The sequence below is a fragment of the Streptomyces sp. NBC_00988 genome (genome assembly GCF_045162645.1).
GTDB lineage: Bacteria > Actinomycetota > Actinomycetes > Streptomycetales > Streptomycetaceae > Streptomyces.
On sequence record NZ_CP108730.1, the window covers coordinates 9,948,491 to 10,006,161 of the forward strand.

Sequence of the window (57,671 nt, forward strand, 5' to 3'; positions counted from 1 at the left end):
CTCGGGTACGAGCTGCACGGGCCGGCCGAGCACGCCAACGGGATCTGGGCGGCGGTCGTGGCGAGCGGCCAGGACGTCGGCATCCGTCAACTCGGCTTCCGCGCCCAGCCTGTTCAGCACATCGAGGCCGGGATCGCGACCAACGGCCTGGACTATCTGCCGGCGTCGATCCTCACGCCGGGTGCGCCGAGGCAGTTCCGCAAGGGCACGCCCAGCGGCAGTTTCGTCCCGGCGGGCGGGGTGACCGACTACTTCCGCAAGCCGGGCGAACTCGGCTGGGGGTTCCGCAAGGGTGTCCCCGACCGCGACTTCATCGGCCGGGACGCACTCGTCCGGGACGCCGAAAGTGACGTTCCCGCACGGCAGTTGGCCGGTCTGCGCTGGAACGAGCAGGACGTCGCCGGCGTCCTCACCTCACTCCTGAGCGAGGCCGAGCTGCCCGACCAGATGGAGATGCCCCGTGGTCGCGGTCCCCACTTCGACCAGGTGCTGGTGTCGGGCGACCCGGTGGGCGTGGCCACGGGCCGCACCGTGAGCCCGACCCTGCGGGCGATGATCTCCCTGTGCGTACTCGACCCCGCACACACCGCACCCGGCGCGGAGGTCGCCGTCCTGTGGGGTCGGCCGGGCACCCCGCAGCGGGAGATCCGGGCGACGGTCACCACGCTGCCGTTCAAGCCGGACAACCGGCGCACCGACGTCACCGCACTGTGACCGCTTCACCTCGCTCCAGGATCTCCACCGCCCTCTCCCTCGCCCGCACGGGCCGATCAAGTCACCGCCGTGCGGCGGGAGGGGCCCGCCGGCCTCGGGGACGGACGCGGTGCCGTCCGTGGTGACCTCGTATCCCTGACCGGACCGCCTTGCGACACGTCACATCGCTTCACATCCTGAACTCCGTTGTGAGGGGCGGGTGTTGCGCGAGGGCTGGACACTCGCCCCTCGCGGTGCTGTCATCCATCGACACAGCCCTTCCGTACCGCCCTTCCGTACCGCGCTTTCCGTCGCTGGAAAGGCAGTTGGCGCAGCACCCGCCCATGCGGCGGCCCGCCCCGGCTCGCGCACCGGGCCGTCCGCCGCGCCCGGTTCTGTCGGCACGAAGCACGTGTTCTCCGTGACGCCCCGCCAGCTGACACCCCGTCAGCAAGGCCTGCTGACAACGATGTCGGACTCTCGTTGCCCATCGAAGGAGCCCCCCATGCCCCACTCCGAAGACGACGACCGCCCTCCCCTCACCACCGGACTGTCACCGCTGACCAGACGCGACCTGCTGCGCTGGGGAGGAGTGGCCGCCGCAGGTGCCCTGGGCGGCCTCGGCATCGCCGGTTCGCCCGCCCATGCCGCCACTGCCGCCACCGCCACCGCGGCGGCCGATGTCGCGGCCTCGACGTTCAGCCCGCTGCGCCCGCCCGCCACCCCCCTCGCCGTGCGGTCCCCGTATCTGACCACCTGGCTCGCCGGGGACAACCTGGCCGGTACCTGGCCCACCTTCTGGAACGGGCGGATCACCGCGCTGGCCGGTATCGCCCGGATCGACGGCACGCCGTACGTGTTCCTCGGCGCCCCGGCGCTGCCCGGCGGTCCGGCGCTCAGCGCGATGACGCAGACGTCGTTGCAGCTCACGGCCACCCGGTCGATCTTCACGCTCACCGGGGGTGGCGTGACGCTGACGGTCACCTTCTTCTCGCCCGTGGACCTCGGCAACCTGCAGCGTCAGTGCGTGCCGCTGAGCTACGTCAGCGTGCAGGCCGCGAGCGGCGACGGGGCGAGCCACACCGTCGACGTGCACGTGGACGCCTCCGCCGAGTGGGTGCACGGCGACAGTTCCACCCAGGTCACCTGGGCCAAGCAGGCGACCGGCAGCATGACCGCCCTGACCTGTCAGCCGGCCTCCCCGGGAGTACTGGCCGAGAACAACGACCAGGCGTCGTGGGGTTCGCTGGTGCTGGCCGCCCCCACCGCGAGCGGGCTGACCTGGCAGATCGGCCAGGACACCGTCGTACGGGCTGCGTCGGCCGCGAACGGGACGCTGGCCGGCACCTCCGACACCGCCCAGCCCCGCGCGATCAACGACCGCTGGCCCGTACTGGGCCTCAACCAGAACCTGGGCACCGTCACCGCGGCGGCCCCCTCGGCGGTGTTCCAGGTCGTCGTCGGCCATGTGCGCACCCCGGCGGTGAGCTATCTCGGCACGAACCTGAACCCGTGGTGGACGCACTACTGGAGCTCGTGGACCGCCATGCTCGACTGGTTCAACGGCGACCGCGCCGCCGCCCTGACCGCGGCCGTAGTCTTCGACAAGGCGATCCACGACGACGCCGCGAGCGCCGCGGGCGGCGGTCAAACCGGTGAACACTACGCGGCCGTCTGCGCCCTGGCGGTGCGTCAGGCCGTGGCCGGGACGGAACTCGTCGACCGGAACGGCTCGCCGTGGGCGATGCTCAAGGAGATCTCCTCCAACGGCAACTTCTCGACCGTGGACGTGATTTACCCGGCGTCCCCCGCCTACCTGCACCTCTCGCCCGCGTATCTGCGGCTGCTGCTCGAACCACACTTCTTCTACGCGGAGCAGGCCGGCTGGCCCAAGGTGTACGCCGAGCACGACCTCGGCTCCAGCTACCCGAACGCGACCGGGCACCTGGACGGCAACGAGGAGGCCATGCCGATCGAGGAGTCCGCCAACATGCTGATCATGGCGGCGGCCGTGGCCCAGCGCCTTCCGGCGGCCGACTCAGCCTCCTTCGCGACCTCGCACTACGCGATCCTCCGCCAGTGGGCCGAGTACCTGGTGGCCAACGCCCTCGACCCGGAGAACCAGAACCAGACCGACGACTTCACCGGCTGGATCGCGCACAGCGCCAACCTCGCGCTCAAGGGCATCATCGGCATCGGCGCGATGAGCGTGCTGGCCAGGGCGGCGTCCAACTCCTCCGACGCGGCGCACTACTTGACGGTGGCCCGGGGCTACATCAGCCGGTGGGTCACCCTGGCCCAGGACTCCTCGGGCACGCACCTGAAGCTCGCCTACGACCAGGACGGCACCTGGAGCCTGAAGTACAACGGCTACGCCGACCGCCTGCTGGGCGTGGACCTGGTGCCGACCGGGGTGGCCGCGCAGGAGGCTGCCTGGTACCTGTCCAAGGCGGGTACCTACGGCGTGGTGCTGGACCCGCGCAACGACTACACCAAGACCGACTGGGAGGTGTGGACCGCGGCCTGGCTCGCCGACCACGCCGACACCCGCGCCATGCTGATCAACGGTGTCTACGGCTTCGCCAACGCCACGCCGTCCCGGGTGCCCTTCACCGACTGGTACGTCGTCGCCAGCGGCGCCCAACGGGGCTTCGCCGACCGGCCCGTGATCGGCGGCGTCCTCGCCCTGATGAACGCCCCGGCGGCCGACTCCGTCGCCTGGAAACGTATCCAGAACAAGAACTCCGGCAAGCTGCTCGCCGTCAGCGGCATGTCCCTGGCCGACAGCGCCGAGGTCACCCAGTACGAGGACAACGGCACCGCCGACCACCTGTGGACCGTGGTGGACAACGGCGACGGCACCGTCAGGATCTACAACCGCAACAGCGGCAAACTGCTCGCCGTCCACAACCAGAGCCTCGACGACGGCGCCCACGTCCAGCAGTACAACGACAACGGCACCCAGGACCACCTCTGGCGCCTCGTCGACAACGGCGACGGCTGGACGAAGATCGTCAACGTGCGCAGCGGCAAGCTCATGGCCGTCGACGGAGCCTCCCAGGCCAACGGCGCCCAGGTGACCCAGTGGAACGACAACGGCACCTCCGACCACCTCTGGCGGCTCGTCTGATCCACCCGCGAGGCAGCCGACCTCCATGGACGCGCGGCGCGCGGAGTGTCCCGTCCGGACCACCCCGCGCGCGAAGTCCTGTCGCACATCTAGTCGTACCGACTAGTCGGTACTAACCTCCGCTCGAACGGAAGGAGCCCCCACCTCCCGCCGCCCCCTCTGTCCCCGGCCGTTCCAAAGGGAGCCGTATGCCCTCCGCCTCCGCACCATTCGACACACGAGGCCCCGGTGCCGACGCGCCCGGCGCCGGTGCTCACGGCTCGCTCGCCCGGCTGTACCGCCGTGACCTGCCGGCGTATCCGGCCACCGGGCGGCGCATGTCGTATCTGGCGATCGTGGTGGTCACGACCGTCGTGCTCTACTACATGCTCTACATCCAGTACGCGGTGGCGACGTCGATCATCACGCACTTCGACATGACCTACCGCTACTTCGTGTGGGTCTCGGTCATCGGCAACGCGGTCGGGGCCTTCGCCTCGCTCGTGGCCGGCCTCGCGGACCGGTGGGGGCGCGCGAACCTCGTGGTCTACGGTCTCCTCGTCGCCGCGCTGCTGGTCTTCTTCGGACTGCCCAACGCCGGTGACAAGACGACCTACTTGGTGCTGTTCGCGGTCGTCAGCTTCATCGAGGGCATCGTGCTGGTCGCGACCCCGGCGCTGATACGCGACTTCTCACCGCAGCTCGGCCGGGCCACCGCGATGGGCTACTGGACGATGGGCCCGGTCATCGGCAGCCTGGTCGTCACGTCGGTGACCAGCAGCACGCTCGACACGGCCAGCTGGCAGGACGAGCTGCGCTACTCCGGGGCGGCCGGGCTGGTCGTCTTCGTCGTCACCCTGTTCGCCCTGCGCGAGCTGTCGCCGGGGCTGCGCGACCAGATCATGGTGAGCCTGCGCGACCGGGCCCTGGTGGAGGCCCGCGCCAAGGGACTCGACACGGAGGCCGTACGGCGCGGGGAGTGGCGGCAGATGCTGCGCCTGGACATCCTCGGCTCCGCCTTCGCGATCGCGGTCTTCCTGCTCCTGTACTACGCCGCCGTCGGCAACTTCGTCGTCTACTTCTCGACCACCTTCGGCTACAGCGAGCAGCGCACCAACGGCCTGGCCAACTGGTACTGGGCCGCGAACGCCCTCGCGCTGATCGTGGCCGGGCTGCTCTCCGACCGGCTGCTGGTGCGCAAGCCCTTCATGATCGTCGGCGGGATCGGTGCGATTGTGGCGACGGCCATCTTCGCCTCGCTGGCCACCCATGCGACGACCGGTTATTACACCTTCGCCTGGCTGTTCATCGCGATCGGCGTGTTCAGCGGCGTCGCCTACGCGCCGTGGATGGCGAGCTTCACCGAGACGGTCGAGAAGCGGAACCCGGCCGCGACCGCCGCGGGGCTCGCGGTCTGGGGCTGGACGGTACGGATCGTCGTCGCCGTGTCGGCGGCGTTCATCCCGGTGCTCGTCACCTCCGTCACCCCGCTCGTCGAGCACGGCGCCGAGGTGGCGGTCGCGCAGAAGCAGGCCGCCCCGGCCCTCGCCATCGTCGGCGCCCACCCCCAACTCTTCGCCGAGCTGGGCAAGTACACGCCCACCACCACGCCTCCCGCCCTGGCCGCCCAAGCGGTCAAGGAAGTCGGCGCCGCCGACCTGGCCGTCGTACAGAAGGCACAGCCGCAGCTCAAGGTGCTCAAGGAGCACGGGCCGGAGGTGCAGAAGGCCGTGAAGAACGGTCCCGGGGAGTGGCGTACCTGGTGGTGGATCTGCGTGGGCGGGCAAGTCCTGTTCCTGCCCTTCGTGTTCGTGATGGCCGGCCGCTGGAGCCCGAAGAAGGCCCGCGAGGACGCCCAGGCCCACCAGGAGGCCGTCGACCGCGAACTGGCCGCGCTCGCCGGGAGCGAGGCCTGACCGACGTAGCCACCAACGCCGCGGCTTGGGCTCAACTGCCCAGCCGCGGCGCGTGAGTGACGTAGCATCAATTCAGTTCTGGTCGTGTCGGTTTGCTCAGCCGAGGGTGAAGTCGTCGGCGGTGACGGCGGACTGTCCGTACCAGCCGTGGACGAAGACCGTGACCGCTCCGCTGCTGCCGGTGGTGAAGGTGACCTTGAGCTGGTTCCAGGCCGAGTTGTTCGACCAGGTGCTCGCGGAGGCGCCGCCGGTGACTCCGATGTAGGCGTACGGTCCCTGCACCCAAGCGGTCAGCGTGTAGCTGGTGTTGGGGGACAGGGTGACGCTCTGGTCGCACTCGCCGGTGCTGCTGGCGCTCGGGGTGACCTGGAGGCTGTGGCTGCCGCTGTGGACCGGGGTGGAGACCACCGCGCTGCCGCCCGTGCAGGTCCAGGGGCTCGAACTGCCGGTCTCGAAGCCCGCGTTGGACAGTGAACCCCCGCCTCCTCCGCCGCCTCCCGTGGTGGTGACCGTGAGCGTGTAGGTCGCGCTGTGGCTGCCCGTCGCGGCCGTACCGGTGACGGTGATCGGGTACGTGCCTGCCGCCACCGACGAACCGACCGTCGCTGTCAGTGTCGAACTGCCGCCGGAGGTAACGGAGTTGGGGCTGAACGAGACACTGACGCCGGACGGTGCGCCGGACGCGGCGAGGCTGACGGACTCGGCACTGCCGGACGTGACCGCCGTAGACACGGCCGCAGTTGCCGAACCGCCCTGGGTGACCGAGGCCGAACCCGGTGACAGGGACAGGGAGAAGTCGCTGGTGGTGCCTCCGCCGCCGCCCGAACTGCCCTCGTAGGGCACGAACGCGTCGGTGAACGCGAGGCTGTTCTGGCTGATCTCACTGCATGTGGGCAGGGAGTTGGCGCTTCCGCCGCACGCCTGGTCGCGGGTGATCGCCCAGAACGCCAGTCGGCCGACGCTGTTCTGCGCGGCGAAGGTCTCCACGGTCTGGGCATCGGCCAGCGTGAAGGTGGATCCGTCGTCGTTCTTGCCGATCATCGGTGTGATGCCGAGGTTGGCGTAGGTGTAACCGGAGTCGACGGACTGCATCTGCGCCAGCGTGGCCTTGGCCGCGGAGACCGCGCCCTGGCCCATCTCGGTGCCCGTGCCGGCGTAGTAGTCCATGGCCATGATGTTGACCACGTCGATCTTGATGCCCGCGTTCTTGGCGGCCTTGAGGATGTTGACGCCGTCGCCCGTCAGTCCGCTCGTCAGCACCGGCAGGGTCATGGAGAACTGCAGGCTCGGGTTGGACGCCTTGAGGTCCTTCATCGCCTGCATCTGGCGGGCCGCGGCCGCGGTGTCCGCGATGGCGGCGCCCTCGATGTCGAAGTCGAGCTGGGTGACGCCGTAGTCGTTGATGATGGCCTGGTAGCCGGCGTCGATGCTGCTCTGGGTGGAGCAGGTCCACGCGAGGGGTTCGCCGCTGGCTCCTCCGGAGGAGACGATGACGGAGGCGCCTTCGGACTTGGCCTTGGCGATCAAGGGGTCGGTGTAGGAGTCGTTGCCGATGGGGAGCGTGTCGCCCCAGATCTGGTTGCAGCCGACGCCGAGCACGAAGGCCGCGGTGTAGGCCTTGAGCTTGTGACCGGTGATGGCGGTGTCGAGCAGTCCTTCCTGACTGTTCGACATGTCCACGTAGGGGGCCACGGAGTAGACGCTGCTTCCCGCGGCGCTGCTCGCGGGGGCCAGGGCGACGGTGACGCCGGTCGCCGCGAGCGCGAGGGCGGAGACGGTAGCCGCGAATCTTGCCAGGCGCATGACAGTTCCCCTTTCGGGGGTGCCCATCGGGGGCGGAGTGGTGGGGAGGGGTGGGTCGCGCGGGATATTGGTACATACCAAACAGCTCGCGGAGCCCTCCGTCAAGAGGACTAGACCAACTCGGTGCACCGGGGGCGACCGGGGTCAACTCCCCGCGGGTGCAAGGCGGTAGCGGCGGTACGGCAGGGGTCGGGCCGACCTGGGGGAGGCGTCGGACCGGGGAGCGCCCGGCGCGGCCGGTCAGGCGCAGGGGCTGTGCGCGCTCTCAGGCGCTCCGGCCGTGTGGCGGTTCGGGCTCGTCGGCGGAGGTGGGTGGGCAGTCGGCGGGTGTTGCTGTGGAGCCCGTGGGTGAGGTGCCCGCGAGGTACTCGGTGAGGAGTGCGCGGCAGACCGGGACGAGTGCCGCGTCGGACAGGCCCCGCTTGGGCAGGGCGACGGAGGGTTTGCCCGCGTGGTCGAGGAGGACGAACTGCCGGTCGGACTCGCGGAGTTCGGTGAAATTCGACCAGGCGTAGGAGCTGGATCGCCCTTCCACGCGGGACGTCAAGGCGTACGGTCCGATCTCCTCTTCGTGTGTCTGGCGCAACGTCGGCGAACGGCGCCAGACTCTGCGTGCCCTGCGGCGAAGATCCCACGAGGTGGAGCGGACGAACGTTCTCAGCGTGTAGATGACGAAGCCTGACGCCAGGACCAGTGCGAGAAACGTGGCCGTCCACGTGGGTGCGGCGGTGGCCACCAACACCAGCAAGGCCCACACCACCGTGAGTGTGAGGACCGCCTGAAACATCGCATGGCTCCTCAGGCGCCGCCGTGCGGCGGAGAAGGCCAGCATGTCCAGGAGGTCGTCGATATCGGGGACGTACCGCAGTGTCAGTGTCTGCTGCTGCATCAGCCCTCCTGTCCCGCGCCTGCGAGCCCGCGCATCGTAGTCGTCCATGCCGGAAGTTGGGAGTCCTCGGACGTTCGTCGGACGCGGTGGTGCCGAGGACGGGAGGTGGCGGCTTCGCCCGGTCGGGTACGCGCCCGGATCGGGGTGCGATGCCGGATCGTCGAATACGCCTCTTGGCGAACTTCGTGCTCAGAAAGTCCTGTTGCCCTCGTTGACACACCGGCGGCGCACGCGTTTCACTCGACACTCGTGCATGGCAACGTTGTCAGGCCGTGGGAGCGACCAGGAACTGTTGCCTGTCGCCGGCGTGCCGGTGTTCTCCGGCGCGCCGCCACCTGATCTGCGAAGCACGAACCGCTGCGGAGGCGACCGATGGTGAGACCCCGACGTTCAGCCGTGCCACGTGACCGCAACAGATTCCGTCAACGCCTCGCCTTGGTCTGCGTGTTGGGCCTGACCGCCCTGCCGCTCACGGCGATCGGCAGCGCCGCCCAGGCCGCGAGCACCGCGACACCGGCCCTCGTGACGGACCCCGCGTCCCTCGTCAACCCGCTCATCGGCACCTCCGGTGCGGTGGACACCTTCCCCGGTCCCGACATGCCGGCCGGCATGGTGCAGTGGGGGCCCGACACGACGCCCAACCGCCCCGACGGCGGCGGCTACGAGTACAACGACACCAAGCTCTCCGGCTTCAGCCTCACCCACGTCTCGGGACCCGGCTGTCCCGTCGCGGGAGACCTGCCGATCCTGCCGGTGACCGGTGCGCTGTCGGGCGACCTCGGCAGTACGTCCGTCGGTTTCGGCCACGCCGACGAGCAGGCCGGCATCGGGAGCTACAAGGTCACCGACGCGAACGGTGTCAAGACCGAGCTGACCGACACCACCCGCGCCGGTCTCGGCACCTTCATCTTCCCCACGGGTCAACAGGCCAACCTGCTCTTCAAGTTGAGCGGCGGCGCCACGCAGGTGGACGGGACCCGCGTCCAGGTGGTCAGCAACAAGGAGATCAGCGGCGCGATCGACAGCGGTCACTTCTGCGGCGCGAGCAACAGGTACACGCTGCACTTCGACATCAAGTTCGACCAGCCGTTCACCGCGAGCGGCACCTGGGTCGGCAGCACCATCAACCCCGACGCGAAGTCGCTGAAGGCCGGCAAGGCCCGACTCGCCCCGCAGGCAACCGAGTCGGCGCCGCTGAAGGAGAAGCACTTCACGGTCCCGGCGAAGCCCGCCCCCACGATCCACGGGACCGGTCCAACAGCCAAAGCCAAGGCCGCCCAGCCGCCCACGACCGGCGCGAACGGCATGTACCTCACCTTCGACACCACCGCGAACCCCACGGTGAGCGCGAAGGTCGGCGTCTCCTACACGAGTGACGCGGGCGCCGCGAACAACCTCGCCACCGAGATCAAGAACTGGAACGTCGGCGCCGTGGAACGGTCCAACCACGACGCCTGGAACGCCGTACTGAACAAGATCCAGGTGGGCGGCGGATCGGCCGACCAACAGACGCAGTTCTACACCGCGCTCTACCACGCGCTGCTGCACCCCAACGTCTTCTCGGACGACGACGGCCAGTACATGGGCATGGACAACCAGGTCCACACACTGGCCAAGGGGCAGAAGGCGCAGTACGCCAACTACTCGGGCTGGGACACCTATCGCTCCCAGACCCAGCTGATGGCGCTGGTCGAACCCAAGGTCACGGCCGACGTCGTCACCTCGATGCTCAACGGCTATGACCAGACAGGTCTGTTGCCCAAGTGGGCCTCGAACAACGGCGAGAGCTACGTCATGGTCGGTGACCCGGCCGCCGGCATCATCGCCGACGCGTACGCCTTCGGCGCGACGGGCTTCGACACCGACAAGGCACTTGCCGCCCTGCAGCACGAAGCCACCGTCCCCAACAACGACCGCCCCGGCGAGTCGGTCCGGGACGCGAAGGGCTACCTCCCGCTCGACGAGAACGACTACAACTGCTGCAACTTCTACGGCCCGGTCTCCACGCAGTTGGAGTACGACTCCGCCGACTACGCGATCGCCGCCTTCGCCAAGTCGCTGGGCAAGACGTCGGTCTACGAGGAGTTCGCCACCCGCGCCCAGGACTGGATGAACGTCTTCAACCCGCAGACCGGTTACATGCAGGCCAAGAACAAGGACGGCCAGTTCGCGGGCGGGTTCACCCCCGGCACCTCCAACGGATTCGTCGAGGGCACCTCCGCGCAGTACACGCCGATGGTCCCGTTCAACCTGCAACAGCTCATCCAGGCCCGCGGCGGCACCAAGGCGTACTCGTCCTACCTGGACAGCCTGCTCGACGACATCACCGCCCCTGGCAACACCGACGCCGACCTCAGCAACGAGCCCAGTGTCGAGATCCCCTGGGAGTACGACTACACCGGCCAGCCCTGGAAGACGCAGGCCGCCGTCCGTGAGGCGCAGCAGAAGCTGTACTTCAACGCTCCGGTCGGCTCGTTCGGCAACGACGACCTCGGCGCGATGAGTTCGTGGTACGTCTGGTCCGAACTCGGCATGTACCCGGAGACCCCGGGCACCGACACGCTGGCGCTCGGCAGCCCGGCGTTCCCGGCGGCCAAGGTGACCTTCGGCAGCGGAAAGACGGTGCGGATCAACGCGCCGCAGGCCGCGCCCGACGCGCCGTACGTGCAGTCGCTCGGCGTCAACGGCAAGGCGTGGAACGCCTCTTGGCTGACGTACCAGAAGTTCCAGGGCGCGGGCACGCTCGACTTCACGCTCGGCACGCAGCCCAACACGTCCTGGGCGTCCGATCCTTCGGCGGCCCCGCCGTCGGACACCACGGGCGGCGGCCGGGTGCTGGCCGCGACCGGTCCCGCCAACGGCCTGGTGCTCCAGCCGAGTTCGGACGGTGACGGCACGCTCGACCTGACCAACCTCGGCAGTGCGGCCGTCACGGTCGACTGGAAGGCGACGGCTCCCTCCGGCGTCACGCCGGCCCCGGCGTCCGGCTCGCTCACGGTGCCCGCCGCTGGCAGTGCCGAGGCCAAGATCAAGGTGACGGCGGGCGCGGACGAGGGCCTGTTCCCGGTCACGTTCGCGCTGACCGACCACACCTCCGGTGCGACGCTGGCCGGGGCGACCCTCCGGGTAGCCGTGGCCAAGGCCGGTGCGCTGTGGCCGTACAACACGAACGAGGGCATCTATCCCGACGGCGCCACCTTCTCGGGCGGTTTCGACGGCGGCGGTTGGGCCTTCTCGCAGAACGCGCTGGCGGCCGCCGGTGTCACGAGCGGTTCGCCCCTCACGGTCGACGGCATCAACTACACCTGGCCGACGGTGACTTCGGGTCAGCTGGACAACCTGGAGATGGCCGGCCAGACCATCTCGATGCCGGCCGGTACGTCGGGTGCGTCGCTGGGTCTGCTCGGCACGGCGACCAACGCGCCGACCGACGGGAGCGGCGTCTCGGGCGCGGTGACCGTCACCTACACCGACGGCACCACCTCGCAGGGGACGGTCGCCTTCCCGGACTGGACCCTCAACGGCGGTTCCAGCAAGCCGATCCCGGGCGACACGACAGCCGCCACGACGGCCTACCGGAACACCGGGAGCGGGGGCCGGGACAGCGTGAAGACGTACGTCTTCGCCGCGAAGGTCCCGCTGGACCCGTCCAAGCAGGTCGCGTCGATCACGCTGCCGGTGACGGGCTCGACGGGCACGGATCACTTGTTCTCGTACGGCTTCGGCCAGTAGCCAGTAGCCAGTAGCCAGTAGCCAGTAGCCAGTAGTCGGTAGTCGGTAGTCGGTAGTCGGTAGCGAGTAGTTAGTAGCCAACAACCAATAACCGAGGGCTGGTTATCGAAGGTGGACCAGGATCCGGCCGGCGTTGGTCGGGTCCTGCTCCACGCGGGCGTAGAGCTTCTTGAGGTGCTTCTGCGCCAGCACGGCCAGCACGCGCTTCTTGAGCTGGCCCGTGCCCTTGCCCGGGATGATCTGGATGGTGTCGACCCCGGTCGCGGCGGCCTTGAAGAGGGTCTGCCGCAGGGCCGTGTCGATGTCGCGATCGCTGCGGAAGTAGGGGTGCAGATCCAAGGTGATCAGGGCCATCGCCTCCGGGGTGTTCTCCAACTTTGGTTCTACGAGGCGGTCGTCCCGTAGCGCGAGGACGGAGCCTCGCCCCGACCCTAGGCTCGATCACATCGAGAGAGCGACAGCTCTTCCGTGGCACCGGCCGGCGCCTGCCCAATTCCCCGAGAACGAGGAGGCGATGTGTCCCCTTTCGGATTGATCGGATCGAACAGTTCCCCGGACAGGCAGTCCCGGACGCGCCGCGCCGCCGCCGGAGCCCTGGCCGCCTCGGCCGTCGTCCTCACGTTGAGCGCGCCGACCGCCGCAGCCACCTCCACCGACGGGCCCGCCTATGTGGCGCTCGGCGACTCCTACGCCTCCGGGGCCGGACTGGCCGGAGTGAAGGACAAGGAGTGCGACCGTACGACCGGCAGCTACCCCAGCCTGATCTCCGAGTTCGCCACGTCGGTGGGGCGGAACCACACGTTCGACGACGTCACCTGCAGCGGCGCCACCACGAACAACTACTGGAATCCCAGGGGCAGTAAGGCTCCCCAGGCCGACGCGCTCATTCCCCGCACGAGACTCGTCACCCTGACCATGGGCGGCAACGACGTCGGCTTCAGCGGCGTGCTCGCCACCTGCGCCCGCGTCGCCGCGACGGACCGGGACGGCACCCCCTGCAAGCAGTACTTCACGGCGGACGGCAAGGACGTACTGGCCGACCGCGTCGCCACCATGGAGGGGCGCGTCCACGACGTGCTCGCCGACATCAGGCGACGCAGTCCGCACGCCAAGGTGATCGTCGTCGGGTACCCGGCGCTCTTCCCCGACAACGGCGTCGGCTGCGCCGAAGTCCCCTTCGCCAAGGGCGACTTCGCCTATCTGCGGGACACCACGAAGCAGGCCAACGCGGCGCTACGACGCCAGGCGACGGCCGAGGGCGTGCACGCGTCCTACGCGGACACCTATACGGCGACGGTGGGCCACGACATGTGCCGGCCGCGTGAGGAACGGTGGGTCGAGTCGCTGACCCCCGCCGCGAACACCGCGGCCGCGCACCCCAATGAGTCCGGCCAGTTCGCGATGGCCATCGCCACGCTGCGGCAGATCTACAAGCCGTAGACGACAGACGATGCCGGACGGACGACAGTGCCTCAAGGCGTACATCCCCAGACTGACAGGCCGCCCGGATATCCGCCGGAGGCCCGATGACGGCCCCTCGGTCCTGCCTGCAAGGTGGCGGCCATGGGTGAACCCAGAGAACTGACGAAGTGTCATAGACGTTCCTTAGCGGGTCGGTTGACGGCATTCGCGGCCGTCCTGTGTCTCACCTCGGCCACTGTCGCGCTGCTGCCCGCGTCCTCGTCCGCCGTGACGGGGCAGGGCGGCGAGACGGTGGCCGAGGGCGGTCACTCGGTCCGGATCAGCCGGACCGAGTACGGCGTCCCGCACATCCTGGCCCAGGACTTCGATGGGCTCGGATACGGCTACGGGTACGCGTTCGCGCAGGACAACGTGTGCGAACTAGCCGACCACGTAGTGACGTTGAGGGGTGAGCGGTCCCGGTTCTTCGGGTCCGACGGAGAGCCGGGCGAGGGCGAAGTGGGCGGCTCCAACCTTGCGAGCGACACGTACTACGGCGGGCAGCTGCGCGCGGGCACCGTCCGCCAACTGCTCGCCCAGAAGGCCCCGTTGGGACCGACGGCGGAACTGCGCCGGATGGTCGAGGGATACGCCGCCGGGTACAACCGCTATCTCCGCAACACCGGCGTCGACCACCTGCCGGACCCGACGTGCAAGGGCAAGCCCTGGGTGCGGCCGATCACCGCACTCGACCTGTGGAACGTCGTCTACGACGTCAACAGGGTGACCGCGACAGTGCCGTTGGTCCCGGACATCGGCGACGCGAAGCCTCCGACGACGACTGCCGACGGCAAGAACACGGCGGTCTCCAGCGCAACGGCCGCGACCCTCGCTACTGCTACCGCTACCGCCCCTGACATCGGCAGCAACGGCTGGGCCCTGGGCCGCGACGCCACCCGCACCGGCAACGCCATGGTCCTCGCCAACCCCCACCTTCCCTGGGCGGTCGGCTACTTCCGTTTCTACCAAGTGCAGTTGACGATTCCTGGCACCCTGGACGTCGCCGGCGCCGGTCTCTACGGCACACCCCTGGTCGAGATCGGCCACAACCGCACCCTCGCCTGGACGCACACCGCGACCGATGCCCAGCACGCCTCCCTCTACGCGCTCAAGCTCGCCCCCGGCGACCCGACCAGCTACGTGCTCGACGGCAGGACCGTACCGATGGAACGCCGTACGGTTCCGGTCACCGTCCGGGACGCGAACGGTGACCTCTCGACCGTCGAACGGACCCTGTACTCCTCGCACTTCGGGCCCGTCCTCTCGTCCGGCTGGACCGCGACGACCGCCTACGCGATCCGTGACGCCAACGTCGGCAACCTGCGCTCCATGAACACATGGCTGGCGATGGGCAAGGCACGCAACCTCGGCCAACTCCGCGCCGCCCAGGACGAGTTCCAGGGCATTCCCTGGACCTACACCCTCGCGGCCGACACCAGTGGCGGCACGTACTTCACCGACTCCTCGGCCGTCCCGCACCTCACCGACGCCCAACTCGCCCACTGCACCCTCCCGGACGACGAGGGGCCGAGCGCCCTGGACGGTTCGACGTCGGCCTGTGTCTGGGGGAGTGACCCCGACGCACTCGTGCCCGGCCTCTACGGACCCTCCCGCCAGCCGAAGTTGAGCCGTGCCGACTACGTCGCCAACTCCAACAACGGTCCCCAGTACGTCAATCCGGAGGCGCCGATCACCGGTCTCCCGGGCGTGTACGACACCGATCCCCACCTCGACGGGCGGGCCCAGCTCGGACTCCGCATGATCGCCCAACGCCGTGACGGCACCGACGGGTTGGGCGCCCCGGGCTTCACCGAGAGCACCCTGCGCGACTCGATGCTCGGCAACCGCGTCCTGTCGGCCGAAACGGGCCGCGACGACATCGTCGGCATGTGCCGCGCCCACCCGAGCCTGACGGCCACGGACGGGACGCGGGTCGACGTACGGCAGGCGTGCACGGCTCTCGCCCGCTGGGACACCCGCGCCGACACCACCAGCCGGGGCATCGTGCTCTGGAGCACGTTCTACGACCGTCTCCTCGACGGCGGTCCGCCCGACACCTGGCGCCGCGTCCCCTACGACCCCGCCCAACCCCTCACCACACCAAGGGGGTTCAACGGCGAGGACCCGCGCGTCCAACGTGCCCTGGCCGACGCCGTCCGGGACTTCGCGGCTCGTGACCTCCCGATCGACGTCGAGCTGGGCGCCGTACAGAAGTGGGACGGTATCCCGCTGCCCGGCTGCGACGCGGGCTGTTTCGACGTCGTGGAGGCGAGTCCCGACTCGGGCACCGGCACCCCGACCGCCGGGGCCTTCGGCAGCAGCTTCCTGATGACCGTGGAACTGACTCCCGACGGGCCGCGCGCCCACACCCTCCTCACCTACGGCCAGTCGGCGAACCCGGCATCGCCCCACTTCTCGGACCAGACCCGCCTCTTCTCGCGCAAGCAGTGGGTCACGGAGCGGTTCACCCAGGCGGAGATCTCCGGCGACCCGGGTCTGGAGGTGACGACTCTGCGCAGGTGACAAGGGTCGACGTAGCGCGGGCCGGTCGTAACTCGGCGGCCGCGGTGTGGGGTTGACTGGTCTATACCCTTGACTGGTACATACCAATGCGGTTCAGTGAGTGGCGTCATCCCCCACCACGGCCGCCCCCCACGCCGTGACCGGTCCGACCGGCCCGTGCGCACAAAGGCTCCGCTTCGCCCTGCCCTTGGCGGGGTACGGCCGTGCTCCACAGAGGAGTTGAACCCTGTGTCGAGACGCCGCATCGCCGCAGTACTGACCGCACTCGTCCTCGGTAGCCTGACGCCCGTGGTCCTTCCCGCCGCCGGCGCGTCCGCCGCCTCCTGTTCCAGCTATCCGAACTGGGTGGCCGGCCAGTCGTACGTCACCGGCCAGATCGTCCGTTACACCGACGGCAAGGCGTACATCGCCGAGCACGACAACCCGGGCTACGACCCGGTCATCAGCACCTGGTTCTGGGAGCCGTACGCCTGCGACGGCTCCGGCACGCCCGTGGGCAACTTCGTGGTGAGCGAAGCCCAGTTCAACCAGATGTTCCCGAGCCGGAACTCCTTCTACACGTACAGCGGTCTCACCGCCGCCCTCAGCGCCTACCCGGGTTTCGCGAACACCGGCAGCGACACCACGAAGAAGCAGGAGGCCGCCGCCTTCCTCGCCAACGTCAGCCACGAGACGGGCGGGTTGGTGTACATCGTCGAGCAGAACACCGCCAACTACCCGACGTACTGCGACTGGTCCCAGTCGTACGGCTGCCCGGCCGGTCAGGCCGCCTACTACGGGCGCGGTCCGCTGCAGATCAGCTGGAACTTCAACTACAAGGCCGCGGGCGACGCACTCGGCATCGACCTGCTGGGCAACCCCTGGCTGGTGCAGAACGACTCGGCCGTGGCCTGGAAGACCGCGCTCTGGTACTGGAACACCCAGAGCGGTCCCGGCTCCATGACCCCGCACAACGCGATGGTCAACGGCGCCGGCTTCGGCCAGACCATCCGCAGCATCAACGGCTCGATCGAGTGCGACGGCAAGAGCCCCGCCCAGGTGCAGAGCCGCGTGGACGCCTACACGCGGTTCACCTCGATCCTCGGGACCAGCACCGGGGCCAACCTGTACTGCTGACCGTGCGGTACGGGCACCGGCTGGACCGTTCCAACGGCCGGTACCCGTCCCACCCACGCGTTCCAGGGACGGGACGTTCGCGCAGGTCATCACCTGCGTGAGCGTTCCAGCTTCCCGTTTCCCCCGACTGTTCTGGCGGCTGGGACGGATCGCCGCGCAAGCTGCGGTTGTTCGCAGCGAGACCCACCACGAAACCCGGTGGCTCGCCTTCCAGCACCGCACTCAGGGGGAACCCGATCATGTCCAACACTGTCTTCCGCCGCCGTACGGCACTCCTCACCGCGACCCTCACCGCGGCCGCCTCGCTGGCGCTGACCGCCTGCGGCACCGACCTGGACTCGGCGGCCGAGAACACCCCGACCGTCGCCGCCGACAACGGCATCTCCTCGACCGCGACGTCCGAGGCGGACGCGGGGAACACCAAGGCGGCGGCCTCCGGTACGGACGTGGCCGTGACCTCGAAGTCGGGCAGCGGCAGCACCACAGCCAAGGGGTCCACCGGGTCCAAGGGGTCGACCTCAACCATCGTCACCTGCACCGGCGCCAACACCAAGGTCACCGCGCAGACCGTGACGCGTCCGCTGAACCACCTGCTGCTGACCGTCAAGAACACCGGCTCCAAGACCTGCTACCTGTACGGCTACCCGGCCCTGCGGTTCACGGACGCCCAAGCCGTGCCCCCGGTCGACGAGGACTCGCAGCCGCAGGCGGTCACCACGCTCCGCCCCGGACAGTCGGGCTACGCGGGCGTCCGCCTCTCCGCCGCCGACGGCAGCGGCTCCGGCGGCTACACCGCGAAGACGCTCTCGGTGATCTTCCAGAACCGCGCGCTCGACTTCGTGGGCTCGGGCGTCAAGGTCGCGCTGCCCAGCAAGGGCGTGTACATCGACAGCTCCCTGACCACCACCTACTGGCTGACCGACCCCCAGGACGCCCTCAACTAGGCAGTCCGTGCCGCGAAGTTCCGTTCCGCACAGAGAGGACGTAGGTGTGCCCACTACATCGAACAACGTGAACCGGTGGCCCGATCCCGGGGCGCCCGCGCACGAGCACTTCGAGGTGGTGTGGCACACCTCGTCCGACGGCGCGTTCAGGAGAGCAGGCGTGCTGGTCTGGGAGATCATCGGCATCGCGGTCGGCCTGCGGTCCGCCGACGAGGTGCAGCCGAGCGCCATCGAGATCCGCGCGTGCGAAGGCCCGATCGTCGTCCGGTTCGCCTACGGCGACGACCGCGAACTCGCCCGCCGGCACAGCGCGTTGGTGGAACGTCGGCTCTGGAGCTGCACGGTGGGGGAGTTCCTCGCCTTCCTCCGTGAGACGGCCGCCGGCCCGACGGCGCGACCGGGATCCGGCGCGACGACGCAACCCGGATCGCCGGATCTACCTCTCTTGGATTGCGCGTAGCCGGGCTGGGCCGCGTCAGCTACCAGAACCACTTGAACCAGTCGAGGAGACATCCCCCCATGTTCGACTGCCCCCTTCCCGGGAGCCGAGTTCTCCGCCGCCGTGCCACAGCGCTCACCGTGGCCGGTACGGCCCTCGCGCTCGCCGTCCCCATCTCGGCCGCCGCCGCCCCCGACCCGGTGTCCTCCTTCTCGTTCACCGTCCAGGAACGCAAGGACGCCCTCGCCTACTGGAGCCCGGCCCGGATCAAGGCCGTAGGAAAGTCGGTGGACCTCGGGCCGACCGGGCCGAAGACCAAGACATGGACCGGTCCACAGCTGAAGACCGTGGGGCGGATGTTCATGGTCAATGCCGCGGGGGCCGACACCTGGTGCACGGCCACCGCCGTGAAGAGCGCCAACCGGTCGGTCGTGATGACCGCGGGGCACTGCGTCCGGCGGTCCGCCTCGCCCGTCAACACCAACATGTCGATGGTGTTCGTACCGGCCTACAGCAAGGGCAGGCAGCCGTACGGCGCCTTCGCGGTGCGGACCGTCCTGACGCCGCGTGCCTTCGCGGAGGAGGGGACGAACGACGTGGCCGCGATGGTCGTCGACGCCGACAAGAGCGGTCGTAGGCTCACGGATGTCGTGGGTGGGACGCCGATCGCGTTCAACCGGGCCGTCGGCGGGAAGATCTCGTCCTTCGGTTACCCCGCCACCCACCCGCAGCTCGGCGAGGAACTCCTGCGCTGTGTGGGCACGGAGAAGAAGGAGAACGGCCAGCAGGTGATCCCCTGCGACATGACCGGCGGCTCCAGCGGCGGCCCGTGGCTGGCCGACTTCAAGGAGAGCACCGGACAGGGCACCCTCGTCTCGGTCAACAGTTCGCTGGACGGCTTCACGCCGACCAAGATGTACGGCGAGATCCTCGGCGCCACGGCCAAGACGATGTACGAGAGGGCCGAACGCGGCTGATCTCAGGGCCCTTTGAGGAGGGCTGCCCCCGCCGACAGGGGCAGCCCTACGCGAATACCGCCAGGGGAGGTGCGGTGCCGGATGCCTTGCCATGACAGCCGTGGGGTTGACCAACACTGCCGGCCCCGACACGTCCCGTTCCCCTGGCGGTAGGACCAGCTTGGGGTGGCGTGCGGGTGCGGGGGGCGTGAACTCCCGTAGATCGGTGGCGATATGGGTGCACGTAGGCGTCGGCGTGGGGCTCGGAGGGGGTACGTAGGTACCGGATACCTACGCGGACTTGGTGCCCTCGGGCTGTGCCGCGGCCAGGATCTCGGTACGCGAGGTGATGCCCAACTTGGCGAGGATGTGCTCGACATGGGCATCCACGGTGCGTTTGGAGATGACGAGCCGTTCGGCGATCTCCCGGTTGGACAGGCCCTGGGTGACGAGCGCGGCGACCTCGCGTTCGCGGCGGGTGAGGGGGTCGGCGGGGCGCGTGTCGGACGTGGCGGGGCGGGCCGTGGGGATGCCGGGCGGTTCGTCCGCGTCCGTGCGTACGGCGTCCAGGAGTTCGCGGCCCGACATCCGGGCGCCCGCCTCCCGCCACCGCTCGTACTGTTCCGTGCCCAACGCCGCCCGGACCGCCCGCTGTTGGGACTCCTGTTCCTCCAGCAGTCGGGGCAGCATGCCGACCGGGTCACCGCCCAGCCGTCGCGCGTGCTCGGCGTATCCCATCAGCCAGCAGGCCCTGACGTACCGCTTCTGCCCGGCCGCGTGCCAGGCGAGGCCCAGCGACGCGAGTGCGGCGACGAGCACCTCGCCGATCTCGCTCGCCGCCTCCAGGCCCCGGCGCAACGCCGTCGCGCTCTCCTCGGGGCGGCCGACGAGCCACAGGATCACGCCCTGGACGGAGAGCGTGGAACCGTACAACTGGCGTTCGCCCCGGCCCTCCAGATACGTGAGGCCCGTCTCGCACCACTCCAGCGCGCGGTCCGTGAAGCCCAACGCGGCGTACAGCAGGGCGCCTTCGTAGTGGACGACGCCGATGCCCAGCGCGTCGTCCGCCGCGATCATCCGCCGGCGGACCGCTTCGAGCGCGGCCGCCCCCTCCTCGACGGCCCCGCCGAGCAGCGTCAGGGCGCCCAAGTAGCCCTCGCTGAACAGCTCCACGCGGCTCTCGCCGACGCGGCGCGCCACGTCGAGGGCCTGCGGAAACCGGTCCAACGCCGTCTCCAGATCGGCCGTCCAGACCCCGAACACCCCGGTCATGAACAGGCCCCAGGCCCGTGTCGCGGAGTCCTGCGGGACGAGCCCGAGCCCCTTGTCGATCCAGTACCGGCCCTCCGACAGCGTCCCCGCCGCCCGCCAGTACGCCCCGAGCCGCGTCGCCAGCCACAGCGCGTCGCTCGCCCGTCCCTCGGTGGCGCAGCCGTACTCCAGGGCGGCCCGTACGTCGGCGATCTCCGCGCGTACGGCGTGGTGGAGTTGGACCTGGCCCCGGCCCATCAGACCGTTCCAGAAGCGGTCGACGAGTTCGTCGTAGTGGGCGAAGTGCCGTTGTCGTACGGCCTCGGCGTCGTCGGTGGCGGCCAGGCGCGCGGTGCCGTACTCGCGGATGGTGTCCAGGAGCCGGTAGCGGCCGCCGTCCTCGCCGATGCGCTGGACGACCGACTTGTCGACGAGCCCGACCAGCGCCTCGACGACCTGCTCGCCGTCGAGTTGGACCGCTCCACCAGGGTCGCCGCCCGCGCACACCCGCTCGGCCGCGGACAGTTCGAAGGAACCGGCGAACACCGACAGCCGGGCCCACAGGAGTTGTTCCTGGGGTGTGCACAGGTCGTAGGACCAGTCGATGGCCGCGCGCAGCGTCTGGTGGCGGGTGAGTGCCGTGCGGCGGCCGCCGGTCAGGACCTCGCAGTGGCGGTCCAGGCGGGCGACGAGTTCCGCGAGCGGTACGGCCCGCAGGCGTACGGCGGCGAGTTCGAGGGCGAGGGGGATGCCGTCGAGGCGGTCGACGAGGGCGAGGGTGTGCTCCCGGTCGGCGCCGTCGAGCGCGGGGCCGCCGGTGACGGCCGCGGCGCGCTGCGCGAACAGGTCGACGGCGTCCGCGCGGGCCAGCGGGGCGATCGGCAGACAGCGCTCACCGGGCACGTCGAGCGGCTGCCTGCTGGTGGCGAGGACGCTCAGCCCGGGGGCCTCGCGCAGCAGGATGTCGCAGAGCATCGCGCACGCGTCGACCAGGTGCTCGCAGGTGTCGAGGACGATCAACATCCGTCGCCCGCGCAGGTGTTCCACGATGGCGTCCAACGGGGTCATGCCGGACTGCTCGGGCAGTTCGAGGACGCCGGCGAGCGTCGGCGGCACCAACTCCGGGTCGTGCAGGGCCGACAGCTCCACCAGCCGCACCCCGTCGGCGAACCGGTCCGCGACCGCGCGGGCCGCGCGCAGTGCCGTACGGCTCTTGCCGACACCGCCCGGACCGACCAGCGTGACCAGCCGCGACCGCGCCAACTCGGCGTGCAGCATCCCGAGTTCCTCGGCGCGTCCGACGAAGCTGGTCAACTCCACGGGGAGTTGACCGCCCCGCCGCTGTCCGAAGCCGTATCCCATGCCGCCCCCATACCCGTCCGCCAACCGGTCACCACAGCGTAGGCGAGTGACTCCCGAGCGTGAACGGTAGTCGAGTCCGGCGGGTGGGCGCGAGATCGCGCGGGCGCCCGGCGGCGCGTCGATCAGGCGACGCGCGCGCCGTTCACGCCGGGCTCACCCAGGTTCCGGTCTCGACCGAACGCACCATGGCGTCCACAACTGCCGCGCTGCGTACGGCATCCGGGAGCGTCGCGCCGTACGGCACGCCCTCGGCGACGGAGCGCAGGAAGCGGTACGCCTCGATCACCTTGAGGTCGTCGTAGCCCATCGCGTTCGCCGCGCCCGGCTGGAAGGCGCCGAACTCGCCGTCGCCCGGGCCGACATACACCGTGGTCACGGGCTGGTCCTGGTACGTCGTGCCGCGGCTGACCGCCAGCTCGTTCATCCGGCGGAAGTCCCAGAACACCGCGCCCTTGGTGCCGTGCACCTCGAAGCCGTAGTTGTTCTGCTCGCCGACCGAGACTCGGCAGGCCTCCAGGACACCCCGGGCACCGGAGGCGAACCGCAGCAGGCAGTTGACGTAGTCCTCGTTCTCGACCGGGCCCAACTCGCCCCCGGTGGCCAGGGCGTGGCCCGCGATCGCGCCGGTGGGGCGGGCCCGCCGCGGCAGGAAGATCGCGGTGTCGGCGGCGAGGGACGCGATGTCGCCGAGGAGGTACCGGGCCAGGTCCGCGCCGTGCGAGGCGAGGTCGCCCAGGACGCCGTGGCCGCCGCGCTCCAGCTCGTAGCGCCAGGTCAGGGCGCCGTCCGGGTGGGCCGCGTAGTCGCTGAAGAGGCGGACGCGGATGTGGGTGACCGTGCCCAGCTCGCCCGAGGCGATCAGGTCGCGGGCGGCCTCCACGGCAGGCGCGTTGCGGTAGTTGAAGCCGACCGCGCCCTGCACGCCGGCCTTGGTGACCGCGTCGGCCACGGCGGACGCGTCCGCCGTCGAGAGGCCCACCGGTTTCTCGATCCAGATGTGCTTGCCGGCCTCCGCCATCGCGACGCCGATCTCGCGGTGCAGGAAGTTCGGCGCGGTGATGCTCACCGCCCGCACCCGCGGGTCGTCGACCACCTCGCGCCAGTCGCGGGTCGTGGAGGCGAAGCCGAACTGTTCGGCCGCCTGCTCGGCCCGCCCGGGCACCTCCTCGGCGACCGTCACGAGCTGCGGCCGCACGGTCAGCTGCGGAAAGTGGTGCGGGACACGGGCGTACGCCTGGGTGTGCACCCGCCCCATCCATCCGAAGCCCACGACGGCAACACCGAGCGAGGTCACCATGACTACCCTTCTTTGGACCGGTCCATAAACTGTCCCCGCCACACTGGAACCCATTCATCCTGATGTCAATACATGGACGTCAACACCGAGTGTCCGCGCCTTTGACAGGGGGCGCGACCGCATGGAACGGTCCAGCCATGAGCGCTCCGACCATCCGTGATGTCGCCGAGCGGGCCGGTGTGTCGAAATCCCTGGTCTCCCTGGTGCTGCGCGGTTCCGAGCAGGTCCGACCGGAGAAACGGCAGGCCGTGCTGGCCGCTGTGGAGGAACTCGGCTACCGCCCGAACGCCGCCGCCCGCAGCCTCAGCGAGCGCCGCACCCGCTCGGTCGGCGTGCTGCTGAACGACCTGCGCAACCCCTGGTTCGTGGAACTCCTCGACGGCCTGGGCTCCCGCCTCCACGAGCAGGGCCTGCACATGATGCTGGCCGACGGCCGCCTCAACCGCCACCTCGGCGAGGACCTCACCCGCATCTTCACCGAACTCCGCGTCGACGGCCTGATCGTGGTGGGCACCCTCCCCGGCTCCGACGATCTCCTCGCCGCCGCGACCCACATCCCCACGGTGGTCGCGGGCGCCGTTGAACCGGTCCTGCCCCACGTCGACGTCGTGGCCGGCGACGACTCGTACGGCGCTATCCTGGCCACCGAACACCTCATCTCCCTGGGGCACCGCCGTATCGCCCACATCGCCGGCCCGGGCGTCGCCGGCGCACTCCGCTGCACCTCCTTCGAAATGGTCATGGACGACCACGGCCTGACCGACCTCGCGACGGTCGAACAGGGCGACCACACGGAGGAGGGCGGCTACCGCGCGATGGTCCGCCTGCTCACCGCCGCGCAACGCCCCACGGCCGTCTTCGCCTTCAACGACATCGCGTGCGTCGGCGCCCTGTCGGCAGCCGAGGAACTGGGCCTCCAGGTGCCCCGGGACCTCTCCCTCGTCGGCTACGACAACACGTACCTCGCGCGCCTACGACACCTCTGGCTCACCACCGTCGACAACGGCAGCCACGACATCGGCCGCCGCGCCGCGCAGCTTCTCGTCCACCGGATGAGGGAGCCGAGGCGGCCGGAGGAGACGGTGTTGTCGGAGCCGAGGCTTGAGGTGCGGGGGAGTACGGGGCCGCCGCCCGCGAACGTGACGCCGTAGTAACTCGTGTGCGTGGCGCGGTGGTTGACTGGCAGGATGAGCGAGCGTGAGTGAACGCACCACATTCATGACCATCGCCAGAGCCGCCGCGCCGCTGTATGCGAGCACCCTCGCCGCGTCCGCCGGGTCGCTCGTCGACACCGCGTTGCTGGGGCGGCACGCCACCGTCTCGTTGGCCGCGTTCGCTGTGACGATCGCCGTGTTCAGTCCGGCGACGGCCACTGTGGCGGGGGCGCTGCGCGGGGTCATGCCGTTCGTCGCGCCGCATCGGGAGGACCCCGAGGGGCTGTTGCCGGTGGTGCGGAGCGGGATGTGGCTGGCGTTCGTCGTGGGCGGGGTGTGTGCGGCGGCCGTTGGCGCGGTGCCGTTGCTCGGTGGGGCGTTCGGGGTGCCGGGGGCTGTACTCGATCAACTAGGGCTGTTTCCCTGGATGTTGGCGGGCAGTGTGCTGCTGATCGCCGTCAACTCGTCGGCCTCGTCCGTGCTGGTCGCGCTCGGGCGGTCGGCGCAGGTGATGCGGTCCGGGCTCGTGGGGACCGGGGTGTCCGTGGTGTTGTCGGTGGTGTTGGTCGGGGGGCCGGGGGCGCTGCCGAGTTTCGGGTTGGCGGGGGCCGGGGTGGCCATGCTCGGCTCCAGCGCGGTCGGGGCCGGGCTCAACCAGTACGCGCTGCGTCGGCGGACCGTGCTCGCCGGGCGGCCGGTCCGGCCCGGCAGGCCCGATCCGCGCGAGGTGCTGCGGCTGGCCCGGGTCGGAGTGCCGCTCGGCGCGACCGTGCTGGTGAAGTTCTCCGTGCTGGGCGTGCTGACCTTCGCCGCCGCCCGGATCGGCACCGACAGCGCCGCCGTGCACAGCGTCTCCGAGTCCCTGGTGAATGTCGTCTTCACCGCCGCCGTGGCGGTCGGGCAGGCCACGGTGCCGTTGATCGCCGGGTACGCCGAGGAACGCGACCTGGCCCGCATCCGGCGCAGCGTGGACGCCGGGATCGGGGTCGCCCTGTGCGCGGTCGTCGGGCTCGGGTCCGTCCTGGTCGTGCTGCGGGACCCGGTGATCGGCCTGTTCACCAGGGATCAGGGGCTCGCGGACCAGGTCGTACGGCTGTTGCCGCTGGTCCTCGCGGTGGTCGTCACCGATGCCCTGCAGGCCGTGGCGGGCTTCGGACTCGTCGGGCTCAAGCGCACCGTGCCGAGCCTGGTGTCCACGGCGGTGTGGTTCGGGGTGCTCGCGGCCCTCGCCGTGCCGGTCGCCGACGCGGCGGGACTGGGCGGGCTGTGGACCGCGCTGGCCTGCGCGAACCTCCTCCAGGCCGTGACCAAGTTCGTCTCCTTCCGGCGGCACAGCGGGCGGATCGTCGGCACGGTCGTCCCGGCGGGCGTGCGCGGCGCGAACACCGGCGCGGGCGCGGTTCCAGAATCCGGTCGGGGGCGTTGAGCAGTTGCCGAAGCCCCTCCGGTCGTCGACTGGGCATGCCCGCAACGGTCGTAGGGACCGGTCCAAGTCGTTGAACAGTCGCTGAACACCCTTGGCCCGGGGCGTATCGACGGTGTGCGGGACCCGGGTGTCCGCAACGGGCACCTGGTGCGACGCCGGACCCGTCGGGCGTCCGCGCGATGTGACGTCACGGCACGCGCCCATTACGGTCGTACGGACGACGGTGGCGCCGGAAGAGGGGCAGCATGAGCAGCCGGAACCTGGGTGAGATCACGCGCATCGAGGACGCGGCGCTCACCCTGGCCGCGCAGACCGGGGACGTCGCCTCCCTGGGGCTGCTGCTGGAGCGGCACCGGGCCGGGATGCGGGCCGTCGCGGTGAGTGTGCTGGGGCCGGGGCCCGATGTCGACGACGTGATGCAGGAGGCGGCGCTGACCGCGCTCCGGCGCGTGGGGGACGTGCGCGACCCGGAGGCCGTAGGAGCCTGGTTGCGGATGATCGTGCGGAACCATGCCCGTTCGTTGCTGCGTGGGACCGTCGATTTCCGGCCGCTCGATGATCTGCATGTGCCCGTCACGGAGTCCGGTCCTGAGCGGTGGCTGGAGCGGCACGCCCTGCGGGACTGGATCTGGGAGGCCGTCGAGGAGTTGTCTCCCGCGCTGCGGCTGCCGCTCGTGCTGCGGCATTTCAGTGTCGGTGTCACGTCGTACGAGCAGATCGCCGAGGCGTGCGGGGTGCCCGTTGGAACGGTCCGCAGTCGGCTCAGTCAGGGGCGGGCCAAGCTCGCGCTGGCCCTCGCCGCCACGGCCGACGCCCCGCACGGTGACGTCGGGCGGCGCACCCGGGCCAGCCGGATCGAGGCGCGCGAGACGCTGCACGCGGCCGAGAGCGGGCACTTCGGGAAGCTGCTGACCGAGCGCTGGTCGCCCGAGGCGGCGCTGGTGCAGGGGAACCAACCGGTGGGCGGGAGAAGCCTGTTGGTGCGCGGGATGGAGTGCGATCTGGAGGCCGGCGTACGGCAGCATCTCGCGCACGCCGTGGCCGGGCGGTCGCTCGTCGTCTGGGAGATGGACATCAGCAATCCCGACGACGCCCCCGACCACTGCCCGCCCGCCGTGGCCTGGCTGATGAGTCTGGACGGTGCCGGGCGGGTGCACCGGCTGCGTCTCGTGCATCCCCGGCCGGTGCCCGTCCCGCGCGCCCTCGTCATGTGACCGGCGTCACGTCATTCATTTCGAACTTCGCGCTGTCTCCCGCGTCCTGTCCGTGTCATCGCCGTATGCCGAACAGGGAGATCCCCCATGAGCACCACCCCCTCGACCGACCCGCTCGCCACCGGGACCCACACCGTCGAGATCGACGGGGTCACGCAGAGCTACCACGTCCACGGCGTTGGACCGGTCTGCATCGCGCACTCCGGCGGACCGGGCATCATCTGGGACTACCTGCGCATGCCCGCGCTGGAGGAGCACCTCACGGTCGTCTACCCGGAGCCCATCGGCACCGGCGCCTCCGACCGCCTGCCCTCCCACCCGCACGGCTACACCCGGGCCCGCTACAGCCGCTTCCTCGCGGCGCTGATCGAGCACCTCGGCATCCCCGAGGTGCACCTCCTCGGGCACTCGCACGGTGGTTTCGTCGCCCAGTACCACGCCCTGCACCACCCCGACCGCGTCGCCGGCGTGATCCTCTACGACAGCGCGCCGGTGACCGGTCCCGAGCACGGCGCCGAGGCCATGCGCAAGGTGCAGGAGTTCGCCGCCCGGCACGCCGACAACCCGGGGCTCCCCGAGGTCGTTGGAGCGTTCCAGAGCATCCCCACCATCTCCGACGACGCCCAGATGACCGCCGTTGCGCGGGGGATCTTCCCCGCGTACTTCGCCGACTTCTGGGGCCGGGAGGACGAGTTCGGCCCCGCGCGCGCCGCGGTGACGGCCACCTATATCTCCGGGCTGGACGACGACCTCACCCCGGACGTCATCGACGACCGCGCCGACCTCGGCTCGCTCACCGTGCCTGCCCTCGTCCTCGTCGGCCGCCACGACGTCATCTGCGGGGTGCGCTGGGCGGAGGAACTGCACGAGCTCATCCCGGGGTCGGAGCTGGTGATCCTGGAGAACAGCGGGCACTTCGGTCACCTGGAGGAACCCGAGGCCTTCGCGAAGGCGGTGACGGCCTTCGTCGAGGCCCCCGTCGGCGGAGACGGGACCACTGCCGGCAACCAGGTCATGGGCAACTAGGTCATTTGGTCGAAGCCCCGGCGGGCGGTCCGGCCTAGTTTGGACTTGCCCGCAGGGTTTCCGACAAACAAGGAGCATCGGCATGAGTGCCGTGAAGAACATCGTTCTCGTGCATGGCGGATTCGTCGACGGTTCCGGCTGGCAGTCGGTGCACCGCCTGCTCACCCAGGACGGCTACAACGTCAGCGTCGTGCAGAACCCGACCGTGTCCCTCGCCGACGACGTGGCGGTCACCCAGCGGGCCCTCGACGCCCTCGACGGCCCGGCCGTCCTCGTCGGCCACTCCTACGGCGGTGCCGTGATCACCGAGGCCGGCCGCCATGACGGTGTCGCCGCGCTCGTCTACATCGCGGCCTTCGCGCCGGACAAGGGCGAGTCGGTCGGCTCGCTGGTCGCCGACCCGGCACCCGGCGCGCCCGTGCCGCCGATCCTGCCGCCGGTCGACGGTTTCCTCTTCCTGGACCGTGACAAGTTCGCCGCGTCCTTCGCCGGCGACCTGCCGGCCGAGGAGGCCGCGTTCCTCGCCGACGCGCAGGTTCCGTGGGGCCTGGGCGCGGTGGGCGGAGCGATCACCGAGCCGGCCTGGCGGACCAAGCCCAGCTGGTACCTCGTCGCGGCCGACGACCACATGATCCCGCCGCCGGTCCAGCACCAGATGGCCGAGCGCGCCGGCGCCACCGTGGCCGAGGCCGCCGGCAGCCACGCCATCTACGTCTCCCAGCCCGCGGCGGTGGCCGACCTGATCAAGCAGGCCGCGGCCCACCAGGCCTGATGTCCCCTCCCTGACCACCTGTCAACTCCCCGCTTCAGCCCGCCTGTTCACAGGCGGGCTGTCCGCGTGGCTTCCCGAGGGAAGCCGAGCGAACCCGAGAGGGAAACAGATCCATGACGACCGTCGTCCAGCCGTCCGTCGCCGAACAGTCCGAGGCGGAGGCACTCTACCGATTCCAGACGGAGACCCCCGAGCCCGTCCGCACCGCGCTGGGCATGACCGCCACGAGGATCGGCGGCGGTGTGGTGCTGTCGATGCGCGACGACATCACCCGCTTCTGGAGCAAGGCCCTCGGCTTCGGTGTCACCGCGCCCGTCACGGCCCAACTCGTCGAAGAGGTCTGCGACTTCTACCGTGCGGCGGGTACCCCGCAGGCCGCCTTCCAGATAGCGCCCGCCTTCCTGCCCGAGGACTGGTCGGAGATCTGCGAGCGGGAAGGCATCGTCCAGACCTCGTCCTGGGCGAAGCTCGTCGGCACGACCGAGGAGGCCGTCGCCCGCGCCGACGCCCTGGACGTACTGCCCGACGGCATCAGCGTCACCCCGCTGGAGGCCCAACACGCCCTGGAATGGGGCACGGTGATGATGCGGGCCTTCGGAACACCGGTCGAGCACTACGCCGAGATGGGGGCCGCGACCGTGTCCCGGCCGGGCTGGCATCCCTACGGGGCGTGGCTGGAGGGCGAGTTGGTCGGCACCGGCACCATGCTCGTCCGCGGTGACACGGCGCAGATGTTCGCCGGCGCCGTACTGCCCCACGCACGGGGGCGCGGCGGGCAGACCGCCCTGCTCGCCGCCCGGGCGCGCACGGCACGGGAGTTGGGGTGCCGTGTCCTCGTCGCCGAGACCGGCGCCGAGCAGCCCGACACCCACAACAGCTCGCTGCACAACATGCTCCGCCTCGGCTTCGAGGTGGCCTACGAACGCCCCAACTGGACCTGGCAGCCGGAACCCGACGCGGGCTGAGCGGGAGGCGTCACGGCATGGGGCCGGTCAGCGCGTCGCGCAGGCCGCCCCGTGAGGTGACGTTCAACTTCCGGAAGACACTGCGGAGATGGGCCGCCACCGTGCGCGGCGACAGGAAGAGCTGCGCGGCGATCTGCTTGTTCGTCAGCCCGGTGGCGGCCAGTTGGGCCGCCACCCGTTCCTGCGGGGTCAGCAGCGCGTGCCGGTCCCGGCCGTCGGACTCGGCGGGCTTCAGCGGCTTGACGGGAATCCCGCTCGCCCGCAGCTCGTTGGCCGCCCGCGCACTCCACGGCGCGGCGCCGAGCCGCTCGAACGTGCCGAGCGCCGCGTCCAGGTGGACACGGGCCGCGCCGCCCGCCTTGGCGCGGCGCAGTCGCTCGCCGTAGGCCAGGCAGATCCGCGCCCAGTCGAACGGCCAGCGCTCGGCACCGGGCGTGGCGATGGCCGCCTCGAACAGGTCGTGGTCGATGACGTCCGGGTCCGCCATCGCCTCGGCGGCATCCGCCAGCATGGCCAACCGGGGTGAGACCAAAGGGATATCGGTCCTGCGGACCGCCGCGATGTGCGCGGCCGCCTCCGCGTGGTGGTCGGTGTGCACGGCGGCCTCGGTGAAGTCCAGCAGGAGCCACAGCGCGTGCGGCATGAACCGCGGCACCTCGCCGGGTGTGACGAGGGCGCGCAGCAGCCGGTGGGCGGCGTCGAAGTCCGCGCCGCCGAGCGCCGAAAGGGCCCGGATGTGCGCGGCGTAGACCCGTAGCGCGCCCAGTCCGCGCGGGTTGCCCCAGGACACGAGCCGGTCCGCGATCTCGCGGGCGGTGCCGCCGTCGCCGCGCGCGGCGGCCACAAGTCCCCGCTGGAAGTGGCCCGTTGAGGCCGTCAGCCGGTAGTCGTACGTCGCGCACCAGGCGAGGCCTTCTTCGGTGATCTCCAGCAGCTCGTCCCACTGGCCGCCCGCGCAGGCGTCGTTGCCGAGCAGGAACTGCGCCTGGATCGCCAGGGCCACGGCCCCGCCGTCGCGGCCGTCGTCGATGATCCGGCGCAGCGCGCCCCGGCAGCCCGGGAGGCGGTCGATGTAGGAGGAGGAGAGCGCGATGCCGAAGACCCGTACGGGATCGGGCTGTTGGTGCAGTCCGGAGATGAGGTGGTCGAGCCGGTCGAGGAAGGGCAGCGCGCCGTACGCCGGATCGCCGAAGGTGCCCAGGATCACCGGCAGCAGACGGCCCGACGTGGGCGGACGCCGTCGCTTCACGACGTCCTCGAAGGAGTGCCACAGTTCCGGCCGGCCGCCGTAGAAGCACACCATGAGAAGGGTGTTGAGGGCTTCGCGGAAGATGTCCTCGACCATCTCCGTTTCGTCCGGCCACGTATGGGCCTCGATGGCGCCGATGAGCAGCCGGTGGGCGGTGTCCACGTCGCCCTCGCCGTTGAGGAGGTGACTGGCCGCGGCGGTGGCGGCGGCGAGGGAGTCGACGCCCGACGGGTCGGCGTGGTCGGCGTTGTCCAGCAGCGCGCGGACATTGCGCAGATCGCCGGTGATGTTGGCGCCGAGGCAGGCCGCCTCCGCCAGCCGGCGGCCCTTGTCCGTGCCGGTCGCGCTCAACTCGGAGGCGCGCAGCAGGGTGGTGATGGCGCCGACCGCGTCACCGCGGCGCAGGGTGTTGTACGCCACCTCGTGCAGCAGGGCGGCGACCTGGTCGTCGGGGCCGACAGCCGCGTCGGCGAGGTGCCGCGCCCGGTGCTCGGAGCCTTCGGGAAGCTCGGCGGCGAGGGCCAGTTGAGCCGCCCGGCGCTCCTCGCTGGTCGACAGATCCAGCACCGCGGAACGGGTCAGCGGATGCCGGAACTCCAGCCTGCCGGTGACACCGTCGACCTGGACGAGCCCGGCGCGCTCGGCGGGGGACAGCCCGGCGAGACCGTCCGGTCCGCCCGACGCCCGCTGGAGGATGTGCAGTTCACCCGAACCGTCCAGCACGGCGAGCAACAGCAGCTTGCGGGTCGCGGCCGGGAGCGCGGCGACCCGGGTGGAGAAGATGCCCTTGAGGCGTTCGGTCAACGGGAGTACGGCGGGCAGGGTCCCTCGCTCCCGCTGCTGCAAGTCGTTGAGGGGGACGGGCAGTTCGAGCAGGGCGAGGGGGTTGCCCCGGGCCTCCGCGACCAGCCGCCGTCTGACCCTGGGCGTCATCGCGGGGAACCGCTCGGCCACCAGCGCGTTCGCCGAGACGTCGTCCAGCGGCCGGACCTCGTGCTCGGGTATCCCGATGTTGCTGAGGAAGGACTCGTCGCCGGTCCGGGAGGCGCCCAGAAGGGCGATCGGGCCGGTGCGCAGGGCGCGGGCGAGGGTGCCCAGGACCGTGGCGCTGGGCCGGTCCACCCACGCCACGTCGTCGACGATCAGCGCGAGCGGACCGGCCTCGGCCGTGGACCGTTCCAGCAGGGCGTGCACGGCGTTCGCGATGGCGAGCAGTTCGGTCGGCTGCTCCTCGGACAGCCCGCGCACCGCCTGGAGGGTCTCCGCCTGCCGCGCGGGCAGCGCGGGGATTCCCTCGGCCAGCGGTTGCAGCAGCTGGTTCAACGCCGAGAAGCTGACGCCCCGTTGGAACGGGCAGCCGGAGATCCGCAGCACCCGGAAGCCCGCCCCCGTCGCGCGCGGCGCCGCGGCCTCCAGCAGCGCGGTCTTGCCCACCCCGGCCTCCCCGGTCAGCATCAGCGCGGCTCCCCGCGCCCGGGCGCTGTCGAAGTGCCCGTCGAGAATGGTCAGTTCGGCCGATCGTCCGATGAGGACCGGCGGGCTGAGGGCTGCCGATGCCATGACGCCTCCCGTAGGGGTCGAGCGGTCGAGCGGGAACAGGAACGGTCCAAACGACTGAGGTCAGGTCATGCGATGCGTGCGGCCGCCTCCGCGGCGGCGTGCTGGGCGGCGACACGGTCCACCGTGACCGTCTCGCCGTCCACGACGACGGGCTCGCCCGCGACCCAGACGTCCTGGACCGCGCGGGAACCGGCCGCCCACATGAGGTTGGCGAGCAGCCGGCCGTCCTCGACGTCGAGGCCCGCGGCGAAGTGCGGCCCGTCCACGGAGAGATGGATCATGTCCGCCCAGTTTCCCGGGCGGAAGGCACCGATGTCGGTCCGGCCCAGGGCCGCGGCGCCGGCCGAGGTCGCCATGAGGAAGGCGTCCGCGGCGGTGAGGGCCATGGCGTCGGCCGTGGCGAGACGGCAGAACATCATCGCGAGGCGGGCCTCCTCCCACAGATCGAGGTCGTCGTTGCTCGCGGGCCCGTCGGTGCCGAGACCGACCGGGACGGACGCGGCGCGCAGCGCGTGCAAGTCGGCGATGCCGGAGGCGAGTTTGGCGTTCGAACCCGGGCAGTGCGCGACACCGGCACCCGCCTGGGCGAGCAGCCGGATGTCGTCGGCGGAGAGATGCACGGCGTGGGCAGCGAGCAGCCGCCCGTCCAACAGCCCGGTCTCCTGGAGCAGTTGAGGCACTGAACCATGCAACTTCCGCTGGGCGACGTCCTCGGTGAGGGTCTCCGCGACGTGGATGTGCACCAGGGCGCCGCGCTGTGCCGCCTCCTCCGCCGTGGCGTGCAGTGCCTCGGGCGGCAGGGTGTAGGCGGAGTGCGGTCCGTAGCAGAGCTCGACGCGCTCACCGGGCCCGAAGCGCAGGCCGTCCGTATCGATCCACTTGCCGATGGCCGCGAGATCGGTGTGCCAGTCGTCGCCGGGCCGGTCGAAGTAGGCGGGCGCGATCAGGACCCGGCTGCCGGCTTCGAGTGCCGCGTCGGCCACCTGCTCGGCGTGCGCGTACATCTCGGCGCTGGTCGTCACGCCGTAGCGCAGCATCTCGACGCAGCCGAGCAGCATGCCCGCGTGGGCGTCGCGGGGGCGCATGCGGGCCTCGGCGGGCCAGACGGCGTCCTGCAGCCAGGACGCCAGCGGGAGGTCGCCGCCGAGTCCGCGCAGGAGGGTCATCGGGGAGTGCGCGTGGGTGTTGACCAGGCCGGGAGCGAGGATGCCGGACAGCGAGGTGAGGGGGACGTCGGCCGGGAGCGGGGGAGCGGAGGCGGCCGGACCGCAGTGGGTGATGCGGCCGTCCGCGTCGACGTCGACGACGGCGTCGCGCAGGACGGAACAGGACGGGTCGGCCGGCAGGACCACGGGGGCGAGAAAGCGACGAGGCACGGACATGGGGGGAGCTCGCTTCCGGAGGGAGTGCTGTCAACGAGAACAAGATGCGGGACCGGTCCAAAAGTTCGATCCCGGGGGCGTGAACTCGATCACAGGAGCGGGGAAACGGGGCGCTCCGCTGTCATGAGCATCGCCGGTTTCGGGTGGATAGGATGAGGTGTGTCTTCCTGGAGCCAAGCTCTGACCGTCTCCTCCGCGAGTGCCTGGGACGAGGTCTTCACCGGCCTGCACGGCGCGAGCCGGATCAGGGTGCCGGACCGCCGCGCCCCGTGGACCGGGCATCTGGAGTGGCAGCGGTCGAAGACCTACAGTCTCGCCCTCTGCTCCGGCGGCGAGGAAGTCGTGGACCGGGACAACCGGCACATCCGCACCGATCCCCGCGGCACGTACGAACTCCTCGTGCCGCTCTCCGGGTCGGCCTGGGTCGAACAGGGCGTGGCCGCCGGCGAGATCGGGCCCGGCGTCATGGCGCTGTGCGACATCGACCGGCCCCTGACGTTCGCGCACGGCGCCGACCTCCGCAGCATCTCCCTGATCGTGTCCGGGCAGCACCTCGCCGCACGCAGCGAGCTCGCCGCCGGCGGACCGCATCTCCTCGGCGGTGACCGCGGACTCGGCCGTGTCGTACGGCAGTTGACGACCACCCTGCACGAGGAGCGCGAGCACCTCTCCGAGACGACCTTCGACATCGCGTGCGACCGGCTCCTCGACCTGGTGTGCCTGGCCGCGGAGGGCGGTGTCGACTCGGCGCCCACCGGACAGCGGGCGAGCGTCGAGGCCGCGATCCGGCGCTACGTCCGGGAGCACGCCTGCGACCGTGACCTGGACGTCGTGGGCATCGCGCGGGCGCTCGGCTGGTCCGCGCGGTATGTCCAGCAGGTGTTGCAGGCCGCGGGCACCACCTCCCGCGACCTGATCCGCCGCGAACGGCTGAACGTCGCCAGGACCCGTCTGGCGAGCGCGAGTTGGACGACGTACTCGATCGCGGAGATCGCTCACGCCAGCGGCTTCGGCAGCCACGCCTCCTTCGCCACCGCGTTCCGCGCGGAGTTCGGGCTGACTCCGCGCGAAGCGAGGCGCAACGGCTAGGACTTGGCCAAGTGAGCCGTGATGGCTAGGAGTTGGCCGGGGTGAAGTACCGGCGCGGGTTGTCGACCAGCATGGTGGTGAGCTGAGCCTCGCTGACACCGGCGGCGCGCAGCGCCGGGAGCACCTCGTCGTGAAGGTGGGTGTGGTGCCAGTTGGGGGCGATCTGCTCCCGTACGCCCGGCGGGAACCAGTCGATGTGGCAGGACGCGTCGTGCGACAGGACCATGCGCTCGGCGAACCCCTCGCGCGCGAGGGCCGCGACGGTCGCCACCCGCTGGTCCTCGGGCAGCAGGACGTCGAGACCGAAGCGGTCCATGCCGACGTACGAGCCGTTGTCGATGAGCTGGTGCAGATAGTCCAGGTCGGCGGTGTCACCGCTGTGCCCGATGACGACGGCCCCGAGGTCCACGCCCTCGCTGCGCAGGATGTCCTGCGCGACAAGTCCCGTACGGGCGGCGGCACTTGTGTGCACCGTGATCGGGGCGCCGGTACGCAGATGGGCCTGCGCCACGGCACGCATCACCCGCTCGACACCCGGGGTGAGTTCGTTCTCGATCGCGCACTTCAGGAACGCTGCCCTGATGCCGGTGTCCGCGATGCCCTCGGTGAGTTCGCGGACGAACAGGTCGGTCATGCCCTCGGGGCCGCCGAGCATCGTGCCCGGGCCGTGGTACCGGAAGAAGTCGGGGATGTCGGCGAGGGTGTAAATGCCGGTCGCCGCAACGATGTTGAGGTCCACCTGCTCGTTCACCAGGGCGACGCGGGCGACATTGCGGCCGAGTCCGATGACGGTCGGGTCGACGAGTGTGGAGACACCGGTCGCCGCGAGGGCCTTGAGCCGGGACACGGCGTCGGCGATGCGTTCCTGTTCGTCCCAGGTCTCCGGGAGGCTCTGCCGGAGTTCTTCGCTGACGACGAAGACGTGTTCGTGCATCAGGACGGTACCGAGGTCGGTCACGGGGACGGGGCCGCGGACGGTTTGGATCTGGGGGGATCGGGGGGTGGCTCGGGGGACTTGAGGGGTAGTCATGCTGATCCTTCGGTGCGTGCCGGCGCGTACGTGGTGAACGGGCGTCCGGGGGTGGGGAGTTGCGGTGTGGGGGAGTGGAGGTGAGGTACAGCGGGTGTCAGACGGCGTCGATGGCGTCGGCCGCGGCCTGCCTGATGAGGTCGGCCACGGCGTCCGGCCGGGACACGTACACGGAGTGGCTGGCGTCGGTGCCGGTGACCGTGCTGCCGGCCCGCCGGGCCATGGCCCGCTGGGCGGGAGGCGGGATCATCCGGTCGTCGGTCGCCACCAGGTACCAGCTCGGCTTGTGCCGCCAGGCCGGTTCGCCGATCGCGCCGCCGAGCGCGTCGAGCCCCCACGGCACCTGCGAATCGGCCATGAACTCGGCCTCGGCGACCGGGACATCGGCAGCGAAGGACGCGTGGAACTTGTCCCGGTCCAAGAACAGGAACCCGTCGACCGGCGGCAGGATCGGCGGCACCGGCGCCCCGGGTCCGGGGTCCGCGATCAACGTGTTGACGGACTCGCCCTTGTCGGGCGCGAACGCCGCGACGTATACGAGCCCGGCGACCCGGTCGTGGTTACCGGCCTCGGTGATGACGGCCCCGCCGTAGGAGTGCCCGACCAGAATCGCGGGGCCGTCCAGCGCGTCCAACACCCGCTCGGTCACCGTGACATCACCCGCGAGGGACAGGGTCGGATTCTGCACGACGCGCACCCGGAACCCGTCGTCCGTCAGCAGCCGGTGTACCTCCCGCCACCCGGAGCCGTCCACGAACCCACCGTGGACGAGCACCACGTTCTTCACCAGCTTCACCAGTTCCGCATTCATGAAGCCGACTCTTCCAAGGCACACGGTTGCCGTCTTCTGCGTGGGCGCGCAGTCCTTTCGCGTGGGCGCGCGGCGGGTCAGGAGGGGAAGGTCCGCTGGACGTCCGGGTCGCTGCGGCCCGGGCAGCAGGCAAAGGAGGTCACGCTACGCGTCGCTCAGCAGTCATGTCCCCCATAGCGTGCTACATCCTCATCTTCCGCCCCGCGCTGATACGTTGCTCGGGCGTCGGCCCCCGCAACCCTCGCCCTCCCCACAGCCCCCGAACCCGACGCATCCCTCGAACCCGCCGCCCCACGCACTCACCCCCGGAAGAAGGAGCCCCGCCCAGTGCCCCCGCCCGGGACGCGCCGCACCCCGCCGGCCCTGTTCACCGTCGCCCTCGCGCTGGTCCTGCTGGCCGGGCCGGCCTGCGTACCCGGTGTCGAATCCCCGCCCCCGCCGACGCGAGCCGCCCCGGCGCAGGCGTCCGGTCCGCCGACGGCCTACGGCGCCTACGTCGGATACGGTGCCGACGCCGTCCGTCGCGTGGCGGAGTTCGGGGCCTGGCTGGGGCGGCCCGAGCCCCGGGTCGGGCATGCGTATCTGGCCGGGGAGAACTGGAGCGACATCGAGGGCGCGTCCAACGACCTTGCCCTGTGGGCCGACTGGCGTCGGGAGGAGCAGGACCGCCTCCTCGTCCTCAACGTGCCGATGCTGGACCGCAACGAGGCCCACCTGCCCGACAGTGTGGTCCGCACCGAGTTGGGAGACGGAGCGGACGGACGCTACGACGACCACTTCCGCACCCTCGCGCGGCGGCTGGTCCAACTGGGCGTCCCCGACACCGAGATCGTCCTCGGCTGGGAGATGAACGGCACCACCTACACCCACCGCTGTTCGCCGGACCCCGCGTCCTGGAAGCGGTACTGGACGCGCATCGTCACCGCGATGCGATCCGTCCCCGGGCAGCACTTCCGATTCGACTTCACCCCCACCCGCGGCTACGACGCGATCCCCTGGACCGACTGCTACCCGGGTGACGACTACGTCGACGTCATCGGCATGGACGCGTATGACGCCCCCCGTGGTCTGCCCTTCGCCCAGCAACTGACCGAGCCCTACGGGCTGTTGGCGCAGGTCGGCTTCGCCCGCGCGCATCACAAACCCATCGCCTACCCTGAGTGGGGCTTGTTTGACAACGGCGACAATCCCACCTACATGCGCGGCATGCTCACCTGGATGGCTGCCCAACGCCCGCTCTACCAGACGATCAGCGACTACTGTCCCCACGGCGTGTGGCGCTGCGGCGCCAACCCCAAGTCCTCAGCCGTATACCGCGCCTTGACGGACAGCCAGTCATGAAGGGGCGGAGAACGGCACCCGCCGTCCTCCACCCCCGTCAGCCCTCGCGCCCCGAACTACCGCCCTACGGCGTCCACTTCACGTTCGGATTCACCTGGCCGGTCCAGTTGAAGATCGCCATGTTGTCCCAACCGTCCCCGCTGCTCGAGATGTTGGCCGGGTCCCAGCCGTTGCCCGTGACCGCGTACCAGGTCGGCTCCCAGTAGAAGACACCGATCGCACCCGCGCTCCGGGCCGTGTTCTGTACCGCCGTGAACTCCGCGCCCTGGCCCGCCCAGGTGAGTGGATAGCCCGAGCAGCCCGAAGTCACCGAGTTCGCCGTACTGTCCGCGTCGGACGTCGTGAACGGGTAGGCCGTCTCCGCGATGATGACGTCCTTGCCGTAGCGCGACTTCATGTCCGAGACGACGCTGCCCATGTTGGCCAGCGTGCCGTGCCACATGCAGTAGTAACTCAGCCCGGTGATGTCCCAGTTGACGCCCTGCGCCTTGATGCCGTCGTAGAACCAGCGGGCGTTCGAGTCGCTGTCCGCGTCGGCGGTGTGGATGATCACCTGGGTGGAACTGTTGCACGCCTTGGTCGCGTTGTAGCCCGACTTCAGCAGCAGACCGAGGTTGGTGAAGCTGTTGTTGACGACCTTGCCGTCGTCCCACAGCATGCCGACGTTGATCTCGTTGCCGATCTGCACGCTGTCCGGGGTGGTGCCCTGGGACTTGAGGCTGTTGCAGACGTCGTAGGTGTAGTTGTAGACGTCGGTCTGCAGCGCGCTGATGCCGTGGCTCGACCAGGCCGCCGGCTTGTACTGCTTGCCCGGGTCGGCCCAGGTGTCCGAGTAGTGGAAGTCGATCAGCAGCTTGAGACCCTTGGCCTTCACCTGCTTCGCGTACGCCAGCACCTTCGCCTTGTTGTTGTAGCCGCTGGCGGGGTTGTTCCAGATCCGCAGGCGTACGTAGTTGACGCCGGCGGCCTTGAGGATGTCGAGCGGGTCCTTGGCGGTCCCGCTGGAGTCGTAGTACTTGGCGCCGAGGTCGATCGCGCGCTGTGCGGACGAGACGTCGGCGCCGAGCATGGTGAGCGAGTTCGCGGCGGCGGCGTCCGTGGGGGTGAGCATCGCCGCCGGAAGGGCGACTGCGGCCAGGAGCAAGGCGGCTTTGACTATGCGGCCCGGGCTTCTCACGTGGATCCCGACCTCCTTGGGTCGACTGACATGCGCATGCGGGTTGGTTCTGAGAACGTTCACAGTAGGAGAGGTGACAGGCGCTGTAAATATGTGTGTCGGTTGTATTTCCCGCAGTTGGTGGGCGTGTTGTGTGTGCGCGGAAGGTGGGAACGTACACAACCGAGTGCACGCAGTGGTACCGGGGTACTACGCCCGCGCCCTCAATGACCCCCCGGTACGACGGTTTCGAGCCCCCCGCCCTCCTAGCGTTGCCGGTGGGAAAGCCCAGTGGGGGCGGTGGCACGTGAGCGCGAGGGAAACCGATGATCGAGGCACACCAACTGACGAAGCGGTACGGGGAGAAGACGGCGGTCGACCGGCTGGACTTCGTCGTCCGGCCCGGCACCGTCACCGGCTTCCTGGGCCCCAACGGCGCCGGGAAATCCACCACGATGCGCATGATCGTCGGCCTGGACGCGCCCACCAGCGGCACCGTCACGGTCAACGGCAAGCCCTACGCCGGGCACAGCGCGCCGCTCCAGGAGGTCGGCGCACTCCTTGAGGCCAAGTCGATCCACCCGGGCCGTTCCGCGTTCGACCACCTGATGGTGCAGGCCCACACGCACGGCATCCCGCGCCGCCGGGTCGACGAGGTCATCGAACTGACCGGACTGCAGTCCGTGGCGAAGAAACGGGCCGGGGCCTTCTCCCTCGGCATGGGCCAACGGCTCGGCATCGCCGCCGCGTTGCTCGGTGACCCGGCGACCGTCATGCTCGACGAACCGGTCAACGGCCTTGATCCCGAAGGTGTGTTGTGGATCCGCAACCTGCTGACCGGGCTCGCCGCGGACGGCCGTACCGTCTTCGTCTCCTCGCACCTGATGAGTGAAATGGCGCTGGTCGCCGACCACTTGATCGTCGTCGGACGGGGTCGGCTGCTGGCCGACACCACCGTGCAGGACCTGGTCCGGCATGCGGGCGGCGACACCGTCACGGTGGCCTCCGAGCAGCCGGCCCGGCTGCGCGAGGTCCTCGCCGGTCCCGGCGTCGAGATCAGCGGCGAGGTCGGTTCCGAGGAACTGCACGTCACCGGGCTGACCGCGCGGGCCATCGGCATCAGGGCCGCCGAACACGGCATCCCGCTCTTCGAACTCAGCGCGCGCACCGTCTCGTTGGAGCAGGCGTTCATGGACCTGACCCGGGACGCCGTCGAGTACCACGGCTCCACCACCGTCGAGACCCCCGGGAGGGCCGCGTGAGCACCATCACCGCGACCGACAGCGCCGCACCCGCAGCGGCGAAACCGGCCCGTCCGCCGTACAAGGTCACCGGACGCCGGGTGCTGCGCTCCGAGTGGGCCAAGTTGTGGTCCCTGCGCTCCACTTGGATCACCCTCGGCCTGGGCCTGCTGTTCCTGATCGCGTTCGGCCTGATCGCCGCCGCGCACTACAAGTCCTCCTACGACGGCGGGCATCTGCGGCCCGACGACGCCAACTCCACCGCGCTCGACATCTCTCTCTTCGGTACGAACTTCGCGCAGCTCGCGCTCGGTGTGCTGGGCGTCCTGGTCACCGCCGGCGAGTACTCGACCGGCATGATCCGCTCCACGCTCGCCGCCGTGCCGCGCCGCCTGCCGGTGCTGTGGTCCAAGGCCCTCGTGTTCGGCGTGGTCGCGTTCGCCGTCTCCCTCGTCGGGGTCTTCGTCGCGTTCCCGATCGTGAGCGGCATCGTCTCCGGCACCCCCGCCGCTCTCACGTTCTCCCACTCCGGAGTCGTACGGAGCCTGCTCGGCGCCGGTCTCTACCTCGGCCTCGTCGGTGTGATCGGCACCGCGCTGGGCGCGCTGCTGCGCTCGGTCGCCGGCGGCATCTCGGTGCTGGTCGCCTCGCTGATGCTGGTGCCCGGGCTGATCTCGCTGCTGCCCAGCTCCTGGCAGGACGACATCAGCCCGTATCTGCCGAGCAACGCGGGCGAGGCGATGTTCGCGCTGACGCACGACTCGACGACCCTCTCGCCCGGCGCCGGACTCCTGGTCTTCCTGGGCTGGACGGCGCTCACGCTGGCCGGGGCCGCGTACCGGCTGGTGCGGACCGACGCCTGAGGCCTTCTCCTCCCGCGACCCGCGGCCACGGCGCGGCATCCGTCCTGTTCACGGGGCGGGTGCCGCGCCGACGCTCCCCGCAGGAGAGCCGCACAATGGACAGGTGACCTCCATGAACCCGGACCAGTGACACCGATGAGCCTCGACGACCCCGCCCGCACGGCGTTCGCGGAGGCGGACCTCCCCTGGAGCCACCCCGTGGCCGGCGGGTTGTCCCGGTTCGGACGACGGATCAAACAGGGCGACCGCAGACACCCGTGGGTGCTGGACACGGCCCTGATCGTCGTGGTCGCGCTGATCTTCTGCCTGCCGGACCTGGTGGATGACGACGACGGTCGACGGCGGGGCTTCGACAACAGTTTCATCCACCTGCCCTGGCCGGCGACCGTCGCGCTGCAGGCGGGTCTGGTGCTGCCGCTGCTGTGGCGTCGCCGCAGGCCGACCCTGGCCTTCGCCCTGATCGCCGCGGTGTTCTTCGTCCAGGCCGCGCTGGGGGTCTGGCTGCGCGCCGACGTCGCTCTGCTCATCTCCCTCTACAGCCTGGTCCTGCACGGGCAGTTGCGCCGGCTGCCCGTCGCGTGCGCCGTGACCCTCGCTGCCCTGGGACTGTTCGCGCTGCGGCTGCCGTCCCAAGTCCCGGTCCTGGACGCGCTGTTCGTCCTGTTCAGTACGATCACCGCGGCCGTCGCGCTCGGCTTCGTCGTCCGCATCCGGCGCGCCCAGCTCGCCGTACTGCGCGACCGCGCGGCCCGCCTGGAGATCGAACGCGACCAGCGCAGCAAACTCGCCGCCGCCACCGAACGCACCCGCGTGGCACGGGAGATGCACGACATCATCGGCCACAACCTCTCCGTCATCATCACCCTCGCCGACGGCGGCGCCTACGCCACCGACCTCGCCCCCGAGCGCGGCAAGCAGGCCCTGCTCCTCATCGGCGACACCGGCCGTCAGGCGCTCGGTGAACTGCGCCGCATGCTGGGCGTGTTGCGCGTCCAGACCGCCACACCGGACGCCCCCGAACTGAGCCCGCAGCCGGGCATCGCCGACCTCGACGCCCTCTGCGCCCGCATCCGCGCGGCAGGCCCGCCGGTCGTGTACCGCACCGGCGGCGACCCGGCCGCACTCGACCGCGGGGTCCAACTCACCGTGTACCGCATCGTGCAGGAGGCTCTCACCAACGCCCTCAAGCACGCGGGCCACGACACCCGCGTCGAACTCGCGGTGAACGTCGAGGAGTCACGGGTGCGCATCGACTGCCACGACACCGGCCCGGGCACAGCCACCGCCGGACCCGCACCCAGCCACGACGAAGGACACGGACTCGCCGGCATGAGAGAACGCGCCGCCCTCTACCACGGCACCGTCACCGCGGGCCCCGCACCGGGCGGCGGCTGGACGGTACGGGCCACCCTCGACCCCACCCCGCTCACCGCGAGCGGAAGCACGGGCGGAACCGGGGGCGCGGCATGACGACCGTCCTCATCGTGGACGACCAGCCCCTCCAACGCCTGGGATTCCGGATGCTGTTGGAGGCCAACCCCGACACCGAGGTGGTCGGCGAGGCCGGGCACGGCGGCGAGGCGGTGCGGATGGCCGCCGAACTGCGCCCCGACGTGATCCTGATGGACGTACGCATGCCCGGCATGGACGGCATCGAGGCCACCCGCCGGGTCGTCGCGGCCGGCGACCGCTCCCGCGTCCTCATCCTGACCACCTTCGACCTCGACGAGTACGCCCACGAGGCACTGCGCGCGGGAGCCAGCGGCTTCCTCCTCAAGGACGCCCACCCCGAGGAACTCCTCGCCGGTATCCGCGCGGTGGCCTCCGGCGACGCGGTCATCGCCCCCGCGCTCACCCGCCGCCTGCTGGACGCCTACGCCCAGCACCTGCCGAAGAGTTCACCGGCAGGACCCGCGGCGGCATCCACGACGGACGACCCCCGGATCCGCCCCCTCACCGAACGCGAGCGCGAGATCCTCGTCGCCATCGGCCAGGGCTGGACCAACGGTGAGATCGCCGAGCGCCTCTTCCTCTCCGAGTCCACGGTGAAGACCCACGTCGGCCGCGTCCTGGCGAAGGTCGGCGCCCGCGACCGCATCCAGGCGGTGATCCTCGCCTACGACCTCGGGCTCGCTCGCCCCAACTCCGCCGACCAGTAAGGCGGTTCGGTTCCGTCAGGGCCGTAGCGGAATGAACTGTTCGACGACGAGCGTGAGTTGGTCGATCCAGTCGTCGAGCTCGGCTTCGCTGCGCGTGGTGACCCGGCAGGTGTGGGTCACGCCGTCGGTGAGCAGGACGGCCACCGTGAGCCCGTAGCCCCGGCCGGCCTCGGAGTGGGTGACTGCGGCGACGGCATACCTGGGGAAGTCGACGGGGCTGCCGTTGACGCCGAGCGAGATGCCGTGGCCGTCGGCGACGACGGCGTTCTTGTGGTCCATGGCGAGGAACTCCGCGACCTCGCCCGGGACGCTCCCCGGCGCAGGAGAGGGAGACGGTGCCCATCCCGCCCGCACCGAGCACCCGCTCGATCGTGTACGTGCCGAACCGGTCCACCCCGGCCGCCTCCCCGCAGTCGCTCCCCGTGCGTCACCCCAGAGCAGCGACCCGGTTGCCCGCCGGTCAACAACATCCCTGCTCACGACGGGTTTCCCACGTGTCCCCCCGACGGGCAACAGGAAACCCGTCGACCCCGGAACACCCCCGGGGCAGGCTGATCCCCGTCAGCACGAAGCACGGCCTGCGGCGACGCAGGAGACCCACTAGGGGGAAACATGCGCAAGATGTTGAGCACCGCCGCCGCGTTCGCGACCGCGACCATCGCTGTGGTGGCGATGAGCGGGGCGGCCCAGGCGAAGCCCGCCGGCAGCGTCCCCTGGGACGGCTGTCCGTCCGGGGCGGTCTGCATCTACGGCGAGGGAGTGGTCCCGAAGGACAACCCGCACCCGACCGACGTGTACTACAGCTACGGCGCCCACAACCTCAGCAACCAGTTCGGCCAGCACTGGATCCTCAACAACCAGACCGGCGGCGCGTCCGTGACCCTGTGCAACGGGTCCAACGGCACGAACTGCACCGACACGATCGCCCAGGACAACGGCCTCCTCCGCAACTTCACGCCCATCAACTCCATCACCCTCAACAGGCCGTAGCGGAATCCTTCGCCACGGGGGAGCACTGCCGGGACCGGTCCAACACCGGTCCCGGCAGTTCCGTTTCCGCCACTCCGGGTGAAGTCCTCTCTCCCTGTCCGACCCCCGCAGTAACCTGGGCATCCGCCGTCCCACGATCCGGACAGGCCAGTGCCAGGGGGATGCCTTGGGGGATCAGCAGTACGACGACGCGGGCGTGGACCGGTCCGACCAGCCGGGAAGCACCGCACAGGCCACGCCGTCCTTTCCCGCACAGCTGAGACGGCTGCGCCGGGAGCGCGGCCTGTCCCTGGCCGATCTCGCACGTCAGACGCACTACAGCAAGGGTTATCTCAGCAAGATCGAGACCGGCGTCAAGCGGGCGACCGTCGACGTGGCCCGCCAGTGCGACCACATCCTGCGCGCCGACGGCGAGTTGCTCCGGCTGGTGCGCGAGACCGGCCCGGCGGAGCGCGGCGCCGGGGCGGCTGCCGACGCCAGTACGCCCGCCTGTCCGTATCGCGGACTCTCGGCGTTCACCCCGCAGGACGCGGCCTGGTTCTTCGGCCGGGAGCGGGCCACGGCCGCGCTCGTCGAGCGGGTCTTCCAACGCGTCGGCGGCGGACCGCTGTTGCTCGTCGCCCCGTCCGGCGCCGGCAAGTCCTCGCTCCTGAACGCCGGTCTCGTCCCGGCGTTACGCCGCCCCGGCGGCTTCCCGATGCCCGGCGCCGAGCGCTGGCCCGTCGTCGCGCTCACGCCCACCGCACATCCGCTGGACGAACTCCTCGAACGGACGGCGAAGGTCCTCGGCAGCGATCTCGACCTCACCGCCCAGGAGTTGACCGACCGCCCTGAGGTGTTGCTGGAAGTGGTCCGCGCCCGCTCGGAGGGCGCCCCGCCCGGCCCCGACGGACGCCGCCTGCCACCGGTCCTGCCGGTGCTGCTGGTCGACCAGTTCGAGGAACTGTTCACCCTCTGCTCCGACGAGAGCGAGAGACGGGCCTTCGTGCGGGTCCTTTGGGCGCTGTCCACCGGCCCGGACCCCGCCGCCGTCGTCGTGCTCGGCGTCCGCGCCGACTTCACCGGCCGCTGCCTCGAACTCCCGGAACTGGCCCCGGTGTTCACCGACGGACTGTTCGTCCTGCTCCCCATGTCCGTGGCGGAACTGCGCGCATCCATCACCCGCCCCGCCGAACTCGCCGGCGTCACCCTCGAACCCGGCCTGGTCCCCCTTCTCCTGCGCGACGCCGGCCTGCGCGACGAACCGGGCGCCGTGGACCGTTCCAACGCCCCCGACGACACCCCGTCCGGCGCCCTGCCCCTCGTCTCCCACGCCCTCCTCGCCACCTGGCAGCAGCGCGAGGACACCACCCTCACCGTGGCCGGGTACGAGCGCACGGGCGGCATCCAGGGTGCCATCGCCCGCACCGCCGAGACCGTGTTCGCCCAGCTGTACCCGGCCGAGCAGAAGACCATCCGGCGTGTCCTGTCCCGGCTAGTCCACGTGTCCGACGAGGGGACGGTCGCGACCCGGCGCCGCGCCAGTCGGAGCGTCCTGATGGAACAACTCGCGGACGCGGACGCCGCGTCGGCCGCCCTCGACGTGTTCGTCCGGGCCCGGCTGATCACCGTGGACCGCGACACCGTCGAGATCACCCACGAGGCGCTGCTGCACGCCTGGCCCCGGCTGCGCGACTGGATCCACGCCGACCGCGCCGGACTCCTCCTCCACCAGCAACTCGCCCACGCCGCCGCCGAATGGGAGCGCGAGGACCGCGACCCGTCCGCCCTCTACCGCGGCACCCGCCTCGACACAGTCCGCGCCTGGGCCGACGAACTCGACGGCCGCGGCCGCCTCGGCCCCCGCGAAGAGGCCTTCCTCAAGGCCAGCCAGGCCGAGGAGGACACGCGTCAGCATCTGGCGAGACGTCAGATTCGGTTCCGACAGGCCCTGTTCGCGACTCTCGCCGTCCTGCTGGGCCTCGCGGTGACCGCCGGCGGCCTCGCCTACCAGCAGCGCGCGAGCGCCCTCGACCAGGAGCGCGTCGCCCGTTCCCAGGCCCTCGCCGTGCAGTCCACCTCCCTGGCCGGCAGCCAGCCCGAGGCCTCGATGCTCCTCGCCGAGGAGGCCTACCGCGCCGACCACACCCCCGAGGCCCGCGGCGCCCTCCTCAGCACCCAGGCCCAGGCCTTCACCGCCCGCCTCGTCGGCCACCACGGCCCGGTCAACGCCGTCGCCTTCGCACCGGACGGCAAGCTCCTCGCGACGGCCGGCGCGTCCGGCACCGTACAACTGCGCCGCACCACCGATCACCGTACGACCGCCACACTCACCCTCCCCGGACGGGTCCGCTCGGTCGCCTTCAGCCCCGGCGGGGCCACTCTCGCGGCGACGTCCAGCGACGGTCCGGTACGGATCTGGGGCACCGCCGACCACCGGGTGCGGACCCTGCTGGCCGCGAGCACCGCCGGCGCCCGCGCCCTTGCCTTCGACCCCCGCGGCCGTACGCTGGCGGTCGCCGGTGACGATGGAACGGTCCAACTCTGGGACATCGCAGGCGACAAGCCGACCGAGGTGCGGCTCGTCGGGCACACCGGCCGGGTCAACACGCTGGCCTACGCTCCGGACGGCAGGACCCTGGCCTCGGGCGGCGCCGACCGGACCGTACGCCTGTGGGACACCGACCGGGACCGATCCCTCGCCGTGCTCAAGGGGCACACCGACGAAGTGCTCGGGGTGGCGTTCGCGCCGGACGGGCGGAGCGTGGCCTCCGGGGGCGTCGACCGGACCGTACGCCTGTGGGACGTGGCCTCGGACCGGTCCACGGCGACGCTGACCGGACACAGCGACGACGTCAACGCGGTCGCCTACACACCTGACGGCAGCACGGTCGTCAGCGCGGGCGGCGACGGCACGACCCGCCTGTGGGACGTGCGCACCGGTCGGCCGGCCGCGATCCTCGCCGGGCACACCGACTACGTGATGTCCGTCGCCGTGAACTCCACCGGCACGACCCTCGCCACCGGCGGCTTCGACCAGTCGGTGGTGCTGTGGGACCTGCGTGGACCGGTCCTGACGGCCCGTCCGTTCACCGAGGTGTCGCAGGCCGCGTACAGCCCGGACGGAACGCTCCTGGCGACCGCCGACGCGGACCACACCGTACGGCTGTGGGACGTGGCCCGGCACCGGGTCGTGACGACGTTCACGGGCCACCGCGAGAGCGTGTTCTCGGTGGCGTTCTCGCCGGACGGCCGCACGCTGGCGTCGGCGGGCTCCGACGGCACGATCCGGCTGTGGGACGTCCGCTCGCACCGCGCGCTCGCGACCCTCACCGGCCACACCGGGGACGTCTTCTCGGTCGCGTTCGCGCCCGACGGCCGCACCCTCGCCTCCGCGGGCGCCGACCGCACGGTCCGCATCTGGGACCTCCACGGCCGCCGTCAACTCGCCGTCCTCAAGGGCCACTTGGACTCTGCCAACGATGTCACCTACAGTCCCGACGGCCGTACGCTCGCCAGCGCGGGCGACGACCTGACCGTCCGCCTCTGGGACACGGCGACCCACCGCCCGCTCGCCACCCTCACCGGCCACACCGGCGCGGTGCGGGGCGTAACCTTCAGCCCCGACGGCCGGACCCTGGCGAGCAGCAGCAACGACGGCACCGTCCGCCTGTGGGACGTCCGCCACCGCCGCTTCGAGGCCTCCCTCACCGGCCACACCGGATCCGTGCGCGGCCTCGCCTTCTCGCCGGACGGCCACCTCCTCGCGAGCAGCGGCAGCGACCGTACGGTACGGCTCTGGGACGTGGCCGGGCGGCGGCCGTGGGCCACGCTCACCGGGCACACGAACGCGGTGTGGGGCGTCGCGTTCGCGCCCGACGGCGGGACCCTGGCGAGCAGCAGCAACGACGGGACCGTACGACTGTGGGACCTCGATCTCGGCGACCGGCTCACCCGAATCTGCCGTCTGCGGAAGGCAATTGGTCCCGAGGAGCGCAAGTCGCTGATGCCGGGACTGCCCGTGTCGTTCACCCCCGCGTGCGCGAAGCCCTGACCGCGGCGGGCCAAGTGCCCCTGGTGGGAGGGGGTTTCCCCAGGGTTTCCCGTTGCCCTTCGGGGTGGGGTGACGCAGGGTCCTCGACCGGCCGGGCCGGGGTCGGCAGGCTGGTGCACGACCAGTTTCGGACCACAGAGAACGGGGGTCCCGGCATGCTCCGGCGGACCGGAATCATCGGCACACTCATCGGGCTCTTCGCCTTCCTGCTCTGGGCGCCGGCGGCCGTCGCCGCCCCGGCCGCGAGCAGCTGCGGCGTCCTCGCACCCGGCGCCTCGGCCGCCGCGCAGAGCGCGATCGCCGCCGCCTGCGCCCAGGTCGACGCGGGCACCTGGTACACGTGGAGCGGCGGCCACGGCGACCAACCGGGCGCCACCTTGGGCAAGCCCGACGGCCAGGACCCGGCCAGCGAGCAGGACGGCACGCGGGTCGGCTTCGACTGCTCGGGTCTCGTGCGCTACGCCTACGCGCAGGCCGCCGGCTCCGACATCCTCAACGGCGACGCGAGCCGGCAGTACTACACGACCCGCGCCGCCGCCCGCTTCACCCCCGCCCAGGGCGAGGCCCCGCTGCTCCCCGGCGACCTGCTCGCCTACGGCACCTCGGACGACCTGCACCACATCGCGATCTACATCGGCGCGGGCAAGATGGTCGAGGCCAGGCAGTCCGGCACGCATCTGATGGTCAGTGATGTCCGCCTGGGCGGCGACTACTTCGGGGCCGTCCGCGTCAACACCGGTGCGGTGACCGGGCATGTCTTCCAGACCTGGGGCACCGGCGTCTGGACGAAGACGGCACCCTCGGTCGGTGCCACGCGCGTCTACGCCTTCCCCGATGCGACCAGCATTCGCGTCGAGTGCCAGAAGCACGCGGAGACCGTCACCGCGGACGGCTACACCAACGACGCCTGGGCCTACCTGCCCGACTACAAGGCATGGATGACCAACATCTACATCCAGGGCCCGGCCTGGCTGGACGGCGTCCCCACCTGCACCTGACCTGCACCTGACCCGCACCTGAAAAACCACGTGCTCCACACCCCGGGCTTCCCTACACTCGCCACATCCGTTGACGAGTGAGGGGAGCCCGGCTATGCGTCACCGCACCGCTGTCGTCGCTCCCCGCTCCCGGTACGAGGTGATCCTCGTGTCTTCGGCCGTCCGGTGCCCGCTGCGCGGCCGGTACCGGATGCCCGTGGCGTGACAGCTTTTTGACGTTCCGTCAATTCATCTCTCCCGCACGGGAATTGCGCCGCCCTGCACGGAAATCACTTTCGAAAGGCCACGGGCCGTGCGCACCGAACGCCCTCTCACCAACCCGCTCTCCGCCGTCCGCAACCTGGGCATCCTCGCCCACGTCGACGCCGGCAAGACCACTGTCACCGAGCGGTTCCTCTACCTCACCGGCACCACGCACAAGCGCGGTGAGGTCCACGACGGCACGACCGTCACCGACTTCGACCCGCAGGAGCGCGACCGTGGGATCACCATCTTCGCCGCGGCCGTCACCTGCGCGTGGGACGGTCACCGGATCAACCTGATCGACACCCCGGGACATGTCGACTTCGCCGACGAGGTGGAACGGTCCCTGCGGGTTCTCGACGGCGCCATCGCGGTGTTCGACGCCGTCGCGGGCGTGGAGCCGCAGAGCGAGTCGGTGTGGCGCCAGGCCGACCGGTACGGCGTCCCGCGCATCGCCTTCGTCAACAAGCTGGACCGCGCGGGCGCCGACCTCGACACGGCCGTCGCCTCGATCCGCGAACGGCTCCATCCGGCGCCGCTGGTGGTGCAGTTGCCGATCGGCACCGAGGACGGCTTCACCGGCGTCGTCGATCTGCTCCGGATGCGTGCCCTGGTGTGGACCGACGGCAGCGACACACCCGAGGAAGTCCCGGTCCCGGACGACCTGTTGGAGGAGGCGCGGCGGCGCAGACGGCTGCTGGAGGAAGCCGTGGCGGAACTGCACGCGGGTGCGCTGGAGGAGTTCTACGACGGCTCGGCCCTGTCCGCCGAGACGTTGAGCACCGCCCTGCGCGACCTCACCCGCACCGGCGACGGTGTGGTCGTCCTGTGCGGCTCGGCCTACCGCAACCGCGGCATCGAGCCACTGCTGGACGCCGTAGTGGCGTACCTGCCGTCGCCGTCGGACGTTCCGCCGGTACGGGGATCGGACGACACCGGCGCCGAGCAGGAGCGGGCGGCGGATCCCCAACTCCCCTTCTCCGCGCTGGCGTTCAAGGTGAGTGCGACCGCGACCGGGCGGCTGACGTATCTGCGGATCTATTCGGGCACGATCGAGAAGGGAGACACGGTGTGGGACCCGGGCGCGCGGCGCACCGAGCGGATCGGGCGCATCCTGCGGGTGCAGGCCGACCGGCACGAACGCCTGGACCGGGCGGTCGCCGGGGACATCGTCGCCGTGGTCGGACTGAAGTCGGCCCGCGCCGGCTCGACCCTGTGCGCGCCGGACGCCCCGCTCGTCCTCGAACCGCCCGCGGTCGCCGACCCGGTGGTGTCCGTGGCGGTCGAGGCGCGCAGGAGCACCGACACCGACCGACTGGCGTCGGCACTGGCCCGACTGGCCGAGGAGGACCCGTCGTTGGTCGTCCGCACCGACGCCGAGACCGGCCAGACGGTCCTGTCCGGCATGGGCGAACTGCACCTGGAGGTCGCGGTGGAGAAGATCCGCCAGGCCACGGGTGTGGAGGTCAACGTCGGCCGCCCCAGGGTCGCTTACCGGGAGACGGTCGTGCGAGGGGTGTCCGGACTGCTGTACCGGCACGTCAAACAGGACGGAGGATCAGGCCAGTTCGCGCACGTGGTGCTCGATGTCGAGCCGCTCGACGGCCTCGGCTTCGAGTTCCGCTCGGCGGTCGTCGGCGGGCGGGTGCCGCAGGAGTACGTCCGCTCGGTGGAGGCCGGATGCCGTGACGCCCTCACCGAGGGGCCGGTCGGCGGCTTCCCGGTGACCGGGCTGCGCGTCACGCTGACCGACGGGGCGACCCATGTGAAGGACTCCTCGGAGCAGGCGTTCCGCACGGCCGGCCGCCTGGGCCTGCGCGAAGCCCTGCGCGCCTGCACGACGGTCCTCCTCGAACCGGTCGTCGAGGTCACCGTCACCGTGCCCGAGGACGCGGTCGGCGGCGTGCTCGGCGACCTGGCCGCCCGGCGCGGCCGCGTCACCGGCTCGACGACCCGCACGGGTTCGGCGATCGTCACGGCGACCGTACCCCTGGCCGAACTCTTCGGCTACGCAACGCGGTTGCGCAGCCGGACCCAGGGCCGGGGGACGTTCACGGCCCGGCCGACGGGGTATGCGCCCGCGCCGGGTGCGGTGACCGTCCGGTGACGGTGGCGGGTGCGGACCGAAGGGGGAGCTTCGGCCCGCACCCGCCACGTACTGAGGGACTCCGGGGGTCTCACGGACTCCCGGGGGTCTCACGGGTCCCCGAGGTCTCGGGGACTCCCGGGATCTCAGGGGTACGAGACCACCGTGGACGGCACGGTCGACGTGCCCGAAGTCGGCGAGCCCGTCTCGTTGATGACGTGTTCGTACTGGCCCTGGCCGCCGAGCGAGACGACCAGCAGGTCGTGGAACTTCACGCCCGAACGGTTCGGCGCCGCGAAGCCGTTGTGCTGGACGATCGTCGGGGCGACGTTGTAGTAGCAGTAGCTGCCCAGGCCCCAGCCCTCGTGCACGGTCACGTTGTCACCGACCTTGTACGCGGCGTACCCCTTGATCGAGCCGTTCTGGATGGCCGCCTGGTTCGGGGCGTCGTACGCCTTCTCGTTCTGGAAGAAGATCGTGCGGCCCCGCTCGCCGTTCCACTGGACGTCGTACTTGTTGAAGTGCTCGACGAACAGGCCGGTGGCCAGGACGTCGGCGCCGTTGACGAGGAGGCCGTAGTCGGCGCGGTTGGTGTCCCAGCCGATGCCCGTGCCGTGGTCGGCGCGCCAGAGCCAGGTGTGGTCGACGATGGTGTGGCGGTTGTTGATGACCATGCTGGTGGTGGCCTTGCCGGCGCCCGCGCCGCCGATCCGGACGAACACGTCCTGCACGGTGGTCGGGTTGGCGGAGTGGTCCGTCGTCGTGCCCGCGGGGCCGACTTCCAGCAGGGTGTTGGAGTTGACCGTGCCCGCGTCGATCAGGAAACCCGCGAGCCGTACGCCGTCGACGTCGGCGGTCTTGAGGGCCGTAACTCCGTTGTCCGGGACGAGAGTTGCGTAACCCAGGCCCAGGACAACGGTGTTGGCACGGTTGACCTGGATCGGCTGGTCCAGGTGGTAGATGCCCGGGGTCAGCAGGAGGTGAAGTCCCTGCGTGAGCGCCTGGTTGAGGGTGGCCGCCGTGACGCCCGGCTTCGCGACGTAGAACTGGGAGAGGGACAGCGAGGTGCCGCGCGGTGTGCCGTTGCCCCAGGTCACGCCGCTCGCGTTGGTGCGCTTCTCGGGGAGGAAGACGCGGTACTCGGTGCCGTTCAGGTACAGGAAGGGCTTCTCGCGGGAGACCGGGGTCGTGGCCAGCGTGGTGTACACCGGGTTCGGGAAGCCCTGCGCCGGTGCGCCCTGGACGCCTGAGAACACCATGTTCCAGACGCCGTTGAGCCAGCTGCCGATCGCGCTGTCGCGGGTGTACCACTGCTGCTGCGAGTACGGCTGGACCTGGCCGTCGATCCGGCTGTCGGCGATGTAGCCGCCGCTCGCCCAACCGTAGCCGTTCGGGGAGAGGTTGAGGCTGCCGCGCACGTGCATCCGCCGGAAGGGGGCCGCCTGAGCCACGGCCCACCTGTTGGTCCCGCTGACGGGCACGAGCGCGAGGTTCTCCGCCGAACGCCAGAAGTTCTGGGTGGCGTTGCCGTTGAACCAGCCCGCGTCGACCGTGATGTCACCGTTGATCGTGGTGTCGTCGGGGGAGAGGCCGAGCCCGGAGATCGAGGTGTAGAAGCCGAGTTGGGCGTTGAGCCCGCTGTACGTGCCCGGCTTGAACAGCAGTTGATAGCGGCCCGTGCCGAACTGGGCCGTCTCCTGCTGAGCGAAGATCTGGTCCAGCCTGGCCTGGATGCCGGCGGTGGACGGGTCGAAGACGATGACGTTGGGGCCGAGATCGCCGCCGCCGGGCAGCGCGCGCGGTGTCACCGCGGTGGGGGTGGAGGGGGCGGCGGAGGCGGCTGTGGGCAGGCCGGCCAGTGCGGAAGCGGCGGCGGCCGCACCGAGAACTGTTCTGCGTCGAACTGAGGACATGTCGCGGCTCTCCTTGTTCATGAAATGAACGCCGGTGGGGTTGGGAGCGCTCTCTCGCGGGGGAATGCTTCAGGTCCGTGAACACGGTCGTCAAGAGGTACGACCGAGTTCGACGAGTGGCGTCCAAACTCTTGACGCCTTTGGCTTCCGAGGTTTAACTCACGTCCTAAATTAAGTCGTGAGTGCATTCCCTGAAGGGACACCCGGAGTATGCGCAGCATCCGAGCCGCGGCCGTAGGCGCCGTCACCATGTCACTCGCCCTAGCGGCCACGGCCTGCGGAGGCGGTTCGTCCACGGGTGGGGGATCCAACGACTCGCCCAAGACGCTCACCTACTGGGCCTCCAACCAGGGCGCCAGCATCGCGATCGACAAGAAGGTCCTGCAGCCCGAGCTCGACAAGTTCAAGAAGCAGACCGGCATCACGGTGAAGCTGGAGGTCGTGCCCTGGTCCGACCTGCTCAACCGCATCCTCACGGCGACGACGTCCGGCCAGGGCCCCGACGTCCTGAACATCGGCAACACCTGGAGCGCCTCGCTGCAGGCCACCGGGGCCTTCCTCCCGTGGAGCACGGCCAACTTCGCGAAGATCGGCGGCAAGGACCGCTTCGTCGACTCCGCGCTCGGCTCCACCGGCGCCACGGGCAAGGACCCGGCCGCCGTCCCGCTGTACTCGATGGCGTACGCGCTCTACTACAACAAGCAGATCTTCGCCGACGCCGGCATCGCCCAACCGCCCACCACCTGGGACGAGTTGGTCGCCGACGGAAAGAAGATCGAGGCGAAGGGCAAGCAGGCGCTCGGTGCCGAGGGCGCCAACGTCTCCGAGAACATCCACCACGCCTTCGTCTTCGCCAAGCAGCACGGCGCCGACTTCTTCACCGCCGACGGCAAGGCCGACTTCACCAACGACGGCGTGGTGGCCGCGGTCAAGCAGTACGTCGACCTGATGGCCAAGGACAAGGTCATCCCGGTCGGCAACGCCGAGTACGCGCAGAACCAGTCCGTCAGCGACTTCGCCAAGGGCAAGACCGCGATGCTGATGTGGCAGTCGGCGTCCGCCAACCTCAAGTCGCAGGGTATGAGCGAGAGTTCGTACGGCATCGCGCCGATACCCGTGCAGTCCGGCACCCCGGGCACCGGCGCGCAGACCAACTCGATGGTGGCCGGCATCAACCTGGCCGTCTTCAAGAACACGAACAACTTGGACGGTTCCACAAAGTTCGTGAAGTTCATGACGAGTGACGCCGAGCAGAAGATCCTCAACACGGCGTACAGCTCCATCCCGCCGGTGAAGACCGCGCAGGAGGACACCGCGTTCAACACCCCCGCGAACGCCGTCCTCAAGGACACCCTCGCCAAGAGTGCCGCCGCGCTCCCGCAGGTCGCCGACGAGTCCCAGTTCGAGACGGCGGTCGGCACGGCCGTCAAGGACCTGTTCGCCGACGCCGCCGCGGGACGCGCGGTGACGACCGCGTCGGTCAAGGCGGAGCTCGAAAAGGCTCAGCAGCAGATGCCGGCGAAGTGAGTGCGACTGTGACGAGCACTGTCACCCCGGAGGCCGCCGAGCGGAAGGACACTTCCGCCACGGCGGCCCCCGGGCCGCGCCGCCGCCGTACCGACCGGATCCGCCGGATCGGACTGCCGTATCTGCTGCTCCTGCCCGCCCTGTTCCTCGAACTCCTGGTCCACCTGGTGCCGATGGTCATCGGCATCGTCATGAGCTTCAAGGAGCTCACCCAGTTCTACATCCGTGACTGGGGCACCGCGCCCTGGACCGGTTTCGGCAACTACAAGGTCTCGGTGGACTTCAGCGCCCCCGTCGGCAAGTCGCTGCTCCACTCCTTCTTCGTCACCGTCGTCTTCACCCTGCTCTCGGTCGCCTTCTGCTGGCTGCTCGGCACCGTCACCGCGATCTACATGCAGGACAACTTCCGCGGGCGGGGGCTCTTGAGAGCGCTCTTCCTCATCCCGTACGCGCTGCCGGTCTACGCGGCCGTCATCACCTGGGTCTTCATGTTCCAGCACGACAACGGCCTGGTGAACCACGTCCTGCACGACCAGCTGCACATCACCAGCAAGCCGTCGTTCTGGCTGATCGGCGACAACAGCTTCTACGCGCTGCTCATCGTGCACGTGTGGAAGGGCTGGCCGTTCGCCTTCCTCATCGTCATGGCGGGCCTGCAGAACATCCCCAAGGAGCTGTACGAGGCGGCGTCGATCGACGGCGCCGGCATGTTGCAGCAGATCCGCCGCATCACGCTGCCGTCGCTGCGCCCCGTCAACCAGGTACTGGTCCTGGTGCTGTTCCTGTGGACGTTCAACGACTTCAACACCCCGTACGTCCTGTTCGGCAGGTCGGCACCCGAGGCCGCGGACCTCATCTCGGTGCACATCTACCAAGCCTCGTTCGTCACCTGGAACTTCGGCACCGGCTCGGCGATGTCGGTCCTGCTGCTCCTGTTCCTGCTCGTCGTCACCGGCGTGTACCTGGTGGTCACTTCACGCGGAAGGAAGTCGGCCAATGTCTAGCTCCTCGCTCTCCAGGTCGCCGATGGCGCCGCCCCGCTCCTTCCTCTGGTCGCGGCGGATCTTCCTCACCCTGCTCGCCGGCTTCGTCCTGGTGCCCGTGTACGTCATGCTCTCCAGCTCGCTGAAACCGCTCTCGGACGTCACGGGCAAGTTCCGCTGGCTGCCGAGCGGTCTCACGATCCGCCCGTACATCGACATCTGGTCGACGGTCCCGCTCGCGAAGTACTTCATGAACTCGCTGATCGTGTCCGTCGCCGCGACGGTCTGCTCGGTGGTCATCGCGGTCTTCGCCGCGTACGCCGTCAGCCGCTACGAGTTCCGCGGCAAGCGCGTCTTCACGGTCACCGTCCTGTCGACGCAGATGTTCCCCGGCATCCTCTTCCTCCTCCCCCTGTTCCTCCTCTACGTCAACATCGGCAACGCCACGGGCATCGCCCTGTTCGGCTCGCGCGGCGGCCTGATCCTGACGTATCTGACGTTCTCGCTCCCGTTCTCCATCTGGATGCTGATCGGCTACTTCGACTCCGTGCCAAGGGACTTGGACGAGGCGGCGCTGGTCGACGGCTGCGGACCGCTCGGCGCGCTGCTGCGGGTCGTCGTACCGGCAGCGATCCCCGGCATCGTCGCGGTCGCCGTCTACGCCTTCATGACCGCGTGGGGAGAAGTCCTCTTCGCCTCCGTCATGACCAACGACTCGACCCGCACGCTCGCCGTCGGACTCCAGGGCTACTCCACGCTCAACGACGTGTACTGGAACCAGATCATGGCCGCCTCGCTGGTCGTCAGCGTGCCCGTGGTCGCCGGCTTCCTGCTGCTGCAGCGCTATCTCGTCGCCGGGCTGACGGCGGGCGCCGTCAAGTGACCGACCCGACCAACTCCGCTGACCGTAAAGGGACTTCAGTGACCATCGACTTCGCCGCACTCCCGCACGACTTCCTGTGGGGCACG

42 protein-coding genes (2 of these 42 running past the window's edge) are annotated in these 57,671 nt (G+C 70.4%); 30 read left to right on the plus strand and 12 right to left on the minus strand.

Going from position 1 to position 57,671, the window contains the following annotated elements; all coding sequences use genetic code 11:
- The 3 genes from OG496_RS45080 to OG496_RS45090 all read left to right on the plus strand — a co-directional run.
- On the plus strand, nucleotides 1–714 hold the 3' portion of the coding sequence (locus OG496_RS45080) for an aminomethyl transferase family protein (protein WP_405974978.1). The gene continues 648 nt to the left of window position 1, outside the view; the window shows 714 of its 1,362 coding nt (coding positions 649–1,362); the start codon falls outside the window, past its left edge; the stop codon is at nucleotides 712–714.
- A gap of 484 nt (nucleotides 715–1,198) precedes the next feature.
- Nucleotides 1,199–3,823: a glutaminase domain-containing protein gene (locus OG496_RS45085; RefSeq protein WP_405974979.1), complete on the plus strand. Its 2,625-nt coding sequence runs from the start codon at nucleotides 1,199–1,201 to the stop codon at nucleotides 3,821–3,823.
- A gap of 188 nt (nucleotides 3,824–4,011) precedes the next feature.
- Nucleotides 4,012–5,718, plus strand: a complete 1,707-nt coding sequence (locus OG496_RS45090; protein WP_405974980.1) for an MFS transporter — start codon at nucleotides 4,012–4,014, stop codon at nucleotides 5,716–5,718.
- 96 nt (nucleotides 5,719–5,814) lie between these two features.
- Here the strand turns inward: OG496_RS45090 and OG496_RS45095 are convergent, their stop codons facing one another.
- A complete protein-coding gene (locus OG496_RS45095; protein WP_405974981.1) occupies nucleotides 5,815–7,521 on the minus strand; it encodes a carbohydrate binding domain-containing protein in 1,707 nt (568 codons plus the stop codon).
- A 265-nt stretch (nucleotides 7,522–7,786) separates the two neighbouring features.
- Nucleotides 7,787–8,410 carry a YcxB family protein gene (locus OG496_RS45100; protein ID WP_405974982.1) on the minus strand — a complete coding sequence of 208 codons (624 nt, stop codon included), beginning with the start codon at nucleotides 8,408–8,410 and terminating at the stop codon, nucleotides 7,787–7,789.
- A 444-nt stretch (nucleotides 8,411–8,854) separates the two neighbouring features.
- Between OG496_RS45100 and OG496_RS45105 the strand changes: the two genes are divergently transcribed.
- Complete coding sequence (locus OG496_RS45105; protein ID WP_405974983.1) at nucleotides 8,855–12,142, plus strand: lectin; 3,288 nt, start codon at nucleotides 8,855–8,857, stop codon at nucleotides 12,140–12,142.
- Nucleotides 12,143–12,244: 102 nt separating this feature from the next.
- Here the strand turns inward: OG496_RS45105 and OG496_RS45110 are convergent, their stop codons facing one another.
- Nucleotides 12,245–12,517 (minus strand): Smr/MutS family protein, encoded by a 273-nt coding sequence (locus OG496_RS45110; RefSeq protein ID WP_399389329.1) that lies wholly within the window; start codon nucleotides 12,515–12,517, stop codon nucleotides 12,245–12,247.
- Nucleotides 12,518–12,673: 156 nt separating this feature from the next.
- Here OG496_RS45110 and OG496_RS45115 point away from each other — a divergent pair, with 156 nt between their 5' ends.
- The 6 genes from OG496_RS45115 (at nucleotide 12,674) to OG496_RS45140 (ending at nucleotide 19,602) form a co-directional block, all read left to right on the plus strand.
- Entirely contained in the window at nucleotides 12,674–13,582 is a 909-nt protein-coding gene (locus OG496_RS45115; protein ID WP_405974984.1) for an SGNH/GDSL hydrolase family protein, read from the plus strand.
- 177 nt (nucleotides 13,583–13,759) lie between these two features.
- Nucleotides 13,760–16,126: a penicillin acylase family protein gene (locus OG496_RS45120; protein ID WP_405974985.1), complete on the plus strand. Its 2,367-nt coding sequence runs from the start codon at nucleotides 13,760–13,762 to the stop codon at nucleotides 16,124–16,126.
- A gap of 228 nt (nucleotides 16,127–16,354) precedes the next feature.
- Entirely contained in the window at nucleotides 16,355–17,242 is an 888-nt protein-coding gene (locus tag OG496_RS45125; RefSeq protein WP_033279259.1) for a glycoside hydrolase family 19 protein, read from the plus strand.
- Between the two features lie 239 nt (nucleotides 17,243–17,481).
- Complete coding sequence (locus tag OG496_RS45130) at nucleotides 17,482–18,186, plus strand: DUF4232 domain-containing protein (protein WP_405974986.1); 705 nt, start codon at nucleotides 17,482–17,484, stop codon at nucleotides 18,184–18,186.
- A 46-nt stretch (nucleotides 18,187–18,232) separates the two neighbouring features.
- Nucleotides 18,233–18,646, plus strand: coding sequence for a hypothetical protein (locus tag OG496_RS45135; RefSeq protein WP_405974987.1), 414 nt, complete (start codon nucleotides 18,233–18,235; stop codon nucleotides 18,644–18,646).
- A 59-nt stretch (nucleotides 18,647–18,705) separates the two neighbouring features.
- Nucleotides 18,706–19,602 (plus strand): trypsin-like serine peptidase, encoded by an 897-nt coding sequence (locus OG496_RS45140; protein WP_405974988.1) that lies wholly within the window; start codon nucleotides 18,706–18,708, stop codon nucleotides 19,600–19,602.
- 270 nt (nucleotides 19,603–19,872) lie between these two features.
- On the opposite strand, the gene OG496_RS45145 is transcribed toward OG496_RS45140, so the two are convergent.
- Together OG496_RS45145 and OG496_RS45150 are read right to left on the minus strand one after the other, a co-directional pair.
- Nucleotides 19,873–22,194: a LuxR C-terminal-related transcriptional regulator gene (locus OG496_RS45145; RefSeq protein ID WP_405974989.1), complete on the minus strand. Its 2,322-nt coding sequence runs from the start codon at nucleotides 22,192–22,194 to the stop codon at nucleotides 19,873–19,875.
- Between the two features lie 142 nt (nucleotides 22,195–22,336).
- A complete protein-coding gene (locus tag OG496_RS45150) occupies nucleotides 22,337–23,491 on the minus strand; it encodes a Gfo/Idh/MocA family protein (protein WP_405974990.1) in 1,155 nt (384 codons plus the stop codon).
- Between the two features lie 137 nt (nucleotides 23,492–23,628).
- Between OG496_RS45150 and OG496_RS45155 the strand changes: the two genes are divergently transcribed.
- The 6 genes from OG496_RS45155 to OG496_RS45180 all read left to right on the plus strand — a co-directional run bounded on the left by OG496_RS45155 (nucleotide 23,629) and on the right by OG496_RS45180 (nucleotide 30,048).
- Nucleotides 23,629–24,642 carry a LacI family DNA-binding transcriptional regulator gene (locus OG496_RS45155; protein WP_405974991.1) on the plus strand — a complete coding sequence of 338 codons (1,014 nt, stop codon included), beginning with the start codon at nucleotides 23,629–23,631 and terminating at the stop codon, nucleotides 24,640–24,642.
- Nucleotides 24,643–24,688: 46 nt separating this feature from the next.
- On the plus strand, nucleotides 24,689–26,071 hold the full coding sequence (locus OG496_RS45160; protein WP_405974992.1) for an MATE family efflux transporter: 1,383 nt from the start codon (nucleotides 24,689–24,691) through the stop codon (nucleotides 26,069–26,071).
- Between the two features lie 245 nt (nucleotides 26,072–26,316).
- Nucleotides 26,317–27,285, plus strand: a complete 969-nt coding sequence (locus OG496_RS45165; RefSeq protein ID WP_405974993.1) for an RNA polymerase sigma factor — start codon at nucleotides 26,317–26,319, stop codon at nucleotides 27,283–27,285.
- A gap of 87 nt (nucleotides 27,286–27,372) precedes the next feature.
- Nucleotides 27,373–28,311 carry an alpha/beta fold hydrolase gene (locus OG496_RS45170; protein WP_405974994.1) on the plus strand — a complete coding sequence of 313 codons (939 nt, stop codon included), beginning with the start codon at nucleotides 27,373–27,375 and terminating at the stop codon, nucleotides 28,309–28,311.
- An 82-nt stretch (nucleotides 28,312–28,393) separates the two neighbouring features.
- Nucleotides 28,394–29,083, plus strand: coding sequence for an alpha/beta hydrolase (locus tag OG496_RS45175; RefSeq protein WP_366493596.1), 690 nt, complete (start codon nucleotides 28,394–28,396; stop codon nucleotides 29,081–29,083).
- 113 nt (nucleotides 29,084–29,196) lie between these two features.
- Nucleotides 29,197–30,048: a GNAT family N-acetyltransferase gene (locus tag OG496_RS45180; protein WP_405974995.1), complete on the plus strand. Its 852-nt coding sequence runs from the start codon at nucleotides 29,197–29,199 to the stop codon at nucleotides 30,046–30,048.
- 10 nt (nucleotides 30,049–30,058) lie between these two features.
- Here OG496_RS45180 and OG496_RS45185 read toward each other — a convergent pair whose 3' ends face one another.
- Both OG496_RS45185 and OG496_RS45190 read right to left on the minus strand, forming a co-directional pair.
- Nucleotides 30,059–32,857 carry an ATP-binding protein gene (locus tag OG496_RS45185; RefSeq protein ID WP_405974996.1) on the minus strand — a complete coding sequence of 933 codons (2,799 nt, stop codon included), beginning with the start codon at nucleotides 32,855–32,857 and terminating at the stop codon, nucleotides 30,059–30,061.
- A 65-nt stretch (nucleotides 32,858–32,922) separates the two neighbouring features.
- Nucleotides 32,923–34,239, minus strand: a complete 1,317-nt coding sequence (locus tag OG496_RS45190; RefSeq protein WP_405974997.1) for an amidohydrolase family protein — start codon at nucleotides 34,237–34,239, stop codon at nucleotides 32,923–32,925.
- Between the two features lie 159 nt (nucleotides 34,240–34,398).
- On the opposite strand from OG496_RS45190, the gene OG496_RS45195 reads away from it, so the two are divergent.
- The gene (locus OG496_RS45195; protein ID WP_405974998.1) at nucleotides 34,399–35,328 is read left to right on the plus strand and encodes an AraC family transcriptional regulator; all 930 of its coding nucleotides are present in this window, start codon (nucleotides 34,399–34,401) and stop codon (nucleotides 35,326–35,328) included.
- Nucleotides 35,329–35,353: 25 nt separating this feature from the next.
- On the opposite strand, the gene OG496_RS45200 is transcribed toward OG496_RS45195, so the two are convergent.
- Both OG496_RS45200 and OG496_RS45205 read right to left on the minus strand, forming a co-directional pair.
- Nucleotides 35,354–36,286, minus strand: coding sequence for a phosphotriesterase (locus OG496_RS45200; RefSeq protein ID WP_405974999.1), 933 nt, complete (start codon nucleotides 36,284–36,286; stop codon nucleotides 35,354–35,356).
- 169 nt (nucleotides 36,287–36,455) lie between these two features.
- Nucleotides 36,456–37,169, minus strand: coding sequence for an alpha/beta fold hydrolase (locus OG496_RS45205; protein WP_405975000.1), 714 nt, complete (start codon nucleotides 37,167–37,169; stop codon nucleotides 36,456–36,458).
- A 327-nt stretch (nucleotides 37,170–37,496) separates the two neighbouring features.
- Here OG496_RS45205 and OG496_RS45210 point away from each other — a divergent pair, with 327 nt between their 5' ends.
- On the plus strand, nucleotides 37,497–38,510 hold the full coding sequence (locus OG496_RS45210) for a glycoside hydrolase family 26 protein (RefSeq protein ID WP_405975001.1): 1,014 nt from the start codon (nucleotides 37,497–37,499) through the stop codon (nucleotides 38,508–38,510).
- A 64-nt stretch (nucleotides 38,511–38,574) separates the two neighbouring features.
- On the opposite strand, the gene OG496_RS45215 is transcribed toward OG496_RS45210, so the two are convergent.
- Nucleotides 38,575–39,687, minus strand: coding sequence for an arabinogalactan endo-beta-1,4-galactanase (locus OG496_RS45215; protein ID WP_405975002.1), 1,113 nt, complete (start codon nucleotides 39,685–39,687; stop codon nucleotides 38,575–38,577).
- 305 nt (nucleotides 39,688–39,992) lie between these two features.
- On the opposite strand from OG496_RS45215, the gene OG496_RS45220 reads away from it, so the two are divergent.
- From OG496_RS45220 to OG496_RS45235, 4 genes are all read left to right on the plus strand, one after another.
- Nucleotides 39,993–40,928, plus strand: a complete 936-nt coding sequence (locus OG496_RS45220) for an ATP-binding cassette domain-containing protein (protein WP_366493587.1) — start codon at nucleotides 39,993–39,995, stop codon at nucleotides 40,926–40,928.
- Nucleotides 40,925–41,770, plus strand: a complete 846-nt coding sequence (locus OG496_RS45225) for an ABC transporter permease (protein ID WP_405975003.1) — start codon at nucleotides 40,925–40,927, stop codon at nucleotides 41,768–41,770. Before OG496_RS45220 ends, OG496_RS45225 begins: the two co-directional genes overlap by 4 nt.
- Nucleotides 41,771–41,905: 135 nt before the next feature.
- Nucleotides 41,906–43,240, plus strand: coding sequence for a sensor histidine kinase (locus tag OG496_RS45230; RefSeq protein WP_405975004.1), 1,335 nt, complete (start codon nucleotides 41,906–41,908; stop codon nucleotides 43,238–43,240).
- Nucleotides 43,237–43,929, plus strand: coding sequence for a response regulator (locus tag OG496_RS45235; RefSeq protein WP_405975005.1), 693 nt, complete (start codon nucleotides 43,237–43,239; stop codon nucleotides 43,927–43,929). Before OG496_RS45230 ends, OG496_RS45235 begins: the two co-directional genes overlap by 4 nt.
- A 15-nt stretch (nucleotides 43,930–43,944) precedes the next feature.
- On the opposite strand, the gene OG496_RS45240 is transcribed toward OG496_RS45235, so the two are convergent.
- Nucleotides 43,945–44,208, minus strand: coding sequence for a hypothetical protein (locus OG496_RS45240; protein WP_405975006.1), 264 nt, complete (start codon nucleotides 44,206–44,208; stop codon nucleotides 43,945–43,947).
- A gap of 333 nt (nucleotides 44,209–44,541) precedes the next feature.
- Here OG496_RS45240 and OG496_RS45245 point away from each other — a divergent pair, with 333 nt between their 5' ends.
- The 4 genes from OG496_RS45245 to fusA all read left to right on the plus strand — a co-directional run bounded on the left by OG496_RS45245 (nucleotide 44,542) and on the right by fusA (nucleotide 52,300).
- Nucleotides 44,542–44,919 carry a hypothetical protein gene (locus OG496_RS45245; RefSeq protein ID WP_366493581.1) on the plus strand — a complete coding sequence of 126 codons (378 nt, stop codon included), beginning with the start codon at nucleotides 44,542–44,544 and terminating at the stop codon, nucleotides 44,917–44,919.
- Nucleotides 44,920–45,085: 166 nt separating this feature from the next.
- Complete coding sequence (locus OG496_RS45250; RefSeq protein WP_405975007.1) at nucleotides 45,086–48,952, plus strand: helix-turn-helix domain-containing protein; 3,867 nt, start codon at nucleotides 45,086–45,088, stop codon at nucleotides 48,950–48,952.
- A 155-nt stretch (nucleotides 48,953–49,107) separates the two neighbouring features.
- Nucleotides 49,108–49,950 (plus strand): C40 family peptidase, encoded by an 843-nt coding sequence (locus OG496_RS45255; RefSeq protein ID WP_405975008.1) that lies wholly within the window; start codon nucleotides 49,108–49,110, stop codon nucleotides 49,948–49,950.
- Nucleotides 49,951–50,242: 292 nt separating this feature from the next.
- Nucleotides 50,243–52,300 carry an elongation factor G gene (gene fusA, locus OG496_RS45260; RefSeq protein WP_405975009.1) on the plus strand — a complete coding sequence of 686 codons (2,058 nt, stop codon included), beginning with the start codon at nucleotides 50,243–50,245 and terminating at the stop codon, nucleotides 52,298–52,300.
- Nucleotides 52,301–52,425: 125 nt separating this feature from the next.
- On the opposite strand, the gene OG496_RS45265 is transcribed toward fusA, so the two are convergent.
- On the minus strand, nucleotides 52,426–54,192 hold the full coding sequence (locus OG496_RS45265) for a coagulation factor 5/8 type domain-containing protein (protein WP_366493578.1): 1,767 nt from the start codon (nucleotides 54,190–54,192) through the stop codon (nucleotides 52,426–52,428).
- A 210-nt stretch (nucleotides 54,193–54,402) separates the two neighbouring features.
- On the opposite strand from OG496_RS45265, the gene OG496_RS45270 reads away from it, so the two are divergent.
- The 4 genes in view from OG496_RS45270 to OG496_RS45285 are tightly spaced (at most 38 nt apart) and all read left to right on the plus strand, a layout consistent with a single transcriptional unit that may run on beyond the window.
- Nucleotides 54,403–55,719 carry a sugar ABC transporter substrate-binding protein gene (locus OG496_RS45270; RefSeq protein ID WP_366493577.1) on the plus strand — a complete coding sequence of 439 codons (1,317 nt, stop codon included), beginning with the start codon at nucleotides 54,403–54,405 and terminating at the stop codon, nucleotides 55,717–55,719.
- A gap of 8 nt (nucleotides 55,720–55,727) precedes the next feature.
- On the plus strand, nucleotides 55,728–56,723 hold the full coding sequence (locus tag OG496_RS45275) for a carbohydrate ABC transporter permease (RefSeq protein ID WP_405975010.1): 996 nt from the start codon (nucleotides 55,728–55,730) through the stop codon (nucleotides 56,721–56,723).
- Between the two features lie 22 nt (nucleotides 56,724–56,745).
- Nucleotides 56,746–57,585, plus strand: a complete 840-nt coding sequence (locus tag OG496_RS45280; protein ID WP_366493914.1) for a carbohydrate ABC transporter permease — start codon at nucleotides 56,746–56,748, stop codon at nucleotides 57,583–57,585.
- A 38-nt stretch (nucleotides 57,586–57,623) separates the two neighbouring features.
- Nucleotides 57,624–57,671 carry the 5' end (the start) of a GH1 family beta-glucosidase gene (locus OG496_RS45285; RefSeq protein ID WP_393757634.1) on the plus strand. 1,311 nt of this gene lie beyond the right edge of the window, so the window shows 48 of its 1,359 coding nt (coding positions 1–48); its start codon is at nucleotides 57,624–57,626; its stop codon lies beyond the right edge, outside the window.

What these genes read in the sequence shown, in the direction of transcription:
- OG496_RS45085 (WP_405974979.1), top strand. Translation starts at nt 1,199, where the DNA reads ATGCCCCACTCCGAAGACGACGACCGCCCTCCCCTCACCACCGGACTG.
- OG496_RS45090 (WP_405974980.1), top strand. Translation starts at nt 4,012, where the DNA reads ATGCCCTCCGCCTCCGCACCATTCGACACACGAGGCCCCGGTGCCGAC.
- OG496_RS45095 (WP_405974981.1), bottom strand. Translation starts at nt 7,521, where the DNA reads ATGCGCCTGGCAAGATTCGCGGCTACCGTCTCCGCCCTCGCGCTCGCG.
- OG496_RS45100 (WP_405974982.1), bottom strand. Translation starts at nt 8,410, where the DNA reads ATGCAGCAGCAGACACTGACACTGCGGTACGTCCCCGATATCGACGAC.
- OG496_RS45130 (WP_405974986.1), top strand. Translation starts at nt 17,482, where the DNA reads ATGTCCAACACTGTCTTCCGCCGCCGTACGGCACTCCTCACCGCGACC.
- OG496_RS45140 (WP_405974988.1), top strand. Translation starts at nt 18,706, where the DNA reads ATGTTCGACTGCCCCCTTCCCGGGAGCCGAGTTCTCCGCCGCCGTGCC.
- OG496_RS45145 (WP_405974989.1), bottom strand. Translation starts at nt 22,194, where the DNA reads ATGGGATACGGCTTCGGACAGCGGCGGGGCGGTCAACTCCCCGTGGAG.
- OG496_RS45150 (WP_405974990.1), bottom strand. Translation starts at nt 23,491, where the DNA reads ATGGTGACCTCGCTCGGTGTTGCCGTCGTGGGCTTCGGATGGATGGGG.
- OG496_RS45155 (WP_405974991.1), top strand. Translation starts at nt 23,629, where the DNA reads ATGAGCGCTCCGACCATCCGTGATGTCGCCGAGCGGGCCGGTGTGTCG.
- OG496_RS45165 (WP_405974993.1), top strand. Translation starts at nt 26,317, where the DNA reads ATGAGCAGCCGGAACCTGGGTGAGATCACGCGCATCGAGGACGCGGCG.
- OG496_RS45170 (WP_405974994.1), top strand. Translation starts at nt 27,373, where the DNA reads ATGAGCACCACCCCCTCGACCGACCCGCTCGCCACCGGGACCCACACC.
- OG496_RS45175 (WP_366493596.1), top strand. Translation starts at nt 28,394, where the DNA reads ATGAGTGCCGTGAAGAACATCGTTCTCGTGCATGGCGGATTCGTCGAC.
- OG496_RS45180 (WP_405974995.1), top strand. Translation starts at nt 29,197, where the DNA reads ATGACGACCGTCGTCCAGCCGTCCGTCGCCGAACAGTCCGAGGCGGAG.
- OG496_RS45185 (WP_405974996.1), bottom strand. Translation starts at nt 32,857, where the DNA reads ATGGCATCGGCAGCCCTCAGCCCGCCGGTCCTCATCGGACGATCGGCC.
- OG496_RS45190 (WP_405974997.1), bottom strand. Translation starts at nt 34,239, where the DNA reads ATGTCCGTGCCTCGTCGCTTTCTCGCCCCCGTGGTCCTGCCGGCCGAC.
- OG496_RS45205 (WP_405975000.1), bottom strand. Translation starts at nt 37,169, where the DNA reads ATGAATGCGGAACTGGTGAAGCTGGTGAAGAACGTGGTGCTCGTCCAC.
- OG496_RS45220 (WP_366493587.1), top strand. Translation starts at nt 39,993, where the DNA reads ATGATCGAGGCACACCAACTGACGAAGCGGTACGGGGAGAAGACGGCG.
- OG496_RS45230 (WP_405975004.1), top strand. Translation starts at nt 41,906, where the DNA reads ATGAGCCTCGACGACCCCGCCCGCACGGCGTTCGCGGAGGCGGACCTC.
- OG496_RS45235 (WP_405975005.1), top strand. Translation starts at nt 43,237, where the DNA reads ATGACGACCGTCCTCATCGTGGACGACCAGCCCCTCCAACGCCTGGGA.
- OG496_RS45240 (WP_405975006.1), bottom strand. Translation starts at nt 44,208, where the DNA reads ATGGACCACAAGAACGCCGTCGTCGCCGACGGCCACGGCATCTCGCTC.
- OG496_RS45245 (WP_366493581.1), top strand. Translation starts at nt 44,542, where the DNA reads ATGCGCAAGATGTTGAGCACCGCCGCCGCGTTCGCGACCGCGACCATC.
- OG496_RS45255 (WP_405975008.1), top strand. Translation starts at nt 49,108, where the DNA reads ATGCTCCGGCGGACCGGAATCATCGGCACACTCATCGGGCTCTTCGCC.
- OG496_RS45265 (WP_366493578.1), bottom strand. Translation starts at nt 54,192, where the DNA reads ATGTCCTCAGTTCGACGCAGAACAGTTCTCGGTGCGGCCGCCGCCGCT.
- OG496_RS45270 (WP_366493577.1), top strand. Translation starts at nt 54,403, where the DNA reads ATGCGCAGCATCCGAGCCGCGGCCGTAGGCGCCGTCACCATGTCACTC.
- OG496_RS45280 (WP_366493914.1), top strand. Translation starts at nt 56,746, where the DNA reads ATGGCGCCGCCCCGCTCCTTCCTCTGGTCGCGGCGGATCTTCCTCACC.